The organism is Nostoc sp. UIC 10890 (assembly GCF_054786515.1).
Map to the genome: position 1 here is coordinate 57,672 of NZ_JBSGKF010000002.1, position 57,671 is coordinate 115,342.

29 protein-coding genes (2 of these 29 cut by a window edge) are annotated in these 57,671 nt (G+C 40.2%); 4 read left to right on the forward strand and 25 right to left on the reverse strand.

The window, feature by feature from the left end:
- A protein-coding gene (locus ACWATR_RS30250) for a CHAT domain-containing protein (RefSeq protein ID WP_460341004.1) crosses the window boundary here: on the forward strand, window positions 1-4,305 show its 3' portion. The gene continues 564 nt to the left of window position 1, outside the view; the window shows 4,305 of its 4,869 coding nt (coding positions 565-4,869); its start codon lies off the left edge, out of view; the stop codon is at window positions 4,303-4,305.
- 189 nt (window positions 4,306-4,494) lie between these two features.
- On the opposite strand, the gene ACWATR_RS30255 is transcribed toward ACWATR_RS30250, so the two are convergent.
- Both ACWATR_RS30255 and ACWATR_RS30260 read right to left on the reverse strand, forming a co-directional pair.
- Window positions 4,495-5,184: a hypothetical protein gene (locus ACWATR_RS30255; protein WP_460341007.1), complete on the reverse strand. Its 690-nt coding sequence runs from the start codon at window positions 5,182-5,184 to the stop codon at window positions 4,495-4,497.
- 141 nt (window positions 5,185-5,325) lie between these two features.
- Entirely contained in the window at window positions 5,326-6,408 is a 1,083-nt protein-coding gene (locus ACWATR_RS30260; RefSeq protein ID WP_460341010.1) for a tyrosine-type recombinase/integrase, read from the reverse strand.
- Window positions 6,409-6,632: 224 nt separating this feature from the next.
- Between ACWATR_RS30260 and ACWATR_RS30265 the strand changes: the two genes are divergently transcribed.
- Window positions 6,633-7,070, forward strand: coding sequence for a four helix bundle protein (locus ACWATR_RS30265; protein WP_460341013.1), 438 nt, complete (start codon window positions 6,633-6,635; stop codon window positions 7,068-7,070).
- 159 nt (window positions 7,071-7,229) lie between these two features.
- Window positions 7,230-7,712, forward strand: coding sequence for a hypothetical protein (locus ACWATR_RS30270; protein ID WP_460341016.1), 483 nt, complete (start codon window positions 7,230-7,232; stop codon window positions 7,710-7,712).
- Window positions 7,713-7,897: 185 nt separating this feature from the next.
- Here the strand turns inward: ACWATR_RS30270 and ACWATR_RS30275 are convergent, their stop codons facing one another.
- From ACWATR_RS30275 to ACWATR_RS30355, 17 genes are all read right to left on the reverse strand, one after another.
- On the reverse strand, window positions 7,898-9,103 hold the full coding sequence (locus ACWATR_RS30275) for an AIPR family protein (protein ID WP_460341444.1): 1,206 nt from the start codon (window positions 9,101-9,103) through the stop codon (window positions 7,898-7,900).
- 243 nt (window positions 9,104-9,346) lie between these two features.
- A complete protein-coding gene (locus ACWATR_RS30280) occupies window positions 9,347-12,403 on the reverse strand; it encodes a CHAT domain-containing protein (RefSeq protein ID WP_460341019.1) in 3,057 nt (1,018 codons plus the stop codon).
- A gap of 233 nt (window positions 12,404-12,636) precedes the next feature.
- Window positions 12,637-17,013 (reverse strand): CHAT domain-containing protein, encoded by a 4,377-nt coding sequence (locus ACWATR_RS30285; protein WP_460341022.1) that lies wholly within the window; start codon window positions 17,011-17,013, stop codon window positions 12,637-12,639.
- A 47-nt stretch (window positions 17,014-17,060) separates the two neighbouring features.
- Window positions 17,061-18,281 (reverse strand): VWA domain-containing protein, encoded by a 1,221-nt coding sequence (locus ACWATR_RS30290; RefSeq protein ID WP_460341025.1) that lies wholly within the window; start codon window positions 18,279-18,281, stop codon window positions 17,061-17,063.
- Entirely contained in the window at window positions 18,268-19,227 is a 960-nt protein-coding gene (locus ACWATR_RS30295) for an AAA family ATPase (RefSeq protein WP_460341028.1), read from the reverse strand. Before ACWATR_RS30295 ends, ACWATR_RS30290 begins: the two co-directional genes overlap by 14 nt.
- Before the next feature lie 21 nt (window positions 19,228-19,248).
- Complete coding sequence (locus tag ACWATR_RS30300; protein ID WP_460341031.1) at window positions 19,249-20,373, reverse strand: hypothetical protein; 1,125 nt, start codon at window positions 20,371-20,373, stop codon at window positions 19,249-19,251.
- A gap of 3 nt (window positions 20,374-20,376) precedes the next feature.
- On the reverse strand, window positions 20,377-21,468 hold the full coding sequence (locus tag ACWATR_RS30305) for a hypothetical protein (RefSeq protein ID WP_460341034.1): 1,092 nt from the start codon (window positions 21,466-21,468) through the stop codon (window positions 20,377-20,379).
- A 3-nt stretch (window positions 21,469-21,471) separates the two neighbouring features.
- On the reverse strand, window positions 21,472-23,868 hold the full coding sequence (locus tag ACWATR_RS30310; RefSeq protein WP_460341037.1) for a trypsin-like serine peptidase: 2,397 nt from the start codon (window positions 23,866-23,868) through the stop codon (window positions 21,472-21,474).
- A 54-nt stretch (window positions 23,869-23,922) separates the two neighbouring features.
- Window positions 23,923-27,021, reverse strand: coding sequence for a CHAT domain-containing protein (locus ACWATR_RS30315; RefSeq protein WP_460341040.1), 3,099 nt, complete (start codon window positions 27,019-27,021; stop codon window positions 23,923-23,925).
- Window positions 27,021-30,986, reverse strand: a complete 3,966-nt coding sequence (locus ACWATR_RS30320; protein ID WP_460341043.1) for a CHAT domain-containing protein — start codon at window positions 30,984-30,986, stop codon at window positions 27,021-27,023. The genes ACWATR_RS30315 and ACWATR_RS30320 overlap by 1 nt, the downstream gene beginning before the upstream one ends.
- 184 nt (window positions 30,987-31,170) lie before the next feature.
- The gene (locus tag ACWATR_RS30325; protein WP_460341046.1) at window positions 31,171-32,307 is read right to left on the reverse strand and encodes a GTPase family protein; all 1,137 of its coding nucleotides are present in this window, start codon (window positions 32,305-32,307) and stop codon (window positions 31,171-31,173) included.
- A 239-nt stretch (window positions 32,308-32,546) separates the two neighbouring features.
- Window positions 32,547-35,597, reverse strand: coding sequence for a CHAT domain-containing protein (locus ACWATR_RS30330; RefSeq protein WP_460341050.1), 3,051 nt, complete (start codon window positions 35,595-35,597; stop codon window positions 32,547-32,549).
- A 237-nt stretch (window positions 35,598-35,834) separates the two neighbouring features.
- Window positions 35,835-35,987, reverse strand: a complete 153-nt coding sequence (locus ACWATR_RS30335) for a hypothetical protein (RefSeq protein WP_460341053.1) — start codon at window positions 35,985-35,987, stop codon at window positions 35,835-35,837.
- Window positions 35,988-36,001: 14 nt separating this feature from the next.
- A complete protein-coding gene (locus ACWATR_RS30340; RefSeq protein WP_460341056.1) occupies window positions 36,002-39,010 on the reverse strand; it encodes a CHAT domain-containing protein in 3,009 nt (1,002 codons plus the stop codon).
- A 183-nt stretch (window positions 39,011-39,193) separates the two neighbouring features.
- Window positions 39,194-45,565: a DEAD/DEAH box helicase gene (locus ACWATR_RS30345; protein WP_460341059.1), complete on the reverse strand. Its 6,372-nt coding sequence runs from the start codon at window positions 45,563-45,565 to the stop codon at window positions 39,194-39,196.
- Complete coding sequence (locus ACWATR_RS30350) at window positions 45,562-46,485, reverse strand: hypothetical protein (protein ID WP_460341062.1); 924 nt, start codon at window positions 46,483-46,485, stop codon at window positions 45,562-45,564. The genes ACWATR_RS30345 and ACWATR_RS30350 overlap by 4 nt, the downstream gene beginning before the upstream one ends.
- A gap of 4 nt (window positions 46,486-46,489) precedes the next feature.
- A complete protein-coding gene (locus ACWATR_RS30355; RefSeq protein WP_460341065.1) occupies window positions 46,490-49,393 on the reverse strand; it encodes a chromosome partitioning protein ParA in 2,904 nt (967 codons plus the stop codon).
- A 460-nt stretch (window positions 49,394-49,853) separates the two neighbouring features.
- On the opposite strand from ACWATR_RS30355, the gene ACWATR_RS30360 reads away from it, so the two are divergent.
- A complete protein-coding gene (locus tag ACWATR_RS30360) occupies window positions 49,854-51,029 on the forward strand; it encodes a helix-turn-helix transcriptional regulator (protein ID WP_460341068.1) in 1,176 nt (391 codons plus the stop codon).
- 42 nt (window positions 51,030-51,071) lie between these two features.
- On the opposite strand, the gene ACWATR_RS30365 is transcribed toward ACWATR_RS30360, so the two are convergent.
- From ACWATR_RS30365 to ACWATR_RS30390, 6 genes are all read right to left on the reverse strand, one after another.
- Window positions 51,072-51,986 (reverse strand): S1/P1 nuclease, encoded by a 915-nt coding sequence (locus ACWATR_RS30365; protein ID WP_460341071.1) that lies wholly within the window; start codon window positions 51,984-51,986, stop codon window positions 51,072-51,074.
- A 254-nt stretch (window positions 51,987-52,240) separates the two neighbouring features.
- Window positions 52,241-53,029 (reverse strand): hypothetical protein, encoded by a 789-nt coding sequence (locus ACWATR_RS30370; RefSeq protein ID WP_334839594.1) that lies wholly within the window; start codon window positions 53,027-53,029, stop codon window positions 52,241-52,243.
- A gap of 200 nt (window positions 53,030-53,229) precedes the next feature.
- Window positions 53,230-55,488, reverse strand: coding sequence for a Mov34/MPN/PAD-1 family protein (locus ACWATR_RS30375; RefSeq protein WP_460341077.1), 2,259 nt, complete (start codon window positions 55,486-55,488; stop codon window positions 53,230-53,232).
- Window positions 55,489-56,622 carry a hypothetical protein gene (locus ACWATR_RS30380; protein WP_334839590.1) on the reverse strand — a complete coding sequence of 378 codons (1,134 nt, stop codon included), beginning with the start codon at window positions 56,620-56,622 and terminating at the stop codon, window positions 55,489-55,491.
- 121 nt (window positions 56,623-56,743) lie between these two features.
- Entirely contained in the window at window positions 56,744-57,337 is a 594-nt protein-coding gene (locus ACWATR_RS30385) for a hypothetical protein (protein ID WP_460341080.1), read from the reverse strand.
- Window positions 57,338-57,415: 78 nt separating this feature from the next.
- On the reverse strand, window positions 57,416-57,671 hold the 3' end of the coding sequence (locus tag ACWATR_RS30390; protein ID WP_460341083.1) for an ATP-binding protein. It continues 593 nt past the right edge of the window; 256 of the gene's 849 nt are visible here — the last part of the coding sequence; its start codon lies off the right edge, out of view; its stop codon occupies window positions 57,416-57,418.

Consider the following 57,671-nt stretch of genomic DNA (forward strand, 5'->3'; position numbering starts at 1 on the left):
ACAGGCTTAGAAGCTGCTACTAAAATTTTTCCTCGTGAGATTGTCCCAGAAATTTGGGCTAATATCCAATTAAATTTAGCACCGGCTTACCGCCATCGAATTCGAGGAAATCGCGCCGATAACCAAGAAAAGGCAATTGTTGCTTGTAATAATGCCCTACTGATCTACACCCGCGACGATTTTTCCGAAAAGTGGGCGACACTACAAAATAATCTCGGACTTCTTTATACAGACAGGATTACAGGACACAAAGCTGAAAATATCGAAAAGTCAATTTCTTGCTATGAAACTGCTTTAAAAATTGTTAACCGCGCTCAACTTCCTGAACTTTGGGGTACTCTTCAAAATAATTTGGGGAATGCATACCTTTGTAGAATTCAAGGTGATAAGGCACAAAATTTAGAAAAGGCGATCGCTTGTTATCAAGTTGCCCTACAAGTACGTACCCATTCGGCATCGCCCTATTATTGGGCTAGCAGTCAAAATAACCTCGGTTCTGCCTACGCTGAGAGGATTCTGGGTAATAAACAAAAGAATCTAGAAAAGGCGATTTCGGCATATATTAACGCCTTAGAAGTCTACACTATTTCTGATTATCCTCAGCGATGGGCGGAAACAAAAACCAGCCTGGGAAATACCTATTATAAAACAGGTCAAATTACTGAAGCGCTTGACTGTCTCCGCGCTGCGTTGCAAGTCTTCACTCCCACCAATTTTCCTAGATATTGCATCACAACTGGATTGAGTTTAGGTAAAACAGCTTTGGCTGCTGGTATGAAAGCAGAAGCTTTTGAAGGTTATGCTGTTGCCATTGAAGCTGTTGAACAAAGCCGACTTTGGGCAGGTATTTCTCATAAACAAGAAATTCCAGAAGAGATACTTGCCTACACAAATATGGTGGTGTTTTGCATTACTAATGGGCAACGAGATAAGGCCAGGGAGTATGCCGAACGTTCTGGTTCTCAACACCTTTTAAACTTTTTCGATACTGATGAATTTCAGCAAATTTCCTCAAATTCACAATTTATTGAGCAGGTATTACAAGCAACAAGCGAAAGCAATGGTGACTCACAAGCTGTATATCAAATACTAGAAAATAACCTGAATCATTTAGACGAACAATTTGTTCAGTACTTGCAAAGGCTTGAGGATGTTTGCAAAGAGATGACATCAGGGCAAGCCATTCAACTTGCTGCAACTATTTTAAGTTTTAGCAATTTAATTCGAGAGTTTCCCCAAGGCGATACAGCAATTAACTTAAGAATTGCTGCCACAGGTTATGAGGTAGCGGCTAGTGTTTTTTCTAAGAAAGATTTTACTGAACAATGGGAACACATTCAAGATGCGATCCGCGAAATCTTTCAGCTTCAGCTATTTAAAGCAGTATTTGAGAACCTCCCAAACCCTAAAGGCGCTGTATACCCATTACTGGAAGTAAACAAAGACAAACTTGATGAACGTTTTGCGACTGTATTGCGATTGAAGACAGAAGTCATGCTGTCTGAAGCGTCACTAGAGTATGCAAAAGGTATTGCTGCTAGCCTTGTAGGTTTGAGCCTTCTGATTAAAGAATTTCGACAGGGTAGTGAGGCGAACAACTTAGAGATTGCTATCACAGGCTACGAAATTGCTTCCAAAGTCTTGACTTGCGAAGCTTTCCCAGAACAATGGGGTGTGTGTCAATTTATGTTAGGCAATGCTTACCACCGTCGAATAAAAGGTGAGCAAGCAGAAAACCTGGAACAATCCCTTTCTTACTTGCACAATGCTTTACAAGTCTGTAACCGTGAGCAGTTTCCCGAACTTTGGGCAGGAATTCATAGTAATTTGGTCATTACTTATGGTTATAGAATTCGTGGCGATCAAGTAGAGAATGCAGAACTAGCAATCAAGGCTGGTGAAACTGCGATGCAGGTTTTCACACGCGATCAAGATCCTGAACAATGGGCGCAAATACAAAACAATCTAGGCATTGTTTACCGCGATGCCTGCGGCGGGCAAAGCCAACGCATTACAGGTGACAAGGCTGAGAATTTAGAAAAAGCGATCGCTTGTTATCAAAATGCTCTTTCTATTCGTACTCGTGAAGACTTCCCAGAACTTTGGGCGCAAACTCAATTCAACATCGGCTCTGCTTATCGTCAGAGACTCAGAGGTGATGCAGCAGAAAATGTGGAAATGGCGATCGCTGCTAATCAATCTGCTTTACAAGTCTACACAAAAGCAGCCTTCCCCCAAGGTTGGGCAGAAGTACATATAAATTTGGCTAATGCCTATCTTCACCGAATTCATGGGGATAGGAGCGAAAATTTAGAAAAGGCGATCGCTGCTCATCAATCTGCTTTACAAGTCTTCACCAAAGATGAATCTCCGCGACAATGGGCGATGACTCATCTAAATTTAGGAAATGTCTTGTTGATGCAACAGCAAATAGAAGCAGCAATTACCTCTTATCGTTCAGCTTTAAAAATCTTCACTCCCACCGCTTTTCCTAACGAATGCCTAAAAGCAGGAGAAATGTTAGGAAACACTGCTTTTGATATTGGTGATTGGGCTGAAACTATTAGGGGTTATAGTGTGGCGATTGAAGCTGTAGAAACCAGTCGCATTTGGGTAAATTCAGAGTCACGCCGTCAAGAAATTTTAGCTAATTCTCTCCATATTTACCAAAATCTGGTGCAAGCTTGTATTAATAATAAACAACTCAATAAAGCTGTTGAATATGTCGAACGTTCTCGCTCAAAACGACTCGTAGATTTAATGGCAAGTAATGACCTTTACTCAGATGGTGAAATTCCTGCTGAAATTCAACAGTATTTACAAGATTTTGAAGCTATACAACGGCAAATTGATAATGAACTAAGACACCATTATAATAGCAGTAACTTGGATGGTAATAAACTCGGTAAAAGCCCACATAGTCGGGCTGCTATCGAAGCTTATAACGAAACTATTGCAGATTTGGAAGCTGAAAAACAGCAAATTTGGGAACAAATGCGCCGCCTAGATCCTGTTCTGGCTGGTCAAATTCAAGTAAGTCCCATGAATTTGTCATCGATACAGCAGCTAATTAAAGTACCTACAACAGCTATTCTGAGCTTTTATACTACCTCGAATGATACCCATATCTTTATCATCCGGCAGAATCAAATTACTTTGCACACTTGCACGGAATTGGGATTTGAAACTTTACAATCATCGATTTTAACTCACTGGTTAGGGCAATATGTTCATCACAAAGATACTTGGAAAGAACAATTTAGTTTTTTAATAGCAGAACTAGCTGAAGTCTTAAAGTTAAATGATTTAATTGCACAACATCTGAAAAATATTGATGAATTGATTCTTGTTCCTCATCTAGCATTACATCAAATTCCTTTTGCTGCTTTACCAATAGCATCAAGTCAATATCTTGGAGATAAATTTTTAATTCGTTACGTTCCTAGCTGCCAAATTTTAGAATTTTGTCACAACCGTCCCTCAGTCAGTAGTCTTATGAACTACGGTATTGTTGAAAATGCTACTGAAGATTTACCCTACGCTAGTTGGGAAGGAGGACAACTAGCAAATTTGTATGATATTCCTGATAATCAACGTTTAAAAGGTAGTCAAGAAGCTAGTGTCAGCAACTATCGTCAACTGATACAAAAAGTTCAAGTAATTCATTCTAGTCATCATGCGCGTTCGCGGCTCGATAATCCTCTAGAATCAGTATTAATTTTAGCAGATGGCTGTATTACATTAAGTCAGTTATTAATGCCAAGTTGGCGCACTCCTCAGTTAGAAGATGTATTTCTCTCTTGCTGCGAAACTGGGTTGGGTGTGACTGAAATAACCGACGATATTCTCACTCTTTCAACAGGTTTTCTTTGTGCTGGCGCTAGAAGTGTTATCAGTACACTCTGGGCAGTAGATGACTTGGCAACAGCACTATTTTCACTATTTTACTATCAATCCCGACATCAGGGAAACAAACGACTGCAATCAATCAGACAAGCTCAATTTGAACTGCGTACCCTTACAGGTGAAACTCTTACCACCATTTACCAACCTAAGTTAAGTTCTTTTTTAACGCAGAAACTTAAGGAAACCGAAACGCAGCGTAAAAAAACTAAAAAAGAACGGGATATTCATCCACAAGATTCTCAAATGTATCAGCAACGCGATGAAGAATATAAAAAATATGCCCAAATCGGAAACCGGATTTATCAAGCAAAACAAGATTTAGAATCTTTTTGTGGAGGGTCTAAACCTTTCTCTCACCCTTATTATTGGGCAGCTTTCACCTGTTCCGGGTTAAATTGATAACTGCAATCTCTGAAGTATAACGCTTATATCTCTGTTTATGAAGTTATGATTTCTGACTCTAAAATACTCGCCTGCAAAGTTTGACGATACTTTTCTTCAGTTACCATCGCACTCATGCGCTAAGAGCGATCGCATTAACAGCGCCAATCAGTGTAAATTCAGAAATTCTTGAAAATAATAAAAATACTAACTTGCCGGATGATATAATCCCGTATTTTCGTTAAATTCCCACCCCATACCCGATTTATCCTTGCCCTTGCACCATGCCACAAAAAGCGGTGGATGCAGCTTAATTCGCTGTTCGCGTACAGTTTCTATCGCTAAACCAAGTCTTGAAGCTAAACCTTCTTCCGTCAACGGTTGCATTCGGGGAGTATGCACTTTGAAGGATGAATTGTTGTTGTACGATTTATTGCCCCGCCTCGGTTGGTTGTTAAGATGATTTTGAATTTTAATAATCGCCTCGGTAAACTGTGTCATTCGGGCTGTTATCCCCTCAATTTTTTCTGATAAATCGGCGAGATTATGGATTGCTCCGGTTTCGTTGCTAGATTCACTTGAAAACTGTGACTCCAGCTTATCAAGTCGTGAGCAAATAGCTAATATCGTTTCATTCGTAGGACTGGGGTTACTATTGTTACTAGTAACTAAGTACTCCTCAACACTTGCCTTAATCTTAGAGTCCAAGCGTTTATCTAAATTATCGCCACCAATTGCGTCAAGGTTATCTATATCATCTAGGTAGAGTTCGATAAATTGGGTCAGCGTGGCTGTTGCCGTCGTCCCTTTCGACTTACAACGGGCAATAAACTGCTCCCACATCTTTTGGTCGCAGTTAAAAGATGCCAGTTTCTTGTTTTTCCCTGTTTGGCTCATGTCTAGGTAATGTCTAGGTAAACCGGGACTGGACGCGACCGAGTGAGCGCGTCATCCATCTTGATAACTACCTTGACAGTATCATTTTGGAGCGCATGAGCGCGATGGCGTACCCGCCATGAATCGGTGGCGATTGCTTTTTTACCGATGTTTGCTTTTTTTACGCAGTGCGTGAGAAGTTCCAACACGCCCGACATGGTGAATGTACTTTGCAGTTGTCGCTGGAGAAGCATGGCCCAAATCTGCTTGCAAGTCAAAATCAGAAGCTCCATTTTTCTTAGCCAGCGTCGCATGAGTGTGGCGCAGAAAGTGGGCGCTGAACTTAATTCCCGCACTAGCAGAAATTTCCGCCATCATCAACCGCAATCCGCGATCGCTTAGAGGTTTACCTCTGTCTCGACGACTGGGACTAGGAAACACCGGCTGATCATTGCTGGCATCGCCACGATAATCCAGTAGCACCGCACTAGTTTCCGGATCGAGACTAATGGTTCTGGTTTTATTTCGTTTCCCCGTCACAGTTAATAACAGACAATCTCCATCCTCCCGAAACTGCCGCCAAAATAACCCCGGTGTAACTATGCGCTTACCATAATCAGAAGTTTGCCGCGCAATTTCTCCCGCCCTCACCCCACTGTAAAAGACGAGAGTCAACAGCAGCCAATGCATCTTATTAGTGTTGTGTTGCAAATCTACTTCAATCGCCGCTTTTTCCAACTTAGCAATCTCGCGTTCCGACAGAATGCGCTCTGCGAGCTTATCGTCCCATTGGATACTTAAGTCCTTGCCCAAATCGATAGCAAAATAACCAATAGAAGCTCTAGTACCCCACTCCCACAAACTTTTAATCGCCGCAGTGTATTTAGCTGCCGTATTTTTACTAATTCCATAAGTATTTTTCTGCCCCCGTACTGGCTTTTCATCCTTTAGCCAAGCAAGATTTGCGTGTAGATGGAATAACGTTACCATCCTAAAATCAGATATCCCAAACCGCGACTGCATATAATCAGCAAGCTCATAACCAATTTGCCGATATGCCCGTCGCGTTTGGTCGCTTTTAATAGTGACAGAATGTACCCATAGCTCAATTAGCTGCTCCGTCGAATTAATTCTCTGGCGGTTGGGAAAATAATAATCTACAAGCGCAACCCGGGCTTCATCAAGCGGTAGAGTCACCACCTCCACAGCAAGTGATTCCACGCTTAATACAGGTAAATTTTCCATAAGATAAATCCCCAACCCCCACTGATAATTATGATGCCGAGAACTATAATTCCCGGTATCTTTATGATAGTAGTTTCCCAGACACGATCCAATTGCCCATCTAGAATCATCTATATCGTATATACGTGGATATCCCGTATGCGATGATGGTAGTGAGAAGAGTAGGGGAAGTCGGGGGAGATGGGGAGGTAGGGGGAGTGAGTAAATATTAGAACTCGAAGCAAATGGTTAAAGAACTGGTTAGAAAGCATCAAGATTTAGAAATTTATAAGATGGCATTTGATATGGCGATGCAAATTTTTGAATTATCGAAAAAGCTTCCTGTGGAGGAAAGGTATTCGCTTACCGATCAAATTCGTCGTTCAGACGCTCCTAACGTCGCTAACGCTTCGCTATCCCGTTCCGTATGTGCGAATTTAGCCGAGGCATGGAGGAAGCGTCGATATGAGGCAGCTTTCGTCGCTAAATTGAATGATTGTGTTCGCGGAGCGTGTCGCAGACAATCAGAAGCAGCCGAAACTCAAACCTGGATAGAGTTTAGTGTTAAATGTGGTTACTTGGATGTTGAGATTGGTCGAGAACTCTACGGAACCTATAACCAGATTTTGAGTGGATTAGTCAATATGATTAATCATTCGGAATCTTGGTTGATGAAGCACTAAGAGACTTGCAAGTAAATAACTATTCCATCGCTTTTGAAGCTGGGGGAGAAAGAGCATTTCCTTCCACTACTCCCCCTACTCCCCCTACTCCCCCTACTCCCGCTACTTCCCCTACTCTTCTCACTTCTCACTTCTCCACAACAAAAGCGCGAGGGACTGGTGGAATATCCGCAGATAAATATAAAACTTCTGTCAGAAGAAGACCGGGAGTTGGTGAAGCAGGCCAAGCAGCGTGCTGAGGATTTGCGCTTAACTTTTAAAGAGTTTGTGCTGGATTGTATTAGAAATGCACTTGTAGAAGAGAGTCCCAATAGTGCAGATAGTGCAACTGCTGCCGAAATTGAAGCTTTGAAAGCTCAAATCGCCGCCTTGTCAGAGAAAGTGAGTATTCCTTCTGCGACCAAAACGGAAGTGCATACCCTCCAGGAAAGGTTAAATCAATTGCGGGTGGGAATTTCAAATGAAATTAAAAAGGATAGAGAGCAACTTGCTTCTTTAACGCTGGCGCTCTCCCGACTTGAAAGCCAAATTGAACAGCTGGTGCCTTCTTTAAATCTTCAAGTGGATGGCGAGGTAAATTCAAACAGTGATGGCGATTGGCTTTTTGGAGAAGACTCCGATGCTGAACTACCGTTAACTTAAGCATGGGAATTGAAGAATGGGGACGGCGCAAAGCCTGCGGCATAGCTACGCTTAACGCGCAGCGTCTCGTAGAGAATAAATTCGCCTGCTTTCTTCCATACTTGAAAGCACCAGGTGTCCCCGCAGCAGAACACTTGGTGTAGTTCACCTGACTTGAAATCTGTTGTAATTATTTAGTGGAGATTTTAGCCTTGTGTGAGCGTTAATTCTTCACGCTTGGCGGAATTGACAATTTTCACCAAATGCTGGTTTAAATAACTTTGGGCCGAAATGTACAGACTTTCCCAAATTTCTTGATTGCGACAAATTTTAGTCCCCACTGTATTTCCTGCTGTTTTCTCCGATATCAAGTATTTACGGTAATAGTTACCCCACAGGTGTTGGAGAAAGTTTTCGGCGAATTCGTCAAAAGGAATAATCCAGTTATAGTCTTGGTCTAGGAATACCCGATAGGATGCAATTATGGGTAGTGCCAGGTCAGTTGGCGCACCAAACCCAAACGAGTACTTGCTGTCGGGGAGAAGGGTACTTTTGCGTGTATCGATTGATGCTAAATCGTTGACACCCTTTCTTCTGGGGTTGCTGATATGTTCTTGGATGATTTCGTACAGTCTTTGCTCTATCCACAGAGCTTTCGGAAGTAAAGGCAATAGAAGAGTTAATCTTTCTCTCTCAGTGTCTGTGATTTGGCTTGGGGTGTTTGTACCTGTAGGGTGCTTGCTTCGTTTATTGCCGTCGGGATTGTATCTATTTCTGTCGAGGCAGTTGATCAGCTTGAACAAGTGGTTAACATTACACTGAGCATTTCTAGGAGCGCCGCTTTGGTTTTGGTAATAGGCTATTCTAAATTTTCTATCTTCTGCTCTTTCTAACTGGGCTAAATACTGCTTGATAAATTTGTAATCTCCCCTGGCGTTGACTTTGGAGCGAGAATCTACTGGCGATGTGGTATTGGATGCGAGGGCTATATCTTTAGCCTCCTCTTCCTGGAGTCCGATGTGGATGGTAACTTTGACTCTGGCTTGGGTTAGGTCATATTTGTAATTTTTAGCTTGCTCAAATGCTAAAACTGTGTGACCTCCATTGATAATGCCATCGCTACCCCCCTCGTTAGCTTCTAAAACTTCTAGCTCCAGTTCGGTTTTGTTTTTGCTAGGTTTAACTTTATTCGCTGACAGAACGATTCCACTGTGACGAGAGAAGAATTTTTCTGGTTGAGTCGTCACAGAGTCAAAGATTTGTCGGTATGTCGCACTTTTGCGGTTAGGTTCTCGGATGTTGGGTTCTAGGGGTAGGTTTGTGGGAAACGTGTCCACATAGGCGGTGGCGATGATGCAATTGGGGTTTGCATGGAAATAGTTGTCTACTTTAATAATCCAGTTTTTCGGCATGGGTGGTTTCTGCATCAAAGCGATACATTCTCAATTATTCTTCTTGTGAGAAGAAGCGAACGCTTAAAGATTATATTTTGTAATTTATGTCTAAAATTGTTACAGTTGACTGGCAACGTCCAAACAACTTGCGGCAGTCCCCACCCGATTTTTTTGTGTACGTCCAGTCCGGCACAATTTGTGTATACTACTTGCATTCAGCACTCAGCACTGTTTCTTCAAAGAGCGATAATTTAGCTAAAACTACACCCCCACCGCACAAAACCCAGCCCAATGAAAAGCGTCACAAAAAGGTTTACTATCATCCTGTAACTGATGCAGACGACGATGTAGGGCTATCTTCACTGCCGGAGGTAAGGGCAACTTAATTTGTATAACCCATTTTTGTAATTCCATCTTTGTGACATCCCGCAGCCACAACTGGGCTTGATTAAGAGCTGCACCCACAGAAGAACCGTTCCGGAGATTGTAGTAAAACTGGAGCATCAAAAATGACGTTGACAAGTCATCCACTGTCCACAGCGAACTCACTACACTAGGAGTACCCGCGTATAGAAAACCACTGGGTAAACCGATGTACTCATCGCTGAGGCTGGAGGGGTCAGTCAAACCCGTTTCGCAGGCAGAAAGAGTAACGAGGCGCGTTTGCTGCAAGTCCAAGTTCAAGATTTCTGCCAAAGTCAACGACCCATCTGCCAACTGCAATGCTGAGTTTAGTGGAGATACTAAGTCAAATATGCCGTGGCATGCAAAGTGGACACAGTGAATGCCTTGCAACAGACTGTTACTGATAGCAGCTTTAGTTGCTGCTGACTGTTGGAAAACTGTTGCTATCTCAAATTTATCCCTAATTACTTCGACTTCGATGGCAGCATAGGAAAGGTCATTTGTGGGATTTTGGATGGCGAACAGATGTTTAAAGTTGGGTCTTTGGCGGGTTTGAGCTAATTGCAGCAGCTGGCAACTAGGGGCATAGCGGATTCCACGGCTAAATCTATCAATGAGGGTAGTATCAAATACAGGCAAAGCATGAAGTGGTAATATATGCAAAAACCGATGGGGAATCAAAATTAGCTGGTTGCACCCTTGCGGTAACTGGGAGAGGAGCCTGTCGAAGTACAAATTCCTAGCAAGTTCCTCTAGACGCGGCATCAGTTGAGTTCGCCAAGAGCCTTTATCCTGGTAGTAATCTTTTAGGTATGCCTCCAGCCAATTTGCTAGGTCTTGCAGGTCTTCTGGAGTAGACCGCCAAACTGTAATCCGTTGCTGGTTTTCTTCTACACAAAGAAAAGAATTGGCTTCGGTTTCACTGTTGGGAGCAGAAGAAGAACCAGTATTGGGAGTCACAACGAATGTAAAAATTTGACCGTCAGCAATGAACCACTCAATTACAGCAGTGCGATCGTCAAGACTTGCTAGGAAGGGGGCTAAATCGAAGCGAGAACCAACAGCCAAGTAACTGTCTTGTAATGTGTTGCGCTGCTGTCGCAATTTTTGCAGCTTTTGAGCTAGAACAGTAGAGTTAGCAGATGTTCCCGACTGGATGCACTGCTGTCCCTGGTTAATTTCATCCTGAAGCTGTTGCAGTTGACTAGCAATGTCTGGAGGAAAGATACTGTGATTGTCACGGCTGAGAACTAACTCTACCAACTGGCGTGTTTTGCTACGTTCAACGTAAGTAATTGCCTTGCTAAGATATTGCGGTTCATTAACAGCCAGTTCTAGGCAAACCTCTACTATGTTGATATAAAGCTGATGCCATTCCTCAGCTAGCTTACGTTTAGCAATATCCCCAGAGATTATTTCACTCCGTAAAAACTCCACTGTCTCAACTGCTGCTACAAAAGCAGAGTAGGCTAGGTACAGTTGCTGCATATCCCGGTAAGTTAAACCCAAATTTAGTTGTGTTTCCGCGTGGTACATGGGAAAGGCAGCCTGAGTGCGTACCTGCAATGCTTCCTGACAGCAGTTAATTGCCTGTTCCAAATTTTGATGACGTTCACCGAGTATGCGTTGTCGCCAAGCAGCAGCTAAGGCATTTTGCGTTTCTGCCCAAGTTTCTCTTAACTCAGCTTTGGTATAGACTTGGAGGGCGTTTTGGTAACAAGCGATCGCTCGTTCAATATTTTCTGCCTTCTCTCCCTCCAGGCGTTGCCAGTAAACTACTCCCAGGTTCTTCTGCGTCTGTGCCCATTTTTCTGGAAACTCTGTTTGAGTGTACACTTGGAGAGCATTCTGCAAATAGTTAATAGCGCGTTCCAAGTTCCTGGCTTTATTTCCCTGCTGGCGATCGCAGTAAACTACTCCCAGATTTTTCTGCGTATCTGCCCATTCCGTCGGCAATGCACTACGGGTACGCACTAGCAGACTGCTGCGAAAACAAGCAATTGCTTGTTCTAAATTGGCATCCGGCTCTCCCTGAATACGTCCACGATATGCTATTCCCAGGTTATGCTGCGCTCTGGCCCAGTCTACAGGATAGTCATCCTCGGTGTATACTTGCAGGGAATTTTGGTGGCAGAGAATTGCCTGCTCTAGGTTTTGCGCTCGGTCGCCCAAAATTCTGCTACTGTAAGCAGTACCCAAGTTGTTTTGGAGCATTGCCCACTGCTCTGGGAAAGAATCTTGGGTATAGACTTGTAGGGCATTTTGGTAGTAGGCGATCGCCTGCTCTAAATTCTCTGCTCGTTCTCCACGAAGGCGATTATTGTAGGCTGCACCAAGACTGTTTTGTACAATTGCCCACTGCTGTGGCCACTCGGTTTGTGTGAAGATATCTAGTGCAATGTTGTAACCTGCAATAGCAATTTCCAGGTTGCTCGCCCTAATGCCTAAGGGAAAGTGAAACATGAGATTGCTGAAGTTGACGAACAATCCAGCAATTGTAGTCCATCCTTCTGGTGGTATAGTTGAGAACAAGTTAGCTGCCAAGCTAGGCAAGATTTGAGCAAAAGCATCAGTGAGCTTGTCTAAATTGGCTCTGAGCAGAGGTTCAATCACCTGGGGATTGCAGTTGCTCTGTAAAATTGCTTGCCAAAGCTCATTCCAGAAAGGCGCAGTTATTTTTACAGTTTCCAAAGCAACTAACATAGCCGCATAATCACGTAGATTGTAAATCTGATTGGCTCCTTGCAAGTTACCCTGTTCTTCCTGCCGAATGGCTGCTTGTTCTAACCATTCCACCCAGCCAGTATCAACAACTTCTCGCCTAGCCCGCAAAATCTCCGGCGCACGAGTGCTGTCGCAACGGAGTAGTTCTTCGGTTAAGTCCAGATAGGCTTGGTGGCGTTGTTCGTCCATGTTGTTTGAGTCTACTCAAATCTGTTTTTGCATCGTTTTTAGGGGGTGGTGACGGTTTTTGTGTAATGTTCTCTTGTTTATAGGGCGATCGCGTAGCTTAACCAGTTAAACCAATATATATTCTGGACGACTTGTTTACATTGGAGTATTATTTACTACCAATACATTTATTCCCTGGAAAAGCTTTCCGTAACAAGCAAAATCACCAAAAATAGTTTCAATAATGGTTAATTTCATTGTTTTTTGGTTTGAGACGAAGAAGTATCTGGCTGGTTTGACTTGTTACTTTCAGTTACCGAGTTTTCAATCATGTCCTTACTTTCTGAAGCTGTCATGGGAGTCCTACGACCGTCCGCAGCTCGTAAACTGTCTAAATCTTCAACTGGTACGTTGAGGATAGCATCTAGAATTTGCGGACGGGTTTCATACCAAAGGGCGATCGCATTTGAGATTTCTTCCACATCATCTGGAAGGGTTGCAAGCAATTCTAGTACATCAGTACGGTCTTCTGCCGTTAATAGCTCAGGTTGTTTTTGTAATATGTATACAAAAGTTAGAATATTATCTTCGTAAGGTGACATTTTTGACTCCAACTCAAACTGGCCAATATAACAGAATGCTGCCCAATCAAAAGGCGATTGAAAAGGTTTAGCATCATTTTCTAAGGTGTAAAAGCGACGCCTTATACTCATCCTTCCTGTTGCGTCTAGCTGCAACTGATTTTTTTCTATCCATTGTTCTAGTTCTATCTTTGTGATATCTCGCAGCCATATTTGGGCTTGATTGAGAGCAACGGCTACTCTATAACCTGTATTTAGATTCTCATAAAATTTAATCATCAACAGAGCAGTCGATAAATCATTGGGTGACCAAAAACTGCCTACGACGCTAGTGGTACCTGCAACAATAAAAGCGCTGGGAAAGCCGATATATTCATCACTAACACTTGTAAAGTCTGTTAAGGCTGTTTCAGTAGCTGAGAGAGTAACTAAGCGACATTCACTTAGGTTGAGATTAAATATTTCTGCTAAAGTAAGACATTTGCTTAGGTCAATACGTTCAGAAATGTTGGCACCAGCAGGTTCAGAAATGTTGGCATCAGCTAATATTAAAGCTGACTTTAGAGGAGAGTTAAAATTAAAGTAACTGTGACCAGAAAAATGTACACAGTGGACAGACTGGAGTCGCGCCATGATAACTGCTGCTTTGCTTGCAGCTATTCCTACTAACACATTTTTTTGGGAAAAGTATTGAACAATACTTTCTACTTCTATATCAGTATAAGTCAAGTCTCGGGTGGGATTTTGGATAGCAAAAATATTACTAAATTCAGGACGTTGCCTAGTTTGGACTAATTTCAATAGCTGGCAACTAGGTGCATAGCCTACGCCGTTAATAAATAAGTCAATTAAGTATGATCCCCCTACAGGTAACGCATGGAGCGGTAATATGTGCAAGAAGCGATGAGGGATGAGGATTAATCTATCACAGTGTTTGGGGATTTGGGCTAATATTTCCTCTATGTGCAGAATTTCTGCTAGTTGTTGCAAACATTGTTCTAGCTGATTTCGCCATTGCTCTTTTTGACTGTCGTAGTCAGCAAAATATTCATTGTTCCAACTAATCAGGGCGTTCAAATCTTCTGGTTGAGATTGCCAAATTGTTAATTCTTCCCCTTGAGGTTTGACAACAAAAGCAAGAAATCGCTCTGTCGTGATATACCATTCTATAATTGCTGTCCTATCATCCAAAATTGCCAAGAATGAATCGAATTTGAAACCATAACCAACGGGTAAGTAGCGGTTTTGCAATTCATTACGCTGTTGTCGTAACTCTTGGAGATGTTGTGCAAGGACTTTTGGATTTTCAGCTTTGCCATTTTGGATTTGATATTGTACTGTGGCTATTTCATCCCTGTATCTTTCTAGTTGAGTGACAACATCTGGGGGAAATATGGTTTTAGAGTCGCGTTCGAGGATTTGTTTAACTAAATTGCGAGTTTTGCTACGTTCAACATATTCAATTGCTTCCGTTATGTTACCTAATTCCAAGCAAACTTCTACCATACGGCAATAAAGTCTGTTCCATTCTTCCGCTTGTTTGCGTTTGCTTTCCTCTCCAGAAACTATTTCTTCCCATAAAGATTCTACGGTGGTAATGGCAGATTCTAAGGTAGTGTAAGCTAAGGTAAACTGGTTACTGTCTTGGTAAGCAATTCCCAGGTTATATAAAGTCTCTGCATGGTTTTGGGGAAAAGCGTCAATAGTTCTAACTCTCAGAGCATCTTGGAAACAAGCGATCGCTATTTCTAAATTCTCAGCTTTATTCGCTCTGATTCTATTAAGGTAAGCAGTAGCTAGATTATTTTGCGTCTCTGCCCAATTAAGAGGAAAGGAACTGCGGGTGTATACTTGTAAGGCAGCAGAAAAAGCAGCGATCGCTAATTCAATATTATCGGCTCGTTCTCTTTTTATTCTGTCACAGTAAGCAGTAGCTAGATTATTTTGCGTCTCTGCCCAGTTTTGAGGAAAGGCACTGCGCGTGTACACTTCCAAGGCAGCAGAAAAAGCAGCGATCGCCCTTTCCAGATTCTCTGCCCTGTCTCCCATTATTCTGTCACGGTAAGCAGTTCCTAAATTATTTTGCGTTTCTGCCCAATCATAGGGTAATGCATCGCGAGTTCTGACTTCCAGTGCAGCAAAAAAAGCAGCGATCGCAAATTCGATATTCTCTGCTTTCTCACCCAAAATTCGGTCACGGTAAGCACTCCCCAGATTATTTTGCGTTTCTGCCCAGTAATATGGGAACGATTCACGGGTGTATACTTGTAAGGCAGCAGAAAAAGCAGCGATCGCCATTTCCAAATTGTCAGCTTTATCTCCCCAAATTCTGTCACGGTAGGCAGTTCCCAAATTATTTTGCGTCTCTGCCCAGTTTTGAGGAAAGGCACTGTGCGTGTACACTTCTAAGGCAGCAGAAAAAGCAGTGATCGCCAACTCCAGATTCTCTGCCCTGTCTCCCATTATTCTGTCACGGTAAGCAGTTCCCAAACCATTTTGTGTAGCAGCCCATTCATGGGGGAAGGCACTGCGGGTTCTCACTTCTAAAGCCGCAGAAAAAGCACTGATAGCCAACTCTAGATTCTCTGCTCTCTCTCCTAATATTCTCTTACAGTAAGCAGTTCCCAAACCATTTTGTGTAGCAGCCCATTCATGGGGGAAGGCACTGCGGGTTCTCACTTCTAAAGCCGCAGAAAAAGCACTGATAGCCATTTCAATATTGTCAGTTTTATCTCCTTTAATCCTGTTAACGTAAGCAATTCCTAGATTAATTTGTGTGCCTGCCCAATCAATAGGAAAGTCGATGGGAGTAAGGATTTGAAGTGCAGTCGAGAAAGAGGCAATTGCCTGTTCTAAGTTCTCGGCTTTACTTCCTCGAATTCTTTTAATGTAAGCTTCACCCAAACTAATTTGTGTCAAAGCACAAGCTTGAGGAAAGCTAGTGAGGGTAAGGATTTGGAGTGCAGCCAAGAAAGATGCAATTGCCTGTTCTAAATTGTCAGCTTTATCTCCACGAATTCTATCTCTATAAGCATTCCCTAAAATAACCTGTATGTCTGCCCACTTTTCAGGAAAAACCTCGCGAGTAAAGACAGTCAGCACTATTTTACAACCAGTAATGGCAATTTCTAAATTGCTGGCTCTAAAACCCAAAGGAAACCGAGTCAGTAATCTACTAAAATTACTGATATCTGTAGCTAGTAATTGCGCTTTATCTGGTTGCACTTGTGTCAATATATTTGTTGCCCAAAGCCGCAATACTTCTGCTAAATGTTCATTCAGTTTTCCTACATTCTCTGCTAAAAATGGGTAAACTACTTGTTCATCACCGTTGACTTGCGAAATAATTTGCAACGATCTTTGCAAGAAAGCTAATTCTACTTCAAATAGAGGAACTTCATCAGGAATCGATAAATTGACTCCAACAATCTCAACCTGACGTTCCCGCCTTTGCAGTTTGCTAAATTCTTCTGCCGCACCTTCTAAATCCCCAGTAGTGTAATTCAACATTCCACGAGCATAAGTAATCAGTGGCGCTTCAAATTCTACCAATGCTTCTGGAACAGCTTCTATAAATAACGCTAAACGAAATAGTTCTTTCCAATTTTTCTGTTGCAACCTCGACCCAATAGCTTTTGCTAATTCACGACTTAGATGTTTTGACTTAGTAGAAGCAAGTGCTATCCAATATTGAGGTTGGGTTAAATCTTCTTCCTGTCCTTCTTCTCTGCCAAACTGCTGTTTTAAATAACAAGTATAAAACTCGGCTAATTTAACTAATTGCTGTTTGCCAAAACGCTCATCTTCCTTAAGTTCTGTTAGCAACAGATTTCGTACAGCAACATCCATCTCGTAAAGCTCATAACCTACTTCACGACACAAACGAGACAGAAGTATGCGAGCAACTGCTGTCCAGGGAGCTTGGGGTACAAAGCGCAGCCAAATTTGGTAAAGTAAGTCTGGTGTGAGTGTCTGTGGAAATGCTGCATGACAAGCTAAGTCGAAGTGCGCTTGATCAAATTTTTGGGCAAATCCTAAGATTCGCTCCATAGCTATGTCCAAATTTGTTGCTCTAGCTTCACTCATAATAACTATTATTACATCCACTGGTAGGGATGCTCCCAGTAAACGTAGCGACCGCGTAAAGTATTAATAGCTGCACTAAGTCCCTCACGACTCATTTCAAACATTGGCACAAAACGAGCAATTTTATCAGCAGTGGTATACTGCCAACTATGGTTGGGCATGGGATTGAGCCAAGCATAATAATTTATTGATTGGTGAAGTTGCTCAACAAACTTTTGTGTATACTTAACTCGTTCTGGATTATCGTTACCTCGTGCAGCACCAGCATCGCTAACAATTAGTACGGATGTTTTTTTATCAATAAACTCTAGAAAATTTGTAATTCGTTGAGCTTCCAGTCTAGTTGGGTCACTATAAAGATATTTTTCAGGATAGTTCTGAAAGTAATAAACACTGGTTTGCTTAATGTTTCCACCCCGTTTAGCTTTGTCTATTAATTGACGGGAGAGATGATGAAAAGGCACCATTGAGCCACCTTGATCAACCAGTAATACCAGTTTAACTTGATTGGTATAGCGTGACATCATCACTGGTTCAGGTAAAATCCCGTAGCGACAATTTTTTTCTACTGTACCTGCTATGTCTAACTCCTTCAATGTACCTTCGCGCACGCGGCGACGTAAAAAACGCCAACCTTGCTTCATCTCTCTGCTGGTTACTGGTAGGTATTGTGCTGATAAATCTGTGGGGTAGTAACTTGTTTCAAAGCTACTAGGCTGATTGCTGCGAAGTGCTTGAATTACCTGTTCTGGTTCAATTTCTTGCACTATATCAGCAGTTGGACTTGGTTCAGTAACGGGTTTTTGAGGTTGAGTTGGTTGATTTTCAAGTGGTGGCTGATTAGGTTCTTCGGAAATAGGTGTTGATGTAGAAGAACCGACAGTTTCTTCTGGCTTTGTGAATGAATTTACAGGTTGAGGCGTTTCGGTTTTTTGATCCGTTTCGACCGCAGGTTTTACTGGTTCGGTAGTGGAAGATTGATTTATATGAGTTTGGGGTTGAGCTAGCACTTCATCAAAAAGCCGATTGAGTAAACGGGCTTCTTGCTCAGATTTTGTCCATAGTGTACAGCACAATCGCTCTAATGTTTGGCGATCGCCCATACCAAATCCTGCTTGCAACGCCTGTAGTGCCAACATATAATCTTCCACACCCAAGGGAAAACCATATGACCGCAATTTATTAAATAAAATTAACAAAGCATTGAGTAAAGGAATTTCAACGGGATTCATTTTTCTCCTCCCGTGACGGAAGCAAGTAGTCCCGATAATCCTTCCAATACTTTAATAAAACTCCAGCAAATGGAAGTTCTCCTTCGAGTTTACTCAAAGCCTCATCTTCAGGATATTCTCGCAAGATTGTAAACCAGTCAATTAACTCACTGGTACTCACTTTTTTACCAGTTTTACCAATATTTTCTTCCATCTTGTTTCGCAGTAGTTGAAAGCGTCTAACAGCTGCTCCTATAACTGCTGGTTGTGATTTCGGGAAGTGAGCGTTAATAATGTTGATTAGTTCAGATTCTTTAGGAAATTTAATATAGTGGAATAAGCAACGACGTAAGAAAGCATCAGGTAAATCTTTTTCATCATTGCTAGTAATAAATATAATTGGAGGCTGCTTTGGGTTTGCTTTGATTTCCTCTCCTGTTTCCTGAATAGGAAAACACGCCTCATCTAATGCTTGAAGTAAATCGTTGGGAAAATCAATATCGGCTTTATCAATTTCATCGATAAGAACTACAGTCCGTTGCGATTTTAAGAGCGAATTTTCAAATTTACGTTGCGATTTTTCCAGGGAGTTTTCAAACGCACGACCTAAAGGGCCAAGCTTGATATAATTTTTAGGGTCATTCACTTTTGAGCGTTTCTGCTCATCATGCTGTGCTAATTGGGCATCCTGAAGACGAGCGATCGCATCGTAAGTGTAAAAACCATCTTTTGCTCTAGTTGTAGACTGGATATACCAAGACTCATAAGGTAATTTTAGTTCATCAGCCACAGCACGAGCCAAGCGAGTTTTACCACAACCCGGTTCTCCTTTGAGCAACAAAGGGCGTTTTTGTAAAAAAATTGTCAGATTTACGGCTTCAATCAACTCAGGCGCGGGTATATAAGGCTCACGTCCATCAAATTCGGATTTACCTGTATAAATGCGGGGTATTACTGAATCAACCATTGTGTTAATTTTCCTTTCCAACTAGAACACCTGAATCAACTTATGTGCTAACTCTCTTTCCCAACTGGTATTACAGTACTGACAAATTCTTTCGTAAACAAGCTCAGGAACACCTTCTTGAGAATCTGTCAGTAATATATCAACACATAAACTTTCAGGTACTACCTTGTCTCTAACTGCTACTCGCAGCCAACTAGCTATCTTTGTACGGGGAAATTGTGTGCTGGGGGGTAAGCTTAAGGGAATTTTGGGGTATTGTGGGTGATTAACTTCCTCAGCCAAAGAAACCCCTGATTTACAGACTCCTCCTTTATTATCAATTAAAAACATTACCAAATATGTTTCTTTGTGATTAGCTTTTTCTACAATAGGTTGCCAAAAATCTTGAATTAATTCATCCAAAAAACTCAATCTATCACTTTGATAGACTTCATAAAATATAAAAATTAAATTTTGAGATTGCAACGCTTGAAAAATTTTCTCCTTTATTTGTTCTGGCGATAACCCAGTAGGCTGGTTGCCATGAACAAACCTTCGAGCCACTTCCTCCCACACGCCATAAATGTTCTTCTGATTGCTAAGTTTAACAACAATTTCTCTGCGTTCCCCATTTTTTAGTTCTTGTAATTGCAACAGTCGAGTAACCAAAGGGAATTGCCCAAATTGATGATTACCATGAACTAAGAAAGCTGCTGTTTTGTGAGGAAAATTTTGCCAGTCTAGAGCTGTTATTACTTTATCTTCCTGCTCGTCAAAGTCAATATCGAGAATCGAGTGAAAAAGTTTTTGCTTATCTAGAAAAAATTGTGTATCTAATGCTTGAGCTTGAACTAGGATTTTTTCAAGTTTGACACATAAATCATTAATTTCGCCCCATCGTGCATTATCTGGATGACAATTATCTCGTAAGGATTGCACAAACCTGGTAAATATCCAATCATACTGTGTATGTCTACTTTTGAGAAGTATAGGTAGATTCTTCATCACTAGAAATAATCGACTGTCAGCTGTTACTAGCTCGTCTATTAAAAAAGAGAATTCTTGCTGTGCTTCGCAAAATGCACAAAGACTTTCATAATTTTTAAATTGCGGACAGTTCTTAAAAACTGTTTGGCATTGCGAATACAGATCAGATGGTAGTTTCACCAATCAATCTCCCAACAGTTTATACTGCTCCAGCAATTGCTGGGATATCTCCAAGGCATCCTGATAATCTCGCACTAACTTTTGCAGTTCTCCTTCTGTCTCCACACCTAATATCTCTTGTAAATCATCAGGTAATTCATCACCAAGACCAGCCGCTTCTGCTGTGCTACCTGGTTGTAATTTTGTTTCTACTTCTACTTGAGCAGCAGCAATAATTTCTTCTATTTCTGATAATAAAAACTCGCGTTGCTTCAGAGCTAATTCTTTTACCCGCCTGAGAACGAAAAGCCATTCACCTATTTTGTGTCGGCGTTCTAGTTCAGTATTAAAAACAGAGTCAAGTATATGTTCTTTGACTGTTTGCAATAGTAGCCACCAAGGTTCATCGCGGAACTTTTCTTGACCAAATCTCGGAATTCCCAATACTTGAATGACGGCATAAGAAAGACGAGAAAGCAAACTTCCGCTACTTTTATCTCTTAAGCGTTTATCTGCATCAATTTGCAGAAATTGAGGTGAAGGCCAATCTTCATCGCTATGGGAACCGTAGACAAGATGGTAGCCAGTTTTTAAATCCGCTACGTTGAAATCAATGATTAAGCTAAACAGGTCTTGTTGGCTTCCTTCCTGCGCTAGATAACTCAGTAATCTGCCCACAATATCAGTAACTTTGACAGCTACAACCCAATCTGGTCGTAATGACAACTTCGCTACCAAATCGGCTTGTTTGATATGGTCTACGAATTTTTGTATGGGTTTCCCCTGCAACACCGTATATTTGATGTTAATCCTCAATGAATCACCAGAGTAAGCGGGAAGCCATTCAGTTAAATTAGTGCTAAGACCCAAACGACAAGGAGTGTTTCTTTGAATCGTAGATATTTGATGCAGGCTTTGGGTAGGAGAATTGGGTTGAAAAGAACTTGTCACAGAAGAACTAAATGTCACTAAATCAGCCTTACCTAAGAAATTTGCTTGAAAAAATGCCTGAGCATCGTGCAACTTCACCAGGAAGTAACTGTCGTCTAATTTCAGGTCGAATGGAGGGGAGGGTTGGTCTTGTAGATAAAAAAGTTGATTAGCACCTGTTGGCATGATTTACTCCTGATGTTGGCTTTGTGCGGCTATGATTTCATCGTACAGTTTCGGACGATTGTGCTGCAAATCACTCAAGATAGCTTTAATTTTCGTGGCTTCCCGCAATTTTTGAGCTTCATTTTCGCCGTTGTGCAGTGCCACTACCTGAAAGTTAGTTACATTCAACACAGGTGCGCCTGATGTTCCCTCTTCGGTAGGGGCACTATGGAGAATACGGTTGCTATCCAAATCAGAGTTGTAAAATCCACCAGAACGCTGCTGCGGTTGTCCTTTGGGATGCTGAATTACATAAAGCTGCGTCCCTAGGGTGAAAGGTATATCTGCATCCAATCTCAGAAATCTTCGGTGTTGTAGGGGAGAATCCTGGCGATCGCGCAACCGCACAACAGCATAATCTAATTCCAGATTGTCGTGTTCCATCTGCACCAAGCCATATTCAATCCCAACGCCTGCTTGGGTAAAGTCAAAAGTGAATACGCTATTGGCTATTTGCTTTTGCAGGTCAGATGCACTAATTGGTGGCTCTCTTTTGGGATCTCTGGCTTCAATGACATGCCAACAAGTTAATGCCAGTTCAGAAGTTACCAGCCACCCCGTACCTGTAGGTATTTGCCTCATGTTCCCATTGACAATTTTGGGGACACTCACACGAGCAACTGCACGAGCGCAATTCAGCAGTTTCTCATCTGCTGCAATGTAAGGCATCGGCTCGCCTTTGGGGTTGGCTTCTGCTTTACGTAAATCATTTGTAGTATTTGTACTATTATGTAAAACTACGAGATTAGGTTTCCTATTAGACTTAGGTGCAAGTATAGGCTCAAGTTCTTGTATTAGTTCAGATAAAGTTTGATACAACGACTTTACTGGATCTATTTGCTTTGTTAATAAACGCAGCAGTATCATTAACACATTGTCTTTGGTATCATTGCGATACTCATCATCTAAGTAAGCAATTACTCTCTGCGCTCGTTCATCTCGACTACTAGTTTCTGGTAAATTATTACACCACGGTTTGAGCAGATCGTTGGAATCAAAAAAATCGATTAGTCGGTCATTAGTCCTAAATTGATCGCAATTCGACAAAGCTCTCCATAGTCGAGGATAGATATCATCAGGAATCCCAGGCATATCATTTGTTACAGCTACATACTCATGATAGTATTGATTCTCAGGTAAACTAGGGACAGCAGGTTGCTTCCATAAGTTACCACTAAACTTAGATTGACTCTCAACTGGTGCAGTGGTAATGGTTTCTTGGACTGTAGCATTAATAAGTTGCAAGCGATCGCGTCCTCGTTCTAAAAATCTCAAGTCTGTTTGAATTTGTTGTTCCAATTTGTTCTGGCTGTAGCGTAAAAACTGATGCCATAAAGCTAAGTTAGTCTCCGGTAAAGACTCCAATTTTTCTAGCTTATTCCTGTAATTTTTTTCATTTATAGCTATAGTATTTTCGTGATCTGCCAGTTCCCCCAAGTAGCGAGCATACTCCAAGCCTATGTTCGATAAGTCTACCTGCAACTGCCTTAACTGCCATTGCGGATTTGCAACTTGAGTAATTTGATGAAAGCGTCGTTCGTACTCTGGCAATTTGCCGTAAAGTTTTTTGGTTTGACGATCGCACCACCGTGATTGATAATAAACATACTGAATTTTATGCCTACACCACAGCAGATATAGTAGAATTTCAGCAACTTTATCCATGTAGTCAGGGTTCATATTTTGGCATTTAAACCAAACTAAAATATGCAGTTTTTGAGCAGGGTCTGTATGGGCGCTTTCATATTCAAAAATTGGATTGCCTAGCAGATAACCTGTACCGACTAAATCGGTTGAATTTCTTTCTGAAAGTATTTGTGCAACAAAAGTATTAGCTAAATATTGATAGTCATCTTGCAGTTCTGTTGGTTGACCAAAAAGTAATAATGTTTGTCCTAAAGAAGCTTGAATTTGTGGAGGTAGCAGCAGATTATCGTAATTAAGATTACTTAATTGAGGTATACTGAACGTATCTTGAGAACACAGAGTTAAATCGATTGCATAACTATCGTGTAATCGAAAAGGGCAAAGTAAACCTTGAAGCTCTAACCCACCAGTTCGCGGAATTAACCGAAAATTTAAACTTTGTTCTTGATTACGCAGTAGATTGCTATATTCAAGCCCCAGACTATCTTCTGCTTGGGGAAAATATTGATTATCTTGGTAACAAATAAGTTTTTGTTTTAGAGTTTGTAGTTCTGGTATGTGGAGCTTATTACCCAAATCAATTAACTGTTCCCACAACTGTGGTGCTTCTACTACAGTCGGTTCTTCCCCTTGGTTGATGCTGTTTCGCAAATGGAAAGCATAAAGAGTAATACTAGGACTATGCAGTCCCAAATTCTGGGTAATTTCGTGCATAATTTGGGCAGATTCTACCGATAATCTTAGATGTATATTATCGATATTTCGTTGTCACTGACCGATCGCACAGAATGCCGCCCAGTGAAACGGTTGTTGAAATGGCTTTTGGTTATCTTGCAACTTGTATAGCCTTTTATTAAGATTCTGCCGCATTGTGGGATCAAGTGGCAGTGAATTAGCTGTTATCCAAGCTTTTAATTCAGCTTTTGTGATATCCCGCAGCCAAAGTTGAGCTTGGTTGAGAGCAACTGCAACTGACTGCGTGGCTTGCAGATTTTGATAAAACTGAATCATTAAAAAAGCTGTAGATAAGTCATTAACTGTCCAAAGAGAACTAACGACACTAGAAGCACCTGCATAAAGAAAACCACTGGGTAAACCAATATATTCATCGCTGATATTGCGGAAATCAATCAATCCCGTTTCGCAAGCAGATAGAGTGACTAGGGGAGATTGGTTTAAGTTGAGAGTAAATATTTTCTCCAAAGTCAGGCATTTATCCAAATCCAGCAGTTTTCCATCTGGCAAAGTGAGGTACTGTTCTGAGTTAGTTTCAGTGGATGCCGTGTCAAGATATGCATCTGTGAGGATAAGGCTAGATTGGCGAGGCTGGTTTGGATGAAAATAGCCATGACAGCTAAAGTGGGTGCAGTGGGCAGTAGTAAAGGAAATATCGTCAATCGCTTCTCTGGTTGCCATCCCTTCTTTGAGAACATTGGTTGTACTAAAATAACGTTGAATTGTTTCTACTTCAAGATTGGTATAGCCGAGGTCTTTTGTAGGGTTTTGAACAGCAAAGAAGCTTGTGAAGTCAGGAAGTTTTCTCATCTGAGCAAGTTGGAGCATTTGGCAGCTAGGAGCATAATTCACCCCTTGAGGAAATAAATCGAGGAGACTAGATTTCTCTGTAACTGGCAACGCATGAAGGGGAAATAAATGTAAATACTGATGGGGAATTAAAATTAGCCTCTCACAACTATCGGGAATCAGCTTAATAATTTCCTCAAGGTGCAGAATCTTACCTAGTAAATGGAGACGGGTACTTAAGCGGCGCTGCCAATGGGATTTTTTCTCATAGTAAGCTCCCATATATGCAGCTACCCAATACATCAATTTTTTTAGGTCTTTTGGCTCGGATTGCCAAACAATAGGCTGTTGGGTTTGACAGGTGAAAATAAAAACAAGAAACTTATTTCTGGCAACATACAACTGGACAATAGCAGTACGCCGATCCAAAGTTACCTTAAATTGGTCAAATTTAAACCCTGAACCAACGGGGAGGTATTGGTTTTGCAGTTTATTGCGTTGCAGCCTTAGCTGTGAAAGATGTTGTGTCAGAGCAGTGCTTGCTTGAGCTATAGCATTTTGCAGTTGGTACTGACTGGTAGAGATTTCGTCTTGGAGTTGTTCCAATTGTCTAACGATTTCTCTGGGGAAAATAGCCTGGAGGTCGCGACTGAGGATAAGTTCTACCAAGTTGCGAGTTTTGCTGCGCTCGACATATTCTATTGCTTTGGTAGGGTTCTCCAACTCCAGGCAAACTTCTATTGCAAATTCATAGACCTTGTTCCATTTTTCAGCTAGTTTTTGTTTGTCTTCTTCTTTTGCAGAACCAAAGACTATCTCCCCTCGCAAAGACTCTAAGGTATCAATAGCAGCCGTAAAAGCATTGTAAGCATCGCTAAACCGTCCAGCATCTTGGTAGGCAAGACCGAGATTAAATTGAGTTTCTACATATAATACGGGAAAAGCTTCGCTAGTACGTATCTCTAAGGCAACCTTTAAATGTCGAATTGCGATCTCTAAGTTCTCTAGCTTTTCCCCATTAATGCGTTTGCGGTAGGTATCGCCCAGATTGTTCTGGGTTGTAGCCCATTCCTGTGAAAAAAGTCTACGGGTGCGTATTTCCAAGGCAGCTGTGAAACAACGAATAGCTGTTTCTAGGTTCTCTGCCTTTTCCCCACAAATACGATTACTATAGGCATTGCCCAAATTGTTGTACAGCATAGCCCATTTCTGGGCTGATGCTTCACAAGTGTATACTTCCAAGGCAGCCTGAAAACAGCGAATAGCTGCTTCCAAATTCTCTGCCTTTTCTCCCTCGATACGTTCGTAGTAAGCAATTCCCAAATTGTTCTGAGTCATTGCCCACTCTTGGGAATTGATTTCGCGGGTACTTTCTTCCAAGGCAGTCTGAAAACAACGAATGGCTGCTTCTAAATTTTCCGATTTCTCCCCCCGAATGCGTCTACTGTAGGCAATTCCCAGATTTTGTTGGGTCATCGCCCAGTCTTGAGGAAAGGCTTGGCGAGTACGTACTTTTAATGCCGCTTCAAAGCAGTGAATTGCTGCTTCTATGTTTTCTGCTTGTTCTCCCCGAATGCGATTTTGATAGACAATACCTAAATTTTGTTGGGTCATACTCCAGTCATAGGGACACAGTTCACAAGTACATACCCTCAAGGCAGCCAAATAATAGCCAATCGCTTGTTCTAAATTCTCTGCTTTTTCTCCTCTGATACGGTTACGATAGGCAATCCCCAGATTGTTTTGTATTGAAGCCCATTCTTGAGGAAAAGCTTCCCTGGTAAATACCGTAGCAGCAACTTGATACCCTGCTATGGCAATTTCTATGTTACTGGCTTGATTCCCTAGGGGAAACTTACGTATGAGAATACTGAAATTGACTATATCTGCGGTCAACTTCTGGGCTTGTTCTGGTACTATACTTGGCAAGGTAGTAGTTGCCCAATTGTGCAAAACACTGGCAAAGTTATCATTAAGTAGGTCTAAGTTATCTTGTAACAGCGAGTACAAAACTTTCGGGTTGTTGTTGCTGTAGTGGATTGCTTGCAATAACTGCAAGAGTAAGTCAAGTTGAGAGTTAGGGTTTTGGAGTTGAGAAAAAGTGGTGGTTGATGATAATCCCAATACTTCAGATAGTTGACAGACAACATCTTTTAAAAAATTAGCAGCATTTTCGTTACCTTTTTCTGCTAATTCCTCGCTTACCTGTTGCATAATCTGCAATAACTCAGCATTGAGCAAATGCTGACTGCTATTCAAAATCTCATTGATTTCCTGGCTACTGCCACATTTGAGCAGTGCCTCAATTAATTTCCTATAAATTTCTTGATTTTGTTCGTTCATTATTGACCAATTGCACAGAATGCCGCCCAGTAAAAAGGCGATTTAAAAGGTTTAGCATCATCTTCCAACTTGTAAAGACGACGACGCAGATTCATCCTCACTGCTGGTTTTAATGGTAACTGGTTTTCCTCAATCCAGGTTTGTAATTCCAATTTACTTACATCTCTGAGCCATTTTTGAGCTTCATTTAAAGCTTTTGTAACAGGTAAGTTTTCTTGTTTATGATTTTGATAGAACTTAATCATTAAAAAAGCAGTAGAAAGGTCATTTACAGCCCATAAACTACTGACAACATTAGTACATCCTGCAAATAGAAAGCCACTGGGTAGAGAAATATATTCATCACTAACATTACCCAAGTCAGTTAATCCTGTTTCGCAAGCAGAAAGAGTGACAAGGGAACAATTTTTTAAGTCTAGGTTAAAGATTTCTCCTAATGTTAGACATTTTTCTAAATCTAGGATTTGATTTTGAGATGAACGAGTAAAATTTTCTGTATTTGCTTGTGTCTGTGTAGTAGAATTGGCAAGAATCAAGGCAGATTTAAGGGGTTCTTGGAAGTTAAAATAGCCATGAGAAGAAAAGTGGCTATAGCTAGTTCGATTAAGATTTTGCTGAGTTAGATTTTCCTTGGTCGCATGTTCTTTAACTAAAACTTTGTCATTAGGTTTAAATAGCTGACGAATGGTATCAACTTCGATGTCAGTATATTGCAAATCATCTGTGGGGTTTTGGATGCCGAATAGGTTATTAAAATTGTCTCGTTCTTGGCTTTTAACTATTTGTAATAATTGACAACTTGGAGCATAACTAATTTGATTATGGAATAAGTCTAATAAGTATCCAGTAAAAATTGTTTCGTCTTTTTGTTTTCTGGTTGCTTTCAAAGCATGAATAGGCAATAGATGTATAAAAAGATGGGGAATTAAAATTAGGCTATTACATTTTTGAGGAAGCTCGGAAATTATTTCATTTAAATGAAGATATTGAGCGAAATTCTCTAATATAGATTCCAGTTGATTTTGCCACTCTTGTTTAGCTTCGGTACGGTAGAGATTGAGATAGTTATTTATCTCTTCAATTAAAGCCTGTCTGTCTTCAGAAGGAAATTGTTTAATAATTGGCTGCTCACTATCAGCAGCAATAATAAAAGTAAGAATTTTATCGTTGGTAATGTACCACTGAATAATGGCTTTATTCTCAGAAGTTAGGGTTTTAATATCGTTAAACGAAATGGGTTCAACTTTTTGGGTAAGGCTAAAAGTTGGATCTATGGGAGTAATATGACGGGTAATTAATTCTTCTAACTGTTGTTTGAGTTGATTGAGCCTGCTGCGGTTTGGTATTTGGGGTTGATATTGTTGTTGTCTTCCTTCCGCCGTCAATATAGCCAAATTATCACTCATTTCTTGGGTAGCGAGTTGTTTTTCTTCTTTAACAATTTCTTTACGAAGCTTATCCAATTCGATGATAACAGTTTGAGAAATGTCTCCTTTAGGGTATAAATCACGGTTGGCTAAAAGTTCAACTAAATCACGGGTTTTACTTCTTTCTGCATATTCAATGGCTGTGTCTATTTGCCCTAAGTTAATGTAGGATTGAACAATATTTTGATAAACACTGATGATTTCTGCCATTATTTTTTGACGATGGAATTCGGAAATGGCTTCACCACGGAGGTTTTCCACTGCTTGAATGGCGATGCTGTAAGCTTCAGTGGCAAGTTGCCAGTGTTCTTCTTTAAAGCCTAAATTACCTAAATTACGACTATTTCGTAAGCATTCAAAGGGAAAATCTTCAGCAGTTTGAATCTGCAAAGAATTACGATAAGATTGAATTGCTCGTTGGAGATTGTCTACCTTATTTCCTTTGATTCTATTACGATAAGCTTCTCCTAAATTATTTTGAGTCGTTGCCCATTTTATAGGTAATGTCTCTTTAGTATGGATTTGCAGGGCATTTTCATAAGCTGCGATCGCTTTCTCAATATTTTCGGCTTTATCGCCTTTGATTCGGTCAATGTATGCATTGGCGAAATTATTTTGAGTCGTTGCCCAATCCATAGGTAATGCCTCTTTGGTAAAGATTTTTAGGGCATTTTCAAAGGCTGCGATCGCTTTCTCAATATTTTCGGTTTTATCTCCTTTAATTCTGGAATAGTAAGCAGTGGCCAGATTATTTTGAGTTCTTGCCCATTGTAACGGCAATGTCTCTTGAGTACGGATTTGCAGAGCATTTTCATAAGCTGCGATCGCTTTCTCAATATTTTCGGCTTTACCCCCTTTGATTCTGTTGATGTATGCATTGGCCAGATTATTTTGAGTTATTGCCCAATCCATAGGTAATGTCTCTTGAGTGCAGATTTGCAGGGCATTTTCAAAGGCTGCGATCGCTTTCTCAATATTTTCGGCTTTATCTCCTTTGATTCGGTCAATGTATGCATTGGCGAGATTATTTTGAGTCATTGCCCATTCTATAGGTAATGTCTCTTTAGTATGGATTTGCAGGGCATTTTCATAAGCTGCGATCGCTTTCTCAATATTTTCGGCTTTATCGCCTTTAATTCTTTCACTGTATGCAGCAGCGAGATTATCTTGAGTCATTGCCCATTTTACAGGTAATACCTCTTTGGTACGAATTTGCAGGACTTTTTCATAAGCTGCGATCGCTTTCTCAATATTTTCCGCTTTATCGCCTTTGATTCTTTCACAGTATGTATTAGCGAGATTATTTTGAATTTCTGCCCATTCTACAGGTAATGTCTCTTTAGTATGGATTTGCAGGGCATTTTCATAAGCTGCGATTGCTTTTTCAATATTTTCCGCTTTATTTCCTTTGATTCTCTGACTATATGCACCAGCAAGATTATTTTGAGTTATTGCCCAATCCGTAGGCGATGTTTCTTTAGTACGGATTTGCAGGGCATTTTCATAAGCTGCGATCGCTTTCTCAATATTTTCGGATTTATCTCCTTTGACTCTGTCTTTGTAAATACTAGCAAGATTATTTTGAGCTGCTGCCCATTCTACAGGTAATGTCTCTTTACTAAAGATTTGTAGAACTTCTTCATAAGCTGCAATCGCTTTTTCAATATTTTCCGCTTTATTTCCTTTTATTCTGAAATAGTATGCAGTAGCAAGATCACTTTGAGTCGCTGCCCATTCTACAGGTAATGCCTCTTTGGTACGGACTTGTAAGGCATTTTCAAAGGCTAAAATCGCTTTTTCAATATTTTCCGCTTTATTTCCTTTGATTCTATTTTTGTAAACATTGGCAAGATTACCTTGAGTCGCTGCCCATTCTTGAGGAAATTGATTTCGTTGATACACTTGTAATGCTGCTTGATAGCAAGCAATTCCAATCTCTAAATTAATTGCTTTATTTCCTAAAGACAATTTCGCAATTATCTTACCAAATTTCCATATTAATTCAGCAGAAATTGGAGCCAATACTCCTGATGATTGGGATAAAAAAATATTTGCCCATTCATTTATAGTTTGGATTAAATTTTCATCAATTTTATTGATATTACTCTCTAAAAAAGAATGAACTTCTTGCGGATTTTCATCAATATATAAAAATATATCATTGAGAAATAAGAATCTTTCTTTGTCGCTATAGCTTTGGTTATTGCTATTAACAGGCTTTGTCTTTTCAAAATTAAAAATATCGGTAGTCTCACTTTCAACTTGGGATTTAGGAGACTCAACCTCAGCAATCGTTAAATCTTCCTCTGCAATTCCTAAAAAATCAACTAATTGACTAAGTATCTTTCTTAAAAAATTACCCGTGTCACTATTACCCTCTTGCTGCAATCTTATTGCTTCCTGTTGCAAAATTCTTAAGAAATTAATATCAATGTCATCAAAATTATTCCGTATAATTTCATTTGTTTCTCTTGTGTTGGCACAATCAATTAATTTTTTGATTAAATTTAGATGGATTTTATTATGTTGCACATTCATATATTTAGCTGATATTTAATAATCCTTAATTCAAAATTATAAAAATAATTAATTGCCATAGCCAATTATTCAATCAATATCAGATATTGCAATTTCCGATATTCCTTTATCCTTATTTAGTGGCTATTTCTTGTTTGAGGAGATTACTGGTAGCGCGAATATTTATATTTATTTGATGAGAACCTTAACTATTCAAAAAGTCATCTCTAAGTTTGTCCACATCTTTCTTCTCTCTAATTCGTATACTCTTATACTTATCGAAGTTCTTGCTGAAGATTGCTTGTAGCAAATTCTCAATCTCTTCTATACTCACTCCATCCAACTCTTTCATCGCAAGTTCCTCAAAAGTTTTAGTTAATGCAAAACCAACAATGACGACAAATGTTGCTGCTGTAACTCCCGCAAAACTAGAAGAAATCGGATCGAAAACGAAGAAGTCAGCAATTGTAGTCACAGTAAGAGTCACTAAAGCCTCTTTTGATGTCGTGATTTGTGTCCAGAGACTTGTCATGCCTTTAATCTTATCAAATCGGTACAAGGCAGCTATCTGGTTCCACAGAACTGTTTGAGCAGTTAAAGCAGCAGCAGGAGTCGTAAATGGAATCGGAACAAAACCCGTACCAAAGCAAGCAATTGCAGATGTAGCAACATATCCCATAGCCACAAAGCGTTTAGCTTTCACATCAACAACCTGTCTAGCAATAAAGGCATCACCTAACACTTTGGGTAATAATTCAGTAGTTCTCTTTACTAGTTCATTCAGTCCAAAAGGTTCAATTTTCAGTTGTTCTAAGGGTGAAGCTGAAATTTCAGTTATGTTATAAACTTTCTTGAAATCAAGGCTGTCAATTGCTCCTATTATGCCATCTATTTCCTTTCTTGCAGCGCGATCGCACTGCGACAGAACAATTATTACAGGAATACGCTGCTCATATAACTTATTAATTATTACTGCTTCAAAAGGCTCAAATCTAGCAGACGGGGCACTCACTAAATACCAGGCTACGTGTATTTGTTCCTCAGCCCCCTTTCCTAGTTGACCATCTAAGAACTTGCGAGTGTCATCTACAAAACTACCCTCCCTACCTAATTCGCAACCAGCAGAGTCATACAGAACAATGGGGATAGATCCTTCTTCTTCAATTAAATACTTTTCAAAATATTGTGTAACTGGAAATCCGGCTCCTGTTTTTGCTGTTTCTTCTCCGAAAATAGCGTTTATGAGAGTACTTTTCCCCACGCCTGTCTTACCCATCACTAGAATGTTGAGACTTTTTATCTCTTGTACAAAATCGTCAACATTCTCTCTCAAATTTGTCATAATGGTTACTCACAGTTAATTGACAGCAAGTTAGTTCACTACTTCCTGGAGAAGACTCAATTCCAACGCTAAAGCCAGTATTAGATAATCAAAATCAGGTAATTACAGTGTGTCGATTGTATCACATATTCAGAAATAATCCTCAAAAACTTCAGAAATTGTACGGCATGATTGTAGTACCAATCCCACAATGCGAACTATACAATAAGCTTCGACCATTTCGCGCTACTCATCCATAATTAATTTCCTATTGCACAAAATGCAGCCCAATAAAAAGGCGATTGAAATGGTTGAAAGCCATCAGGCTTTTGATAAGACAAACGACGTAGCTGCATCCTGAGTGTCAAATCTAACCTTAACTGATGCTTTGTAATCCAATCCTCTAATTGTATTTTAGTGACATCCCGTAGCCACAGTTGGGCTTGATTTAAACTCACAGCTACTGAAACATTTGTATGTAAATTTTGATAAAACTTAATCATTAGTAAAGCTGTTGATAAGTCATTTACCGTCCACAAACTACTAACCACACTCGGACTTCCTGCATAAAGGAAACCACTGGGTAAACTAATATATTCATCACTAATACTGGTGGAATCTGTGATGCCAGTTTCACAGGCAGATAATGTAATTAAACGGCATTGATGTAAACTTAATGCAAAAATTTCTGCTAAAGTAAGTCGTTCATTATCTGCCAATATTAATGCTGATTCTAAAGGAGATGCCAAGTTAAAATCACCATGACAACAAAAGTGGCAACAGTGGGCTAATTTGAAATTATTATTGTAATTTAAAGCTACTTTAGTCGCTTCTTGTTTAACTAAAACTTGAGTTTCAGCAAAGAATGAGCCGATAGTTTCAACTTCTAAATTAGTGTAGCTTAAATCACCTGTCGGGTTTTGGATAGCAAACAGTTGACTAAAATTAGGACGTTGTTGGTTTTGGCTTAGTTGCAGTAATTGGCAGCTAGGGTCATATCCCACACCTCTAGAAAATTTATCCAACAGACAATTTTGTTTTTTTTGCCCATTCGCTAGTTGCTTGTTCCCCAATGGTAAAGCGTGAAGTGGTAATAAATGCAAGAAGCGATGGGGGATGATAATTAGGCGATCGCACTCTGCTGGTATGTGAGAGATTATTTCATCTATATGCAAAATTTCAGCGAGATTTTGCAGGCGAGACTCTAACTGATTGCGCCACCATCTTTTGTTATCTTTGCGGTAATAAAGGCGCAGATATGCACTGACACGTTTTAATAAGGCACTTAAATCTTCAGCAGAGGATTGAATAACTTCAGGTTGGGGACTGTGGCGGGTGATAATAAAAGTAAGAATCTTGTCATCGTTAATATACCACTCAATGATAGCGCTACGGTCATCAATGAGAGATTGAATATCGCTAAAGGCGATGGTTTCAACTTGTTGAGTGAATTTGAAACTGGGGTCTACTTTGTTGATGTCTGCAAGCAGGTTTTCCCGGTGCTGTTGTAAGTGATGCCACTTTTGTTGTAATTGTTCGCGCTCGTGCTTTCTCGATTCAGAGTCGGTAATCCTAGCAACTATTTCTAACTCTCGCTGTTTAGTTGCGATTTCCTGGCGCATTTGGTCGAGTTGTTCACAAATTTTTTGGTGATCATGTTGCTTAGAATAAAAGTCGCGTTGCGGGTATAGGTTTTTATTAGCCAAGAGTTCGACCAGATTCCGAGTTTTGCTGCGCTCAATGTATTCTATGGCTCGATCCCGATCACCTAGCTTTAGGCAAACGTCCACCATACTTTGATAGAGTCTATTCCATTGTTCGGCGAGTTTTTTCTTGTCCTCTTCTCTACCTGAACCAAAGATTATGTCGCGACGCTGAAATTTTTCTACAGCATCAATAGCACCAGCAAAGGCATCGTAAGCTTTAGAGAACTGTTGGTCAGCTTGGTAAGCAAGACCAAGATTGAATTTGGTGACTGTGTAGTCTTGTATAAAAGCTGTGCGAGTACGTACTTCCAAAGCAGCTAAGTAATAGCGTATTGCTGCTTGTAAATTTTTTGCTCTTTTCCCCTGACGACGATAGAGATAGGCATTACCTAAATTATTATGAACTAAAGCCCATTGTTCAGGAAATGCTGAACGAATGTATACTTTCAAGGCATTCTTGCAATAATGAATAACCCACTCCAAATCTTCGCCTTGATTTCTCTTGTTGCGATAGAGATAGGCATTAGCTAAATTATTTTGTATCCCTGCCCATCTTTCAGGGAATCCTGACTGGGTGTGTACTTCTAAAGCAACCTTGTAAGAGCAGATTGCCTCTTCCAAATTTTCTGACCTATTCCCCCGAATGCGAGCAAGGTAAGCATTACCCCGATTACTTTGGGTATCTGCCCACTGTTGGGGAAAAAATGAGCAACTATACACTTTCAAGGCAGCCTCGTAACAATGGATTGCCTCTTCCAAATTTTCTGACCTATTCCCCCGAATGCGATCAAGATAAGCATTACCCAGATTATTGTTTGTTTCTGCCCATTGTTGCGGATATGCTTGATGAGTTCTTACCCCCAACGCAGCTAACAGAGAGCCAATTGCTAATTCCACATTTTCTGCTCTTTCTCCTTGAAGGCGCTCGTTATAAGCGTTCCCAAGATTGTTTTGAGTTTCTGCCCATTGTTCGGGAAAGGCTTCACGGGTTCTTATTTCTAATGCAGCTAATAAATAGTCAATAGCTTTTTGTAAGTTATCTGCTCGATCTCCTCGTATACGCTCACAATAAACAGTCCCCAGATTATTTTGGGTATTTGCCCATTCAAAAGGGAAAGCATCGCGGGTAAATACCGTAGAATTTATCTCATAGCTAGCAATCGCAATTTCCAGATTAATAGCTCGATTACCTAGCGAAAAATTATTAATAAGGACACCGAAATTTCCAATAACTGCTGCAATACCTTGGGCTGCTTCTAGATTCTTGTCTAATATCATAGTAATTGCCCAAGTTTTCCACATAGCAGCGAAATACTCGCCCAACAGGTTTAAATTTGCTTGCAACAATGAATACACTGCTTCTGAGCTTCCGTTTCTTTGTTCTGTTGCTTGGAATACTTGAACAAAGAAGGTCAGTTGCTCGGAAAGGGTTGGAAGTTGGAAAGAAGCAGAGGCTGATGATAATCCAAGTTCCGTAGCAATGTGGTGAGCAACATGGACTAAAGAATTTGCAGCATTTTTATCGCCACGCTCCCTGAACATTTCTGCTACCGTTGTCATTGTCAACACTAATTCAGCACTAACTAAATGTCGGTGTGCATTCAAAATTTCCCTCTCCTCCATAGTACTGGGGCAACTCAGCAGATATTGGATTAGATTCAAATAGTCTAGGAGGTCAGTTTGAAATAGTTTTGAAAGTTGTGGTTTATTCATCACTAACTAATTGCACAAAACGCTGCCCAGTAAAAAGGCGATTTAAAGAGTTTAGCATCATCTTCTAATTTATAAAGACGACGACGCAGATTTATCCTCATCGTCGGGTCTAATAGTAACTGTTTTTCTTCAATCCATTTTTCCAAATCCCCCTTGCTGCCGCATCTCTAAAACCTGCTGGAAAATCTGCAATTGTCCTTTCTGAAACTCCCAATTACTGCGATAATTCAGGATTCCCCGAATCAGATTAAGATAATCATTTTGGCGTTGCTCATTCGTCATGACTTTTCTCTCCATTACTGACCTATGGCACAGAAAGCTGCCCAGTGAAAGGGTGATTGAAAAGGTTTATCATCATCTAATATATTGTTTAATCTCCGACGTAAACTCATACGCAGTGTGGCATCCAGTTGAATTTGGTTTTCTGCTATCCATATTTGCAGTTCTTTTTTGCTAATATTCCGCAGCCAGATTTGAGCTTGATTTAATGCAGCTGCTACTGATAAAACAGTACGCAAGTTTTGATAAAACTTAATCATCAAGAAAGCTGTTGATACATCCTGGACTGTCCATAAACTGCTGACAACACTAGGACTACCTGCGTAGATAAAGCTACTCGAAATACCTATGTATTCATCACTGAGGATTTTATAATTCGTTAAACCAGTTTCGCAAGCAGAAAGGGTGACAAGACAACATTGGGAGAGGTCAAGGTCAAAAATTTCGCCAAGGGTGATACGTTCCTTATTTGCTAATAATAATGCTGATTCTAAAGGAGATTCAAAATTAAATTCTGCATGACAAGAAAAGTGAACGCAGTTTGCCAAGTTAAGTTGCGAATTTTGTATAACTTCTCTCGTACCATCATCTTGATTGTTGATTTCTATAAGTGCTGCTTTTGTAGCAGCATTTTCAATCAAAGTGTCAGTATGTGCAAAGCAATTTTGAATCCTTTTCACCTCAACAGCAGAGTGACCCAAGTCTTTTGTAGGGTTTTGAATTGCTAAGAGGCGATTAAAATCTGAACATAGCTGTTTTCCAGTGAGTTGTAGTAACTGGCATGAAGGAGCATAACGCACACCTCGGCTGAAGTGGTCTAGAAGATGAGTATTTGGGGATAGAGGTAAAGCATGAAGAGGAATTAGGTGTAAGAAACGATGGGGAATTAAAATTAGTTGGTCACAGTTGCTTGGCAGGTAATTAATAATTTCATCAATATGCAGAATTATTGCGAGGCTTTGCAGTCTTTCTGGAAGTTTTTCCATCCACTGCTTGCGGTTTTGTTGGTAGGATTGCAAATGCTCATTTTGCCAGTCCATCAAAGCTTGCATTTCTTCAGCAGAGGATGACCAAACTAGAGGACGTTCTGATGAGTGGGTGATAATGAAAGTGTGGAAGTTATGATTGCAGATATACCACTCAACTATAGTAGTGCGCTCATCTACAAGAGTTTTAATCTCGCCATAGGAAATAGGTTTAACTTGCTGAGTTGCCCTGAAGTTGGGGTCTATGGGGTCGATTTCGTTTTTAATTAGATGATCCAGTTGTTGAAGTAATTCATTCAGGCGGGTGCGGTCTTTTAGCCAATAATCGGAATCTCCTATTAATTGACCCATGCTGCTTGAGCGATTTTGCTCAATAATGTCTAAGCGACGCTGTTCTGCCACAATTTCTTGCCGCGATCGCTTCAGTTCATTGATAATAGTTTCTGAAATATTGCCTTTAGGGTATATGTCACGTGTGGAGAGCGTGTCAACCAAATTTCGGGCTTTGCTGCGTTCAACGTATTCAAGTGCTTGATCTGGGTGATTGGTTTTGATGTAAGCTTTTACTATGTTGGCGTAAACATCAATTGCTCCTGACAGAATCTCTTGACGCCTAGTATCGGTGATAGCCCAAGTGCGACTTTGTTCGACAGCTTCAATAGCAACGTGATAGCCTTCAATAGCATCTGCCCACTGCTGAGATGCTCTAGCAGTATTACCAAAGTTTTGTCCAGTGCCAAAGCACTCTAAGGGAAAAGCACTAGGTGTGTAAATTTCTAGGGCTGACCGGAAAGAGCTAATTGCTGCCGAAATTTGTTCTAGTTCCAAGTAAACTGCGCCCAGATTATTTTGAATCGTTGCCCAGTATTGGGGAAAAGCTGTTTGGGTATAAACTTGTAAAGCTGCCTGAAAATGCGCGATCGCTGCTTCTAAATTTACCCGTTGCTCACCCTGAATTCTATCCCGATAAGCCACGCCCAGGTTGTTTTGGGTTCTAGCCCAATCTTCAGGAAAGTCTTGTTGGGTGTAAACCTGTAGCGCCGCTTGAAAAGCTGCAATCGCTAACTCTAAGTTTTGTGCCCGTTCGCCCTCAATTCTATTCCAATAGGCAGCACCTAAATTATTTTGGGTGGTAGCCCATTCGTAGGGAAATGCTTCTTGAGTGCGGACTTGCAAGGCTGCTAGGTAGCAGCGAATCGCTTGCTCTAAATTCTGAGTGCGATCGCTGCGTATGCGATCGCTGTAAGCATTACCCAAGTTGCTTTGGGTTCTAGCCCATTCAGTAGGAAACTGGCTTTGAGTATAGACTTGCAAAGCTTCTTCGTGAGCTGCAATTGCCCGTTCTAAATTTTCTTCGCGATCGCCCCGCACCCTTTTAGTATATGCGGCTGCCAGATTATTGCGGTTCGTTGCCCAATCGTTTGGGTAAGCATCATGAGTAAAAACTGTGGCTGCAACTTCAGCACCAGCAATAGCAATCTCCAAATTACTAGCTCTGTCACCTTGGGGAAACTCACGCATCAGGTCGCTGAAATTTCCAATTACTGCTGCAATGCTTTGGGCTTGTCGTGGTTCCACTTGGGCTAGGGTGTCAATTATAACTTGACGTAACAGAACAGCAAAATCGTCGTTCAGCTTCTCCAGATTCTCTGCAAGCAAAGGGTATACTACTTGCGGGTTACTATTGCTTTGTGCAGTTGCCTCATATACCTGGTCTAGAAAAATCAGGTATTCTTCCTGTTTGGTTTTTGCTAACAACTCGCCTTCACCCACTGTCTTATCGGTAACATTTCTTGACGAACTAATTATTTCCGACAGTTGACAAGCAACATGCATTAAAAAATCGGCAGCATTTTGGTAGCCTTGTTCTGCCATTACAGATGCTACCTGTTCCATTGTTTGCACTAGACCTGCATCAATTAACACGGAGTTAGCATTCAAAATCGAATTTGCTTTGCTACTGGGGGAGTTGAGCAAGGAATTAATTAAAGTTAAATAGGCTTTTTGGCGTTCTTCATCCATTACTAATCTATAGAGCAAAACCCTGCCCAGTGAAAAGGTTCCCGAAAAGGCTGGGCATTATCCGGTAAATTATTGAACAAATAGTTAACGGTGGATGGCGAAGGAAATTCAGACACTGATAGCGACTGGCTTTTTGGGGAAGGCTCCGGTGGTGTGGAAGCAGAAAATACTGAAACGCCAATTCTTCGCCATCCTCAAATTTTAAATGGTTTTCTCAACTACTACATAAGTAGTAAATTTAACACGATATTTTCCGCGCTCTCTTGCTAAAAAGGTCATCCCGATGTCAAAAATCACTTGATAATGCAGTCCGTCTTGTCGGTAGATTTCCAGAACGCGACCGTGAGGAATAAGGTGACTCCATTGTTTGAAATCAACTGAGCGTTTAACTCGAACCAACAAATTATTTTCATTCGGTTGGAGTTGAACAAATATTTTTTTAAGCTCTTTCTCTATGGTAAAAGCGTTCTTAGCATCTTTATCTTCAGTTGTGAGAATTTCGACATGAGATTGAGTATCAAATCCACCCCATTTTAATAATTCAACTAAAATGGAAGCCCCTTCTTCCCTGAGATAGCGATCGCGGTAGATAATCTTCGTCACCTCGCTTCCAGATAAAGCAGCCTCTAATCTTAGTTTATTTCTAAGTTCTGACATGCTGAAGTCGCCGCGCCATTCCTTCTCAGAAGGGTTTAAGAAGATTACAGTAGTGTTTATATCTTCTAACTCAGATGCTTGAACAAGTCTTGCTTCCTGGCGTAATGTTTCTAACCGACTAAAAACTGTTTTAACACCTTCTGGGCTTCGGGTTTGAAACCATGTTGGTGGTTCATTGTTTGAGAATTGCTGCAATGACAGTGCAATACGATTACTTTGGTTGCTATTGAAACAGAGAGTTGGGACATCCTGATGTAAATTTTCAGGAAAATGTTCAGCACAAGCCTGGTAAAGTTTTACTAAACCTTGGTCTATCAACTGTTGTAAGCGTTTTCGCCAAACCTTGAGGTGATTTCGTTGATCTAAAGAAGCATCTGAAAGTGCATTGGGGTCTGGCAAATGGTTTACTATTAATTCAAGTGGCTTATTAATCGGTCTCATAGAGTAAACTGCATCTGTAAGCAGATTTAACCAAGGCAAATTTGAACCTTTATTTAAACCAAACTCATCGGTTAGTTTGGGTAAATAAATTAAAGTATCTGGTGCAGCTGCTCGGCAAATTGCTGGTAAGATATCTGCGATGAGAGACAAACTTATTCTGTTAGAGTTGGGAGCAAATTTTTGTAATTCTTCATCTGGACTGACTTGCTCAACTATCGGTCTAAGAAAATCTGCCACTAAATAACGGTTAAATTGGTTGTGAAATGGCTGATTTGAGTAAGTTTGCAAACAGTCATAACAACTAGTTGCACAGTTGCATGATGAAACTATTTTTAATGCTGTCTTTAAAACTTCATCAAAGCGTTCGGCAACGCGACGGCTGTATCCTGCCCCTCCAGGCACATTGTCATAAATAATAATGTTAGCGCGTTTGTCCGAACGAGGCGTAAACAGCCCATCTAATTCTGTACGCGGTACGTCAATTACTTGGGCTGCTGCTGCTAACAATGCATAGGTGAGAGAACGCCAAAATTCTAAACCTCGGTTGCGATTTTTTGTATTGGTAAAAATTTCGCCGTCATCTTCGCGTTCTCCGTCTTCGCCGAACAGGGGTGTGGGTTCAGTTTTGGAGTCAAAGACAATTTTTAGTAAATCGCTACAAAATTCATGTCCCAAATGCATCAATGTATAGCGGCCAGAACATGGTTTTCCCGTTCTGGGATGAGTATGAGGAATTTGCGATGATTGTTGGCTAGTTGCAGAGTTTTTATTGGCTCCTTTTTTACCTCGGCTTTTTTTCGGTTCTCCTTTGGGTAATAAATCGCTCAAATCGCGTCCACAGGTAGTACAAATTGCAAATCCTTTTCTATCAAACCCTTTGTCTTTACCATAGGAACCTTGATTAGCTAAAAAGAAATTTCCACCTTTGCTAACAGTAAGAGTATACAAACCCAATTGTGGTGGTAAGGTTTCTGATAAATCCCCATCATTTATTAAGAAAATCTGAGATACTGGTTGACGCTGCGGTTTGATGTAGGGGGTGACTTCTGGAAGTTTTTCCCAATCAGTTGTAAATGCTTTGGGAACTTTGTAAAGTTTCATTTTTTTAGCAGCAGGTGAGGATGGCTCATCACCGCAGACGGGACAGGATTCTACTAGTTCATCTCCCGTATTAGCATCTAAAAAATGATTACAATTTTGACAAACCCAATAAAATTTTTGTTCTAATTCTGTTGGTTTGAGAATGCCAACACTTTTGTACATTCGGTCATCTACTATTATTTCTTGGTCTGGAGCATATTCACCAAGAGCAAGTCGGCGATCGCGTTCTAGTCGATGTTTTCCTTGTGCCGAATTATACTCATTGCTTTCCCCAGTCAAAAGGCGAACTACGTCAATAGGAAAACCATAAATTGGTAGGATACTGGCTTGCGCTAGTTCGTTGTGTAGGCGACGAGAGCCAATTTTATCAAGTTCGCGCTTTGTCCCAGCCATGAGTCTGGCTATTTTCTCTAAATTTTTTGTTTCAGATGGATCGGTAATGCGGTTTCGTAGTTCAAGCATATCTTCCGCTAAACTATTCCAATCTTGAAGTTGCTGCTCTTGAAAATCTTCAATCCCATCTTTAAAGCCTTTCAGCACTATAGCTGCTTGACTTTCAAAGCTACCTAACCGAGTTAGCCACTGCAAGGCTAGCTGTGCTGCTTCATCGCTATTTAGCCATTGTTGTAACTTACAAATCTTGGCTTCAGGGGCAGGAGTGAAATTTTCAGAGGAAGCAGGATTTTCTAGTGGTAAATCCAAAAACTCTGCTATTTTTATTTCTTCTGCACTGAGATTCCAGTTTTCTCGTAAAAATGCAGCTAGTAACTCAGCATGAATGTGACGCTGCTGTATTTGGAAGTTAGCAGAATCAAGCTTGGGGATTTGATTGCTACCAGCAATTAGCTCTTTTGGTTGCTCAAAATAAAAGCGGTCGTGGGGACGACGTTGACCGTACATTAAAGTAATAGCTACACCATCTGTGCGTCGTCCAGCGCGTCCGGCTCGTTGCTGATAGTTGCTAACATGGGGAGGGAAATTGCGAAGAACCACCGCTTGCAACTCACCAATATCTACACCCATTTCTAAGGTTGTCGAACAACTGAGCATATTGATGCGACCTTGGCGAAAACGATTTTCGCGTTTTTCTAGTTCCGCAACACCTAGCTGTGCTGTATGTTCTTGCGATCGCAGTGGCAAGGGTAAGCGTTGTTTAATTAAATACTGCTGGTAATGTTCGGCAGAGGTTTGTTCAATTTTTTCAGGTGTGTAAGACTCAAGAGTACCACCACATTTATAAGCCGAACATCTTTGAACGCTAAGTTTTCCAAGAGTGATTTTTGATAAACTTGGAACATGAAAAATCTGCTGGCAGCAATTACATTTGTACCAATCTTGCCGCGTCTCAAAAATATTTAAGAGTCCCCAGTTGAGTTGAAATCCCTTTTTAGCTGAAACAAGTAAGCCAAAGTCTTGAAGTTGCCGAAAAAGCCATATAAAATCTTCTTTACTAGGAAGTTCCTCTTCGCCAAATATTTGTAAGAAGTACCAACCCAAGCGATTTGGTGGTTTTCTCACCTTTCCTTGTTTCCAAGGCATAAAAGAGGGAGAGTCTTTATATTTTTTTGTGTCATCATCTGATTTTTCTAAAAATAGGTAATTTTTAGACTTACCCTGAGCATCTATCATTTCGGGACGGCGACCATCGCCTCCGGTTTCTTGAAAGTAGCTGGATGAGCCTTCAATGCTAACAATTCCTGTGCGACGGATGATGTCAGTAATAACTGTCAATAAAATCTGCGCCTCATCATTGCTGATTTCAAATTTACCAGCAACTGACTCTATTAAATGCTTCTCCAATTCTATATGACAAGTTAACAATGCAAATGCTTCTAAGGTTAAACGACGGTTAAAATAAAGAGCAAATTCCTTAACTAATATTTCCTTAGCTCGTTTCTGAGCTAAATCTTCCGCATCTATTTTATTTTTTCTATCTTTAGGTTCCTCTTCTGGATCGTTAGGACGGTAGCTTTTATAATTTACATCAGATTTTCGGTCAGGGTGAGGAATATAAAATTCTAAAAAGTCTGCTTTCAGTTGGTGAATTACTTGATTAACAGATGTAATACCTTCAGTATTTTTTACCTGATTAAATGCTTGCCAAAGCATCTGTCGGTATAGCATTTCGGTATGGGTACGTTGATAGTCAGACGCAAAAAAGGCTGCATCTTGACGACCATCGGAAAAGGTAAGTATTTTCCGCTTTGAAGAGTTTTTATCAGTCTTTTCTGTTTCTGGTAGTAGTTCAAATAGACTATCAAGCATCGCCTCTAATGGGCCATCTGTATAAGTCACAAATCGATTAATTGCTAGAGTAGTGCGTCCAGTTCCAGCACCACAAGCAGCACATCTGTTTAAATAACAACCGCCTTCATCTCCGTCATTTTTTTTGCGATGCCATGCTAAAATAAATTCATTTTCTGGTGTTACTTTGTTTGTAAACGTTTCATCTGAAAGTTTACCAATCCAGCCATGCTTCTGAAGTTCAAATTTAAAAGTTTTTAGTGTTGTTGATTCTTGTTCCTCTTCATCTTCATCTTCACCCATTTCCTCTTCTTCTGTTACACTGTCTAAATTGCCAGAAGTCAAAGTGTAAATCTTGGTATTATCCTTTAATGCTTGAATTGATCTGGGTAGAGATTCTAGTTCTCCCGAATCTTGACGTTGAGTAAATACATAACCCTGACCGCATTGAGAACAACTACCCAATTCTAATACAGGGGAACCACAGCATTCACAGGTTTTTTTCTCATTCAAATAAAGTTGCCCATATCGTACTTCACGGTCTGAATAAATTGGGTCGTGCGCTGCTCCCGAACATTTGGGATTAATACAGGCATAAAGTCCCTCTAAACTGCGAAATAAAAGATGCAATCTCACAGGAAGTAAAGGTAAATCATCTGGATTTGCACGAGCGAGAGTACCTATTTGCAGCAAATGAGCTAGTGCAACTTCTGCATCTGTATCATCAACGCTACCATCTAATTTAATTGGCAGATTTACACCCCATAATTCTGTAGAGCGAACTATTTCTTTCCAAGGTTTAGGTTCGCGACAAAGTATATTAATCAGTCTATGTATTAAGGGATGCCCCTTGAGAGCAAACCAGAGGAATTTGTGGATATCGCTATCAGCTTGCGACTCAGCTAATTTTAGTTGTTGTTCGGGTACAATAGCGCTCAGTGGGTCAAACCAGGAACTAATTGGAGAACCTTGTTGTGGTAATTCAATAATACTTAAATATTGTATAATTTCTTCATTAGTAAGTGCAGCAGGTAGGGTATAAGGTTTGCCTAATCGGTCTTTGGCATTGAGACGCTGACCGCGAATTACTTGACTAAAAGTTTCACCAAAAAACTCTCCTGCAAATGCGATAACTTTATCATCAACCGAAGCATCTCCTAAGCTGGCACTGGTAGCGATGCAGCGAATTTTACCTTTTTGTTCCACACCTACGGAAGCTTTAAAACGCTCCAACAGCATGGAAACTTCACTACCCTTAGCACCATCATAGGTGTGAGCTTCATCTACTACTAACATTTTGAAAGTATTTACTGAAGCCTCAAAAATTTTTTCTCGCTCCTTGGGCCGAATCAACATATGCTCCAGCATGGAGTAGTTGGTAATTAAAATATGGGGTGGTGCTTCCCACATTTCTTCTCTTGAGAGTAATTGCACTTGGCTAGTTTTTTCAATAGCTTTATCAATTAATTCTTCATCTTTTATAGATTTTATTTCAGCCGAGGTAAATAATTGCCGCAGTTCCTCTGGATCGTAAGCTGCAAATTCTTCTCTTAATGACTCTATTGCTTTACCTCTGTCTTTTTCGGTGCGACTGGTGTAGAATCCAAATTTAGTTTTGGTTGTCGTCTTTTGGCGACATAATAATTGCCGCAGACGTTTAACTTGGTCATTTACCAGAGCGTTCATCGGGTATAAAATTAGCACCCGCACTCCAGCGATCGATAAATTATCTCCTTCTTTCAGTAGCATATCGAGCATGGGTGTCAGGAAACACTCAGTTTTTCCCGAACCTGTACCAGTCGCAACGACTATATTTTGCTGTTGTTCCACAACTGCGCGGATAGCTTTTTCTTGATGTTCGTACAACCGACGGCTACTAGGTATAAATAGTGTTGCCATATCAGCGTGTAAAACCCCTTGTTCGACCAAATCATTGATACTAAGACTTGATTTATACGGCTGAGAACCTTCGAGGTAAGGATGTTGCCAAAGGTTTCCAGGTTGCTCTAATAATTGCTTAAAACCGTAGCGGAGATGGGGGTCACGTAGGGGGTAAGCTGTAAGTAAATAGCGAATAAAGTCTGCACGGGGTTGTTCAACTGCTGCGATTGGATCTAGATATTTAGTCATACTAATTTAGCTCCTAAACGTTTAAATGCTTCTTTTACAAATGGCCAGTTTTTTGATTGAAAATTTCGAGTTCTGTATTCTTCTCCAGGCTCAGAAATATGCCATAACCACCGTGCATAGGTACTGGGAAGATAGACACCTTGCAAATTTAACTTTCCTGGACGTTCATCCCAAATTATTTTTAAAGGACATTCCATTTGTTTGTCCTGGTAGAACATGGCTAAAATAGCTAAATCTGGCTCTAATTCATAAAAATTTTGGTCTTCAAACCAGAGATATTCACCTGTGGGTAAGTGCAATATATCTTCATTTTTGATACTTTCGCGGCTTGGATTGCGCCAACGTTCTTTCTGCGCTTCATTACAGGGTACGTATCGCTGAATATAGCTTCCATTTTGCCAATTTTTGATAGAAAAAGGGTCTTCTGTCCAAGTTGAACGCAACTCCGATTTCAAAGGTTTTCTTGGGATTGGTAAATTTTCAATACTATCTGAAATAGTCAGCAAACGAATACCAACTTGATTAAGACGGTTTTTAATCCTATGAAATTGATTACTTTGAGGGCGTAACACTAAAGGATTTGGAGGGTTTTGTTGACTTTCTAGGACTTGATGAGCCAGAGTCAAATAAGCGCGATCGCCCCGAAATAGCAAACTTGTTAAATCTTCTTTATTCTGGGCTAAAACCATCGGAGGAGCAATGCAGTAATGGTTTCGCGTTCCTGCTAATATTTCACCTTCTGCTTGCAATTCATTTAGGGTATTTTGAATTGTATCTGTTAGGTTTTCTTGAGATTCGTTGGGAGAAAGACTTGAAACTAGCAGCGAAATAATCTGATGCTTTGTTAAAGGCTGTGGAATTGTCTGATTATCGGAATGACGATGATTGCTGAGTAGTCGAGTAATTTTTTCGGCAAACATGATTTTATGATATTAATATTTTTTGAGCCTCGTTGGAGGTTAAAGGCTGAGTTTTTTGAATGTATTCTAGAGGTATATAGCTGTTAATATTATTTATATTCTTGTATTTCAATACTAGAATATCATTGTAAACAGGTTGTTTAGGAAGATGAATACTTAAATTTCCTTTCTGGCGATGATTCTTTTCAATGTTTATTTCTATTTGTTTAAAAACAAAATTACGTTTTTTAGAGTTTGTTAAACTTATTAATAACCAATTTTCTTGAATAGCTGCTACATGAACAGTATCCGCTCCTTTTGATATTGTTACTTTTTGCGTACTTGCCGGACTTTTCAACTTGACTTTTAGATTTCCAACAATAGCTTGGAGTTTCTCTGTAAGAGAATTAATCTGCAACCATTCTGGAAGATAGCAGGGTAAATTTTTCAGGCTATCAATAGCTGTTTGTAATAAATAGGGGTCATAATCATATTTATTGGCAGATTTCACAAAATCACTAACAGATTCATTATCTAGAATGGTGTAGCAGTAATCTGCCAAATCTTCATTTTCTAAAGTTTCATCCGGTAAATCATTTTGATTGCTATTACACCACCAACCAAGGTTATGTCGTAGTTTACGTGAGCCTAATATCTGAATGTTATAAATTCCAGGTTGCAATTTTAACGGAACATTAATTCTATATTCATTTGACGAAACTCGGTAAATTTTAATTTCTACTGGCGAATTTTCAGGTAAGAGTAAATTCCAGCATGAAAGAGAATAAAGTTCGTTAGGTGATAAACCAGATATTTGAACTGCTTGATTATCCCAAATGCAGCTCATTACCAGGGAAGCAACTTCCATTTCTATTAAACGTTGTGTTTCCCCACCTATCCTCTGGAAATCTAAAGCATACCAATTAGAATCAGGAGATAATAAATTATAGAAAGATGCCAAGTTTATGTGTAAATTACCCAATGAATCTGCTTGACACTGAGAAGATACAGTTTCCTGCCTATCATATAAAGATAAACTGATAATTTCTAGAGGTAAAAGACCTTTCATTTTAATTTCTTCTGCCCAAAAAGTATCAGCAGAACTATTATGAATAGGTAAGTTTTCTACCTGTCCTTGCGAACTGCTACTAATTAGTAAATTTTTAATCTCTGGCTTGCTAGCCATCTGATAGTTAGACTGAGTTTCAAACTTATATGACCAGCGATGAAATTGATTCCAAAAGCGGGCTTCATATTTCCCTGGTTCAATAATCCATTTATCGAGAGGAATTGCTTGCCATTTATCGCTTGGTTGTATTATTTCAGTTGTAGTAATAATTGTTTTTTGATGGGTGATATTTTCGATAGAAACATTTAAGGATATTTGTCCCTCAATAGGCGGATACCAGAACGTGGGAATTTCTAAATAAACAGATTTTTTACCTTTGAGCTTCAGTCCTCTTAAGCTTGGTTGTTCCTCAGAAGAAACTTTCCAGCTAATCGTTGGGAATGTAGTAATCTCTTCATCGGAGAAAGCTATGAAGACAATTGATGATTCTTTCGTTGTCAGTGTCAGCTGTTTACCTTGCCAGCCTCTAATACTAGATGGTATACAAGTATCTACAATTTCAATACCATTACCAAAGTCTAGACAAATGCCTTTAGGAGTAAAGAAAATAATTTCTTTGGCTCCCCTGATGCTAGGATTAGCAGAGTCTAAATTTAAGTGTTCGCCTGTCCCAGCATCGAATATTAGACAAGGCAGATTCCTGGCTACACCCTCAAGCTTCCACTCATTTAAGCAATTTTTTCGATGATCTAAGAGTTGCCATTCCCATAGTTCAGCCCCACTTTTGATATTTACAATTTGTTCGGGAATCATTAATCCTGGATTATTGGGAATAGTACCTTCCCAATGTGCTGCTGGAATTTGGCAGAAAGTACCACTTAAGCGTTCCCAACCTTTCTTCCAAAGGCTTTGTTCTGGCAGCACTAGCTGCATATTCAATGATTCAGTAACATCTAAAACCAGTGATAGAGGCTTTTGGCGACGACTAATTATTTTACGGCTATTACCAAAACGACGCTGTTTAGGAGTTAAAACCTGAATTAGACTGTTCCAATCCCTCAAGAAAAAATTGTTTGGTAAGTAATAGTTTCTCAGCAGCTTTTCGCGCTCATTGTCATCTTTCAGCGTTTCAGGTAATGTTCCTTGACGTTCAAGTTCAACAGCAATAATAGCAATACCTTGAAGTAACTGCCCGGATATTGGTTCAACTTCCTCGTTTTCTTTCTGCGGGCAACTAGATTTAAGAAAATGAATTAGAGTAGTCCATTGAGGATGCTTTTCGTGACAAAAATCAAACAGTTCTTCAGAAATATCTTCACATGAGCTATGGGCAATTTCCCACCATCCATATTCATTTGAGAATTCCTGAACTAAGTGGGCAAAATGATTGAGGTTTTGTTGAGGAATACCACTTTGCAGCCATAAGGTTGATACATAGGGATACCCTCCTTTAGCTTTGACAAGACCAAGTAGGTCAAACCCTTCACCAACGATCCGACGTAGTGTCTTCTCTAAACTTTGATTACACGAAAGTTTTAACCTTTGACAAAAACCATACCAAAATTTTTCTTCAACGCTTGAATAATAATATGCATACTCAGATAGAGCAAAGGTTAGAATTTTCAGCCAGTTCTGCTCAGGTTCATCGAATCTTTCATATAACTTATTATAAGTAACTGTACTTAGGTTGCTCAAGTTATAGCCTACAACATCTAAAACTTGGTCTGTGGCTTTTTGACTAATCTGAATGCTACCCAAAAATCGCTGTTTATCTGGACGATTATAATGAGACCAATGTGACGAAATTGTTTGCCAAAGATGTTGCGTTTGTTTTGGTATAGAGAAGTTAAAAGTAGTCATTGTTTAGTAGATAACTAACTTAGTTAAACTGCGTCGCTAACGCTGGGCTATCGGAGAAGGGATTTATCCCTTCTGCCTTTTTCCCTCTGCTTTCTTGTTCAATTTTTACTAACCAGACAACCAACAAAGTTCGGTTGCTGCCCTGACAAAAAAGTATCTCTATACTTAAGATTCCCTGCAAAGGGTTTTAAGTAACTATTTTTACACTATATCTACAATTTACGCGGAAAATTATCTATTAAGATATCGGTCTAGTACTTCTGCTGTTTGAGTGCAATGTAGCCTGAATTCCTTGATTTACCTTGTATAAACTGCATAGTAGCAAAAGGGATTTCAAGAAATCCATTAAATCCGAGTATTTATTTGATTATTTAAAATTACCTAAAAAGCAAGACTAGTAGAGCTTTGAGAGGTTAATTTAAGTACTAGTTGAATATTTTCTTTTACTTGACAGGTCAAAATGCCCAAGAAGTCTATTGCTCATCTTTATACTGACCTCCAGGCGTTTGAACGGTTGATGCTACTGATTGCGACTTTTGTGCGTTATCCCGGAGTGGGCAACAGTGATTTTAATGATTCAATCGATACAAAATCTGGGGGTTATCATGATGCACTTACTGAGGTGTCGGTGCGTTTGCAGGAAGTTGCTCGTGACTGCGGTATTGATTTGCCAGCTTACTCACTACACACGCTGCGAAAAGATTTGCGGACATTGCGTCACTACAATATCCTAGACAACCGCATGTATCGTTGGGGTTATTATCTGGGGACTGGTGCAATGAGTCGGGTAGAATTACAGGTTGCGTTCAATGCCTTGAGTTCTCAAGCAAAATATCAACAAGATCCGCAAGTTAACAAAATTTATCAAATATTGATGCGACGATTGCGGGGACTGAACTTAGCAGACCAATTTGCCTATCCAGTGCGGGCGCAAATCAATCGAGCAATTATTTACACTGACCCGCAAGAAATGATGGCTGATAGTAAGTATCGCGGCACCCTTTTTGAAAAACTAGAACAGCTAGAAAGCGCTATTATTCGGGGCCAGGCAATAGAAATTTACCGCAGTCGTAATGCTTATCAAAAAGGTATTACTGAGTTTTTAAATATTTACCCTTTACAACTTATCTATTCAGATATAGCTTGGTATCTATTGCATGAAGATTGTCAGAATGGACATTTAGCTATCTCAAGGTTGGATAGGTTTACCGAACACTTTAAGTTGCTTGACTCTAAAGGACGGGATTCAACAGAACAATGGCAAAGCCTCCAATTCGCACATCAACTACTGGAGAATGGCTGGGGGTTATATTTAGGTAAACAAGAGGAACAAAGTTTAGAGCGACAGGGAAAATTAGATTTTGTTAAAGTAACCGTGCGCTTCTTTCCTGATGTTATGGTGTTTATTCAAGAAGGCGAAAAACGCCATAAAAGCCAGAAAATTTCTTTTGGAGCGAAAACTCCAGATGGAAAACCAAGCTACCTAGATTACAGACTCAAACTTCCATCGCGATCGCTGACGGAATTTAGCCGTTGGGTTTATCGCTTTATGGGTAGCGCTCAATTCCTTACACCCAAGGAATTGGTGGAAAAACACAAGCAAGCTGCTCAGGAATTGCTTGCTCGTTATCTTTGAATTATTGACACTTCCTTTCTTTTCTAGCAGTTTGAATCAGCTTTAATGTTTTGCGAATAACTTATTAAGCAAATCAGCTAAACGATAGCCCGCTAGACTCATCCGACGTTCTGCAATTGATTTGCTACTCACAGCATAATTTACTGGTAAAAGCTTTCCCTCACTTTTGTCAATGCTACCAGACAGTCTTCCATTTAGATATGCTTGTTGCTTAGCTAGATTAAAACTTTCTACTTTTGCCCAATTATCAAATTGAGTTTCGCTTAATTCTGGCATTCTACGACGTTGATAAGTATTTCTTAGCCTTATTGCAGTGTTACGAACTGTTTGAAAGTTTTCCGAGCCAAGAACTAGATCATCCCAAAACTTGTGTAAACTTATTGTTTGGCTGTCTTGATTGACTAGAATGTAGAAAAGGTTTCCACCACTGTCACCTTCAGGATATTGACTAGTTATTAATTTAGTAGTATGCAATGGTTGATGCACATCTCCTACTAGATGAAATAGCCAGCATATTGCAACTGCTTTTTTACTGTTACTGGTATTATTTTGAACAATACTAATATTTTGTTTAAAAGCATAAAGAATATTTTCTTCGCCTGCTTTCTCAGTTGAAATTGAATTTGAAGAACTGCTAGGGTCGTAAGGAAAGTTGATGTAGTGCCACGTTTGATGATTAAATTTTTGATTATCACGAGCATCATCAGGCCATCGTGCAGCCCACATAAATAAATACAAATTTTCATTTTGAGAAGGAATACTAGATTTTTTTAGAGAATTCCACTGCTGTTCAAACTTAGAAAATTCAGGATGTTCTCTCAAAATGGCAACAATTCTATCAATCGTCTGCTGATTGCTTTGCTTGAGTTCACTGTAGGCGATCGCTCCTGAAACCATATGTCCAGCCTTATTCCAGGCAAAAGCTGGTTGCTGACATAAAACCATTGCCGACAGCATCGTAACTAAAGTTAATCTAAGCCAAAAATTTAACCTATGCATGGAATTATTTCATAGAAAGTACGGGTAGAGTATAGTTTACAACCAGTATTTTCTACAAATTTGACTTAACTTGACGTTGGCAGGAGTTATAAAATTAATCAATTATCGCTCTCACGATTTACGCATAAAGTCGAAGAATCAAGGGAAAGTACATAAGTCCTAACAATTTTACTAAATCAACAATCAGAGTTTTATTAGAATTTTTGGAGAGACTAAGGTAAATTCTCACAAGATTCAAATAGCCTAGCAGCGTATACATCGGCTGCACTCTTTACCCAATTAGAATTTATCCACAATAGCCAAGCAATAAATAAAATTAGATCTATTGATAGGTAAACGAGTGTCATAGGAGGACAATTAGAGAAATGCAAGCTTTTCTGTATTAAAATTGGCCTACCCGCTTGCCATTCTGTAAAAATGCCAAATAATCCAATGCTAAAGGCACACTGGGTTCCAAGAAAAAGCGCACCTAAGGATGAAATAATTATTCCGAGGGGTTTCATTCCTAATAGATTTCGTCGAAAACCATAATTGCAATTTTCTTCATAGAGCAAGGAGAATTTGCTGTGGTCGCGCGTCTTAGCAATTAGGAACCGAACACAGGTATCATAAGCTTGATCTGCTAGATCCGGCTCTGCTAATTCTTCGCTTTGGCTTGGTAGCGGTTGACCTGTTAAATCATGCAGTTTACTATGCCAACGAGCTAACTCTACTTTGTTTTGAGCATCGCGATGCCGTAGTAAACACGTTGTAGGTTTACCACCCCAAGCAGTATACAATTCGTCTTCTTTAGCTTTACCCATATCGCGAGCAAGTTGTGCTAACAACCTTAGCACCCCGAACCAGGCCAGTAAACTAATTACCCCTCCCCAAGACCAAACTTTGTCTGGAAACAATGTAAGAGCAATTAACGCGATCGGCATTCCCGCAAACAATGCAGGTGTTAACCGAGCTTTGCGGTTATAATCATCAAAATTTTTTTCTATAAAGTCTATTAGCATATATTCGTTCCTACATTATTTTACTGTTGAAACCAAAATGTATTTATTGTCCAAACCTAATTCATTTTCAGTAATAAACCTTTATTTCTACTAAAATGCTGAGATGTTAACGCTGTTACTATTCGATTTGGTACGTTACTATAAAAAGCAAAGTTGAATCAATAAATCCAAAAAAAACTAACATATTTCGTTTGAATCGTTCAGCAATTATACTCCTTTCCTATTGACCACGTTTGTTGGTTTTCGCCAACAATAAGCATGACACCTGGAACCCCTTCATGCTTGAGGGTCTCCACAAGATAGTTCAAAAGTCTGATGTCGTGACTGCTTGGTCTGGTTGAAATTCCTGGTGGGTGCGAATGCCACTCACCAATGTAAGACACAATATTAGCTGTGCGTGTCTGTGCCGACTGGATCTGCTCCTCAAGTTTCTGAATACCACGTGTAAATCCGTTTGGATCAGCTAGGCTGTCTGGGGGAGCAGGGAGAATATCGACAACAAAAATTGACTGCAACTTTTGATCTATGTAGCCAAGCAAAACACCACCAGTCTCGTTTGGGAGATTGACGGAACGAAACTGCCTAACCTTTTCCTGCAAATTAATGTTCCAAATTATTTTCCAGTTATCAACTAAAATAGTCAAAGGTATTGCAACGGATACTGTGTCAGCGCTCATAATTCCTAATTGTGGCTCAACGTGCCATACTAAGATTGCAGCATCAGATTGCTCTCGTCTGAGCCTAACTTGCCTTGCAAGGGTTGCGGCGTGAAGCTGAAGTAAATCCGTTGGTATTATTCTTGATACGTCGCGGCATCCTGCGCCAACCCAGAGGTGTCCTTGATGTCCATTGAGATGTTGCTCACCCCAAGCATTATTTAAGATCGCTCCGTAGTATTGAGCTTCCAGTCCGTCTATTCGGATGTCACGTTTTAAATCTTCAAGAAGTAAGACAGATCCATATCCGGACGGAGTTAGGAAAATTGATGCGGCCCGTTTGAGTTGAGCGATCGCCAATTCGCGCGGTACTGCAAGTGTCGTTGTTGCATCGACCACTATGTCTGCCGTCTCAACAGATGTTTTCAACTGAACATTCGACCAGTTAGTTACACTGTCAACAATGGCGAAAGCTTTTGCATAGCCATGAAAGTAGATTTCTTCCACCATCTGTTTGACGGCATTTGCTTTGAACTGACCAACCTGAAAATGTTTAGTAGTGTGTCGGGCTAAATTGTGCGGTTTTATGTAATCAGGGTCAACAAATGTCCATGTTCCCCATGCCTCCCGATACCATATATCTGCAAGAACACTACCTAATGCCCCAACACCTGCAAGCACACCAGAGAATTCAGCAGTATCTGTAGTAATGCCCGAAGCTTGTCGTGCAGATGCATTAGTTAAAGAGAATGTAACTTCGAGCGGTGCAACATCAATAGAGCGCCAATCATCAAACGAACTTGCAATCTCAGCTAATGAAGGTATTTTGTAATATTTACCATCCCTGCCATCAGTTAATACGCCACATGCTTCACCCAATTGCCCAAGATTAACATTGATGTAAAAGGCTTTATACTCGCTCCGCTCTACATTAGTGCTGTCATTTCGTTGAATGGGTATTTGAAGGATGAGGAGTGTCTGACTGTCAGCTATTTTAGAAACTCCTTCCCAGCCCACGATGCGCTCGATCTCCGCACAAAGTAGATTAAACAGAGTTGCTCCCCGTGCTGCAAATTGTCCGTCAAGAGTTCCTAAATCATATGGAAAGTGTTCAACAGCACCGTGAGTTACTGGCTGAAGGGCAAGAACTATGCATGTTAACCCTAGTTGGACATTTTTGTCTTGAGAGGTCTGCAAAAAGTATCCCAAAAGAACTCTATATTCTACTCGTTTTACGGTTAGAAAAAGGTCATTTTGTTGGATTTTTTCATCAAAATCCGGTGGCAAAATAATTTCAAAAGGGCTGCGGAAGTAAAACTGTTCAACGGGCTGGTCTTCATGGTGCAGTGTACCTTTAGCAGTTTCGGCAAGCCACCAAAGTACTCGATTTAAATGGCTTTGAGGAGTCCAGGAACGCTCAATTACTTGCCACGGTTCAAAATACAGACACAGTGAAGCAGGTTCGCCCTTATTTACATGGTTCTGGTGTGGCGTTGCAGGAAAATTTTGTCGTAACGCTCGCACTTCAGGCATTTTGGCCTCTTCAGAATAGAAGATTAACCCAATTCGCTCTCGATAGAGGATACCAATTTCATTTCTAGTAGGAACACCATCATTAGTGCAATCAACAACGAGCATTTCCGCAATTCGTTGTTCTTCTCGAACAATGCATCTTAGCTCTATAAGCTCAAAGAATTTGTGTGTAAGGCAAGCCCTGAATATGCTGCGTGAGATCGGGATTGTCAAAGCAGCTTCAGTGAGTTGGGCAATAGGCTCACCAAAATCGATGTATTCATCTGACATCTAACCTGCCCTCGGTGCTGGAGAAGACACAATGATATTAACTCCATAGCTTGTAGAAGGATTCAAATTTACTCCTCCACTAGTAATTTGGAACTCCAAAGGTTGGGGTTTTTTAAGGTTTGGCTCCTCCATAGTCACTATGAATCTTCGTCCACCAATCCGATCCAAATACCGTTTGTAGCAATTTTTGGCCTGAATATGGGGTGGTTGTTTCTGTTCATAGGCTTCTCTATTATTGTTTATCGGTTTACTTGAACTGACCAGATAAGCTTCTCGCTGGCCATACAGAAGAAGTTCTTCCACTAAAGGAACAGGAATTGTCTCCGTATCTCCTTTTTCTGAATTAAGCGCATGATGGCTACAATGATGAGGAATGTTGAACAGATTCCATTTCAGTCGATCTTCGTTGTTATGCCATTTAGTGGTGCGTACAATGTCTTCTAGTACGTCGCAGGTTGAGTCTCCTACAGCCAGATAGTTAGTTTGGACACCTGCAACTTCAAAGCGAACTTGGAAAATAAGTGATGCATCATTGCGTAAGTCGTCACCCTCATCAACGTGTTTAATAAATGGTGAATGGCAAAAGAACTCAACTCCGTCACTCGCAAGTGAAAAACCCGGAACCGTTTGCCCAGCATCGGTAATAAGGTGCCGACGCGACTCAAGTGTCAGCCCTTTTTCCGCAAGCCAACTTTTGAGCATTTCTGGCTTAGAAAAAACACGGATACCCTTGCCTTCGAGAAGGCGATGTTGTGCCTCTCGTCGCCAAATGACAAATTCTGCTCCCCGTTGCCCAATTGTGTTGGTATCGAGTAATATAGCTGCTGGAACCCATAACTCATTTATTTTGATTCGTCCGTTGCCTTGGTATTTGGCAGCGTGCCGTAATTCAAAGAATTCAGTACTGTTTGAAATGTGATCATTATCCCCGTGGGTGAGAGCCAAGACATCATAATAATCTAGCTTTGCATTTGCTAGTTCAATTGTTAGATGATTTTTGAGGTTAATAGCGGGTTCATCCTCGTACTCGCCAATTTTTAGGTGACGGTAATCAAACAATAGGCGTTTACCATTGCTCAGAATGATTTGGCTTGTGTCGCCATTTTGTACTGGGTAAAAGATGACTTTGTGCATTGGCTGAATTAATGAGATTGAGTTTTAATTTGCAAGTTCAAAACTTATTAGTACTTCTGGTGTACTGTTTTTATTGAACAGCAGCAGTTTTGAACAACATTTACCCGCACTACACAGGCTGTTACTCTGTCCATTTCCAGAAGTAGTAAGTGTATTGCAACCCCTTATTTGTTACCTCATAGTCTCGTCGAGCAAGGTGAAGGTCATAGAGACGTTTGAGGCGATTGCTCGCTGAGTTGACAGCTAATTTGAGCAGTTCTGAAAGTTTAGGTGCAGTCAAACTGCCATGTATTGAGAGCAAATTGAGCGTTTCTCGTAAACTTAACTCTAGTTGCCCAACACACTCCCACTGTCCGTTGGGTTCAATTGCGAGAAAAGCTAGCTTGAGATGTCGAAACTCAATAGCTGCTCCTAAGTTGGCAATTGTATCCGGTGTCAATCCTTGAAGTAGAAGAGTGCTACTAGGACACTGCCCTTGACTCATATCTTCCTGTAGTCGAATAATCGTTTCATCTAAAAACGAAACGTCTATCAATTGATTCTCAGGAAAAGATAAAAGGATGGCACTACCTTCTGGTTGTTGTTGAACATAATGCTTTAGCCGCTCAAAAGCTTGGTTTCCTTTCTGCCGGGTTAAAAAAAATCGGCCTGAGAATTCTAAGTCCTTGAACAGATCAGCAACGTCTAAAACCTTAATTACTCCTTTCCTTTCCAATCTTCACCTTTGATAAGTGACCGTTCACTAAGTTCCAGTGAACGCATATCTAAATGCTAACTACTCCTTACCTTCTTGTCAAGTTGAATACAGTTCTACTGCAATTTGAGTACCGGGAATAAAAGCTAAATTTGCACATCCTTGTATTTTTCCTGAACCAAAGCTTGTAATAGCGGCATCATGAGAGCGTAGCCATAAATAGCCTCCAGTCATACCAGCAATACGTTCTACTTGGCGTAATCCAAGACCTCCACGCCCTGTTGACCTGGTTGTTTTTCCATGCATGACTTCGATTAAGTAGCCGAGTGTATCGTTAATGTCACTACTTTTACAG

Coding starts and splice junctions, on each gene's coding strand:
- ACWATR_RS30290 (WP_460341025.1), bottom strand. CDS start 18,281: ATGAATCCCGTTGAAATTCCTTTACTCAATGCTTTGTTAATTTTATTT.
- ACWATR_RS30370 (WP_334839594.1), bottom strand. CDS start 53,029: ATGCTAATAGACTTTATAGAAAAAAATTTTGATGATTATAACCGCAAA.
- ACWATR_RS30255 (WP_460341007.1), bottom strand. CDS start 5,184: ATGAGCCAAACAGGGAAAAACAAGAAACTGGCATCTTTTAACTGCGAC.
- ACWATR_RS30295 (WP_460341028.1), bottom strand. CDS start 19,227: ATGGTTGATTCAGTAATACCCCGCATTTATACAGGTAAATCCGAATTT.
- ACWATR_RS30315 (WP_460341040.1), bottom strand. CDS start 27,021: ATGAACGAACAAAATCAAGAAATTTATAGGAAATTAATTGAGGCACTG.
- ACWATR_RS30365 (WP_460341071.1), bottom strand. CDS start 51,986: ATGCTGTCGGCAATGGTTTTATGTCAGCAACCAGCTTTTGCCTGGAAT.
- ACWATR_RS30310 (WP_460341037.1), bottom strand. CDS start 23,868: ATGCACGAAATTACCCAGAATTTGGGACTGCATAGTCCTAGTATTACT.
- ACWATR_RS30380 (WP_334839590.1), bottom strand. CDS start 56,622: ATGCACAAAGTCATCTTTTACCCAGTACAAAATGGCGACACAAGCCAA.
- ACWATR_RS30280 (WP_460341019.1), bottom strand. CDS start 12,403: ATGGACGAACAACGCCACCAAGCCTATCTGGACTTAACCGAAGAACTA.
- ACWATR_RS30265 (WP_460341013.1), top strand. CDS start 6,633: ATGGTTAAAGAACTGGTTAGAAAGCATCAAGATTTAGAAATTTATAAG.
- ACWATR_RS30375 (WP_460341077.1), bottom strand. CDS start 55,488: ATGTCAGATGAATACATCGATTTTGGTGAGCCTATTGCCCAACTCACT.
- ACWATR_RS30335 (WP_460341053.1), bottom strand. CDS start 35,987: ATGACGAATGAGCAACGCCAAAATGATTATCTTAATCTGATTCGGGGA.
- ACWATR_RS30275 (WP_460341444.1), bottom strand. CDS start 9,103: ATGCCGAAAAACTGGATTATTAAAGTAGACAACTATTTCCATGCAAAC.
- ACWATR_RS30260 (WP_460341010.1), bottom strand. CDS start 6,408: ATGGAAAATTTACCTGTATTAAGCGTGGAATCACTTGCTGTGGAGGTG.
- ACWATR_RS30325 (WP_460341046.1), bottom strand. CDS start 32,307: ATGACAAATTTGAGAGAGAATGTTGACGATTTTGTACAAGAGATAAAA.
- ACWATR_RS30360 (WP_460341068.1), top strand. CDS start 49,854: ATGCCCAAGAAGTCTATTGCTCATCTTTATACTGACCTCCAGGCGTTT.
- ACWATR_RS30320 (WP_460341043.1), bottom strand. CDS start 30,986: ATGAATGTGCAACATAATAAAATCCATCTAAATTTAATCAAAAAATTA.
- ACWATR_RS30305 (WP_460341034.1), bottom strand. CDS start 21,468: ATGCCAACAGGTGCTAATCAACTTTTTTATCTACAAGACCAACCCTCC.
- ACWATR_RS30285 (WP_460341022.1), bottom strand. CDS start 17,013: ATGGAGCGAATCTTAGGATTTGCCCAAAAATTTGATCAAGCGCACTTC.
- ACWATR_RS30355 (WP_460341065.1), bottom strand. CDS start 49,393: ATGACTACTTTTAACTTCTCTATACCAAAACAAACGCAACATCTTTGG.
- ACWATR_RS30350 (WP_460341062.1), bottom strand. CDS start 46,485: ATGTTTGCCGAAAAAATTACTCGACTACTCAGCAATCATCGTCATTCC.
- ACWATR_RS30345 (WP_460341059.1), bottom strand. CDS start 45,565: ATGACTAAATATCTAGATCCAATCGCAGCAGTTGAACAACCCCGTGCA.